Raw genomic sequence first — 56,584 nt, 5'->3', positions numbered from 1 at the left:
CGCCTCGGCGAGCGCGTCGTCGAGCTCTTCGATCAAGCGGTCGAGCGAGCGGTCGAGGACGAGGAAGAGCAGCTCCTCCTTGCCGCCGACGTAGTGATAGAGCCCTGCCAGCGAGAGCCCCGCGGCGCGGGCGATCTCGCGGATCGAGGCCTGGTGGAAGCCCCGCCGCGCGATCACGTCGCACGCCGCCTTCAGGATGCCTTCGTACCGCTCGCCGATCGCCATCCCGAACCTCCTACCGAACGATTGTTCGGTTGGCCGTTACACTAAGCGGTTCGGTCAGGCTTGGGAATCGGCCGGACGCCTCATTTTTCTAGTGCATCCGCACTAGTCGTCGTGGCCCTTGCCGGCCCTCTTGGCCCCCCGCGCGCCCAATATCGCCTCAAGACCCTGGCTGAGGGCCTGGGCCTCGGCCGGTGTCAGCCGGGCATCGGGATGAATCGCGTTGTAGAACCACGGCGGCATCTTGCCCTTGCGCACGGTCTTGGCTGACTCATGCGCCTCCTTCTGGGGCTGGTCCCACTCAGAGAAGTTGACCTTCCGCCTCCCCTTGTCCACGTCGCGCTGGTTCAGCCATGAGACGGGCGCGACGTGCGAGTACCAGGGCCAGACGGTCTCGTTGCTGTGACAATCGAAGCAGGCCCGCACCGCCAGCGCCCGCGTCCCGGCGCTGTCCCAGCGGGGCTCGACCTGCACCGGCGGATTGGTGTGCCGGCGGCCGTAGGGAGCGACCTGGATGGCAAGGAACAGCAGCGCCGCCCCAAGCAGAATCCAGCGCAACACTCGTCCTATCATCGAAGGTCCTTTCCGGGGGGGGCTAGGGCCGGGGGCCCTGGATGTAGAAGGAGCCCGTGGCGAGGGCGATGAGCCGGCCCGGGCCGTCCGTCACCCGCGCCTCGAGGACACCGATACGGGTGGTCCGATCCGCAACCTTCGCCTCGGCGAAGAGCGGCCCGGCGCCGGCCGGGGCCAGGTAGTTGATCTTGATCTCGAGCGTCGCGCAGCGCTCGCCTGGAGTCAGCCGCGAAGTCAGCGCCCCGCCCATGGCGTAGTCCACGAGCGAGTACACGACGCCGCCGTGGACGACGCCGTACGGGTTGAGGTGGCGGGACTCCGCCGTCAGCTCGAAGCGGCAGCTCCCTTCCCCCATGTGGGCGCGGCGCGCCCCCAGGAGCTCCGCGAATGGCCCCACGCCCGGGTCGCTTCTCTCTTCGCTCATCTAGCTCCTCCTCACGACAGCCCCGAGCAGATTTGTTCCCGCGCAGAGAACCGCCGCCCAGACGAAGAGACCCGAGAGGGCCACGGCGGGAGCCATCCACCCCCAGCCGATCCCGAGCAGGGTCTCGGCGCTTCTCAGCACGACCCCCGCCGCGAGAGCCCAGAGGGCCACCGCGCGGAGCCGCGGCCACGGCAGCGCCCGGCCCTCGAGGACGGGGATGAGGCGGAAGGTCATGGCGATGGCCACTGCGGTGAGGAAGCCCACCGCGACGAGGTGCCTCACGGCGTCCGTGAGGAGATGCGCCTCGCCGCCGCCCCAAGCGATCGCGACCCCCGCGGCCGCGCCCACGACCGCCGCCCCGAGGGACGCGACGGCCAGGCGGAAAATGCGCGACTCTGGAGCGCTCCGCGACACCATGGGCAGCATCCCTCCCGCCTGTCTCAGCACCCCTCCGGCGATCAGCATCGCCGCGACCGATCCGAGGACCGTCAGCTCGCCAAGCCTCGCCGCCCGACCGTCGCCGGCCCACTCGCCTGCCGAGGCAAGCGCTGCGCCGAGACCGAGCATCCATGGGAGCGCGCGGGCGAGCGAGGCCGGGACATTCCAGCGGGGCGCGAACATGGGCCCGGCGCGGAGGAGCACCCCGGTTACCCAGCCGATGACGCCACCCAGGAGCGCCATCGAGTGCACGGCACGCATCGAGTCGAGCGGGGGCACGGCCAGCCCGGCATTGACCGCCCGCAACCGTAGGAATGTCTCGCACAGACACGCGGCGGCGATCCAGCCGCTGCTGGCGGCGAGATGACGGCGGAGCGGCCCGAGCGGCGGCGGGTCGAGGCAGCGCCAGACCCACGCCGCGAAGACAAGAAAGGCGAGAGCCTGCAGCACCGCGCCGGCCAGCACCGCCGCGGGCAAGCCGCCCCACGTCCCCGCGACGCGGAGCGCCAGGGCCGCGAGCAAGAGCGCGAGCACCGGATGGGTGACCGCCGACCGCGCGGTGACGCGCCCCGTGAAGCGCGCGAAGAGATGGTGCGCCACGCCCACGATGAGCGTCCCGAAAAAGCCGAAGATCTGGAGACTCGCGTGGAGGAGCCGCCACTCGACTGCGACGGCCGGCGCGCCCGCGTACAGCCACGCCAGCATGGCGAGACCCAGCGGCGCGCCGCCACCGACCGCGGCGGCGTAAGCGAGGAGCGCGAAGGGGCGGTAGACCGGCTCTTCGCGGGGCGGGCCGGGGGCGGTCAGTAGGGCCGGCTCTCGCGGCCCATCAGCTCGCGGGCGACGATGGTCTTCATCACCTCGGCCGTGCCGTCGCCGATCTCGAGGCCGATGACATCCCGCATGCGCTGCTCGAAGGGCAGCTCGTCGGTGTAGCCGTAGTGGCCGTGGAAGAGCAGGCACTGGTGAATGGTCTCGACGGCCAGCTTCGGCGCCCACCACTTCGTCATCGCCGACTCCTTCGTGTGCGACTGGCCGCGGTCGGCGAGCCAGAGCGCCCGGTAGCAGAGGCCGCGGCACGCGTCGATGTGGGTCGCGGCCTCGGCGATCTTGAACGACACGCCCTCGAACGTCGCGAGCGGCTTGCCGAAGGCCCGGCGCTCCTTGACGTAGGCCATGGTCTCTTCGAGAGACACCTGGGCGACGCCGAGACACGCCAGCGCGATGCCGACGCGGTTGTAATCGAAACCGCGCATCACCTGGTAGAAGCCCTGGCCTTCGTCTCCGAGTCGGTGGGACGCGGGGATACGCACGTGGTCGAAGGCGAGGACGCCGCGGCCGACCGAGTGCGAGCCCATGTCGCGGAGGGGGCTCCGCGAGACGCCGGGCAGATCGAGCGGGACGAGGAAGGCCGTCACGCCGTTTGCCCCGCCTCCTGCGCCCGTGCGCGCGAACAGCACCGCCGACTGGGCGACCATGGCGAGGCTGATGCCCGACTTCTCGCCGGTGATCAGGTAGCCGTCGCCGTCGCGCTCGGCGCGGCAGGCCAGGTGCGCGGCGTCCGAGCCCACGCCGGGCTCCGTCAGCGCGAGCGCGATGACCTCCTCGCCGCGCGCCGTCGGCGGCAGCCAGCGCTTCTTGATTTCCTCCGTCCCGTTCGCGCCCACGATCTCTCCCGCGAGCCCGGCGAGCTGGAGGCCGTAGGTGCAGCCGAAATCCCCGCGCGCGATCTCCTCCATCGCCAGGCCGAAGGTCATGTAGTCCGAATCCTGCCCGCCGTACGCGGGCGGCATGCGGAGCCCGAGAAGCCCGAGCTCGCCCATCTGGCGCCAGGCCGGCCAGGGGAACTCGCCGCTCCTGTCCCACTCGCGCGAGTGCGGAGCGAGCTCTTTGCGGGCAAAGGCGCGGAGGGTTCGGACCAGCTCTTCCTGCTCGGGCGTCAGCGACAGGTCCATGGTGTCCTCGTGTCCTACGACGCGTGGAAGACGGGCTTGCGCTTTTCGGCGAAGGCGCGGAGCCCCTCGGCCGCCTCCGCCGTGCGCATGTGGGCGGCGACCAGCGACAGCTCCAGCTCGAGCCCGCCGGCGAGATCGGCGTCGAAGGCCCGGTTGACGAGGCTCTTGACCGTGCGCGCGGCCGAGCTGCTGCCGGTGGCGAGCGCGCCCGCCATCTCGTCCACGACGGCGCCGAGCGTGCCTTTGGGCGCGACGCGGTTGACAAGCCCCCAGTCGAGCGCCTGCGCGGCGCTGAGCCAGCCGCCCAGCAGCATCATCTCCTTGGCGCGCCGCGCGCCGATCAGCCTCGGCAGGCGCTGGCTGCCGCCGCCGCCCGCGACCAGGCCGAAGTTGGCGTGCTGGTCGCCCAGCCGCGCGGCCTCATCAGCGACGACGAGGTCGGCCACGAGCGTCAGCTCGAGCCCGCCCGCCAGTGCTAAGCCGTGCACGCCCGCCACGACCGGCACGGGCAGGGCCTCGAGGCGGTTGAAGACCCGGTGCCAGAGCCGCATGAAGCGCGCCCACTTGTCCGGGTCTGGGGACAGCTCCCGCACGGCCTTGAGATCCGCGCCGGCGCAGAAGGCGCGGCCGGCGGCGGTGAGCGTGACGACGCGCAGCGTCTGATTGCCCTCGACGGCGGCGCAGACTTTGTCGAGGTCCTCGAGCAGGGCCGGGCTGATGGCGTTGAGCTGGTCCGGGCGATTGAGCACGACGCGCGCGATGCCGTCCTTCGCGGCGTAGCTTACGGTGCCGAGTTCCATGGACGTCTCCTCCGGCGGGGGCACGAGCCCCGGCGCCGCGTCACATCCTGCCTCACATCATGGTATAGCCGCCGCTCACGGACAGGGTCTGGCCCGTGATGAAGCTCGCAGCGTCGGAAGCCAGGAACACGACGGCGCCCGCCACGTCCTCCGGCTTCCCGATGCGGCGCAGCGGGTAGGCCTTGGCAATGCGCGCCTGCATGTCCGGCGTGCCCCATGCCTTATTGCTCTCCGCCGCCCACATGCTGAGGCTGCCGAAGTCCTCCTCGGACGCGGGCATGGTCATGCCGGGGCAGACCACGTTGAGCCGGATGCCGTGGCGCCCGACCTCGCGCGCGACGCTCTTGGTCAGCGCGATGACGCCCGCCTTGCAGGCGCCGTACACGGCCTCGCGGAACTCGCCCATGCGGCCGGCGTCCGAGCCCAGGCTCACGATGACGCCGCCCTTGCGCGCGATCATGCCGTCGAGCACCGCGCGCGTGCAGTTGATCATGCCCCAGAGATTGATCTGGACCTCCTTCTCCCACTCGGCGCGCTCCTTCTCGACGAAGAGCCGGTCGAGGGTCCAGCCGACGTTGTTGACGAGCACGTCGACCGCGCCGGCGCGCCCCTCGACTTCGCGGACCATGGCCTGGACGGACTCCCACTTGGTCACGTCGGTCGCCACCACGGCAGCCGACGCCGCTCCCGCCTTGCGCGCTTCTTCGACCACCTTCCCGCCCTGCCCCGCGTCGATCTCGGCGATCGTGACGTGCGCGCCCTCGCGGGCGAAGGCGAGGGCGATGCCCCGCCCGATATTCGAGCCGCCGCCCGTGACGATGACGCTCTTACCCTTGAGGTTCAGCTCCATCCTGTGTGCCCTCGCTCTCGTGATGTGTGTGTCACCATGCGCCGTTTACCATGCTGCTCCACGGGCTAGCTCCCCCTCATCTACTCAGCCCTCGCCTCGCGGCTGAGCCGCTCAGCTCGAACTGCGGCCCTCTCCCCCTCCGGGTGAGAGGGAATCGACTGCGGAGGCGCTCGCGATGCGCTCGGCGACCAGCTGGCGGAGACGGTACTTCTGGACCTTGCCGCTCGGGGTCATCGGGAACTCTGAGACGATCTCGAGGCGCTCCGGGAACTTCTGGCGGGCGAGCTGCTGATCTTCCAGGAATGCGATGATCTCGGAGAGCGTCAGAGACTGCCCCTCGCGCGGGATGACGACGGCGCAGGCGCGCTCGCCAAGCCGCGCGTCGTCCATGGCCACGATGGCGACGCCCGCGACCTTCGGGTGCGTGAAGAGCAGGTTCTCGACCTCGACCACCGGGATGTTCTCGCCGCCCCGAATGATCACGTCCTTGGTCCGCCCCGTGATGGAGACGTAGCCGTCTCCGTCGAGCGTGGCGCGGTCGCCCGTCTTGAACCAGCCGTCGGCCGTGTGGCCGTCGGCCGTGAACTCGGGCCGCTTGAAGTAGCCTTCGAACTGGGCCGGGCCGCGGACGAGAAGATCTCCCTCCCCGCCCCGGGGGAGCTCCCGCCCGGCCTCATCCACCACGCGGAGCTCCATGCCGGGAAGCGGCACGCCGTCGGTGGTGAACACCTTCTCCTCGGGGTCGTCGAGACCGTTGCAGCTGACGAGACCGTTCTCCGTCATGCCCCAGCCGGCCGAGATCACGCACTTGAGCCGGTCGCGCGCGTCCTTCACCAGCTGGCGCGGAATCGGCGCGCCGGCCGAGATGAAGACGCGGAGCGAGCCCATGTCGCGCGGCGCCTGCGTGTACGTCAGGTCGCGGAGGAACGGCGTGGCGCCCATGGTGAAGGTCACGCGCTCGGCCTCGATCAGCCGCGCCGCCTCCTCGGCGTTCCAGACGTCCATCCACACCGCCGTGGCGCCCAGCAGGAGATTCATGCAGTAGCCGTAGAGATAGCCCGTCTGGTGGCCGAGGGTCGAGGCCATGAGCAGCACGTCACGGTCCGTGAAGCCGAGCCGCTCGATCCCGGTGTAGATGGTCGACAGCGTCGTGTTGGGCGTGTGCATCACGCCCTTGGGCTCTCCCGTCGTCCCTGACGTGAAGACCACCTCGTGGACCGTGTTCGGGTCGCTGCCGGGCAGCGGCCGGCGGCCCGCCCTCGCTTCCCAGGCCGTATCCGTGAGCGTCGCGAACGGCTCCATGCCGGCGGGCGCGTCCCCGCGCGCCACGAAGACCCGCTCCAGCCGCGGCAGGCCGCCTCGTAGCTGCGCCGCCATCTCGCGGTAGTCGAAGCCGCGGAAGGTCGCGGGAATGACGAGCGCCTGGGATTCGAGGAGCCCCAGCATGAAGCGCAGCTCGCTGGCGCGATAGGTCGGCGGGATCGGGTTGACGACGGCGCCCAGGCGGCTCGCCGCCAGGAAAACCAGGGCGAACTCGTTCCAGTTCGGCAGCTGGCAGGAGACGACGCCGCCCGGCTCCAAACCGTGCGCGCGGAGCCCGTGGGCCACGCGCTCGACTTTGCCTGCGAGCGCGGCCCACGTGTAGCGGCCCTGTCCGTCCACAAGGGCGGTCTTGTCCGGCCGGGCGGTCGCCCACCTGTCGAGGTAGGTCTCGAGGCTCTCGTTCCGCCAGAGCCCAGCCTCCGTACACTCCCGCACCCGTGCCTCCGCGACTCTCGTCCCCATGGGATCTCGCCGCGACAGGGTAGCGCGCTTAGGGTCGTTCGTCGAGGGTCCCTAGCAGGCCGCTCAAAAAGGTCCAGATGCGAGGCGGCGCCCGACGCAGCAGGGCGGCGAGAAGGGTCCAGCTGCGAGGCGGCGAGGGATGCGACGAGCGAGGCGTACTCTCCGTACGTTGAGCGAGGAGCGACCGAGCCAACGATGCAGATGGGCCCTTATCGGCGGCCTGCTAGAGCAGGCGGTGCTGGGTCGCATAGGCCACGGCCTCGAGCCGGCTGTGGACGCCCAGCTTGGTGAAGATGTTCTGGGCGTGGTTGCGAACCGTGGCGGGGCTGACGTGGAGGCGCTCGGCCAGCGCCTTGGTGTTGGCGCCGCCCGCCATGAAGCGCAGGACTTCGAGCTCGCGGCGCGTGAGCGTCGTCGCCTCGTCGGGCGGGGCCGAGGGCGCTTGAAGCCGCTCGTGGACGAGGCGTAGCAGCTCCCTCGTGGCGGTGACGTCGCGGAAGAGGTGGATGGCCAGCGCCCCGCCGGGACCACTCGACGGCGCCTCGAGGATGCTGATGTCAAGCCACACGGGGCGGCCCAACTTGGTCCGCGTCTGCATGTCGAAGTGCTGGACAGGCTCGCCGAGCTTGACCAGGCTCATGACGTGGCAGCCCTTGTAGCAGAGGCGGTTGCCGTGGTCGTCGACGCCCACGAACACGTCGCAGCAGGGCCGGTCCATGACCTCGCGGGCGCTCCAGCCGAGAATCTTCTCGGCCGCGCGGTTCCACAAGACCACCCGCCCCTCGGGTCCGACGGCGAAGACGCCGTCGCCGCTGCGGGCAAGAATCTGCTCGAGCCCCCGCTCAGCGGCCTTGGGCTTCTTCATATGCCCCGCGGCGCCGGCGCGCTCACGCGCCCGGTCTCTCGCCGCGGCCCGCGCTCGCCAGAAAACCCGGGCAGCGGACATGCCTGGGCGAGGCGCACACGCGCAGGAACGTCTCGGGCGCCGGGACCTTGACATGCGCATCCGGCCGCCGGCAGTACGCCGGCATCGGGTACATCCAGAGGCGGTCGGCCATCACCGGAACCAGGAACGGGCATCGGTCATCGGCATCCGCCATGGCGTGCTCCTCCTCCCGCGCGGTGCTTCGCTCGCTCTCTCTGCCGCCTAGACGAGGCGGTGCTGGTTGGCCCACGCGACGGCCTCGAGCCGGCTGTGAACGTCGAGTTTGGCGAAGATGTTCTGGGCGTGGTTGCGGACCGTGGCCGGGCTCACGTGGAGCCGCTCAGCCAGCACCTTCGTGTTGGCGCCGGCGGCCATGAGCCGCAGGATCTCGAACTCCCGCTTGGTGAGGCCGGACGCCCCGTTGTCATTGGGCTGGGCGGCCCGGACTGTCCGCTCCTGGACGATCTCCAGGAGCTTCTTGGTGGCCGTGATGTCGCGGAACAAATGGACGGCCACGGGACGGGTGCCGTTCGTCGCCGGCGCCTCGAGGATGCTGATGTCGAGCCAGATGGCGCGACCGCCCTTGGTTCGGGACTTCATCTCGAAGTGCTCCACGGGCTCGCCCAGCCTGACCTGCCCCATGACGTCGCAGCCCTGGTAGCAGAGGCTGTTGCCGTGACCGTCGCCGCCGGCCAACACCTCGCAGCAGGGCCGCCCGAGCACCTCCGTCGCGCTCCAGCCCAGGATCCGCTCAGCGGCCCGGTTCCACACCGCGACTCGCCCGTCCGGTCCTACGGCGAAGGCGCCATCGCCCGCGCGGGCCAGTGCTCGCTCAAGAGCCTCATCCGGAACCCTGCTGGGACTCATCCAGCGACCCCCTTTTGAGAACGGGTCAGGAGCAGCCTTGCTTGCCTGAGCTCTCGCAAGCCGCGTGCCTGACTGCCGTCTCCGAGACGCCGCGTGTTTTCGCGAGGTTACGAGCCGGCGCGGATTGGTGGTGGGGGGAACCGTGGGACGTCGAAGCCCCAGTGGGGCATCCACAACTCGGAGACTCCGGGGCGGGCAGCCATGGCCCGCCCCGGCGCACCTGCCCTACTCGAACTTGTACTTGAGGGTGACGCTGCTCGACCCGGCCCAGCGCGTAGGAGTAGGACCCGTTGAAGGTGAAGTCGAGCTTCTGGGGGATGATCGTCGCCTTGATGGACCCGTGGAAGGTGTCCACGGTGTCCGTGCTGTCCGAGAGCCAGTCCAGGGAAGGATCGAGCGGATTCTCGACGGAGCTGCGCTGCTTCTGGAAATTGGACTCGTGCACGTAGCCCGTCGAGAAGGAGATCCGGTCCGTCGGAGCCCAGTTGACGTCCATCCCCGCCGACCAGCTGACCACCTGCTGGAGGGCCTGCTGCACCCGGTTGACCGTGTTGCCGTTGTCCTGCACTGCCTTCCAAGCTCGGGATGATAATATATGATGTGGGTGTCTGGGGTTCGCGGTCTGAGGAAGAAGTCGAGGCGGACGAGATCCTAGATTAGAAGGTTGTCGTGTGGGACATCTCTGGCCAAGGAGGACGGTATGAGCGGAGCGACAACGAAATACATGGCGATCCTGGCTGCGGTGGTGCTTCTTCCCACTTTCGCTCTGGCGCAGGGGAGCCCAGCGAAAGGCAAGGACCTCTATGCCAAGCAGTGCGCCGGCTGCCACGGGCCGGCCGGCAAAGGGGACGGCCCAGCAGCCGCCGCGATCAACCCGAAGCCCACGGACATCACGAATAAAGCCCAGATGACGGCGCTCAAGGACCAGTATCTCTTCGACCTCATCCAGAAAGGCGGGGCCGCCGTCGGGAAATCCCCGCTCATGACCCCCTTCGGCTCAAAGCTCAAGGATGGAGAGATCCAGGATGTGATCGCGTACGTTAGGAGCTTAACCAAGTAGAGGGCGCGCGGTATTTCTCTTGGCATCGGTTGGAACCATCCTGACGGTAACCATGCCTGATTCCCCGATTTGACCGGCCCCCCGCCGGCCCTTCATCGAGCCCGGCCGAGCATTTGGAGGAAGGCGACGAGGTGGGCCATCTCTTCTGGGCGGAACCGGGGCCAGGCCACCTGCCGGCGCTCGGCACGCTCCGCCATGATGAAGCCGTGGTTCCACAGCACCGCGATGACGGCAGCGGCCGAGTCGAGACCCTTCACCTTTGCGAGGTCCGGGCCGACCTTGCCGCCCGTGCTCTCGAGCGAGTGGCAGCCCAGGCACCCTTTGGCCGTCGCCAGTTCCCGCCCCTTCGTGGGGTCGCCCAGCTCGGCGAGATAGCGGACGGCGTAGAGGTAAGCGACGAGGTCGGCCATTTCGCTCGCTTGAAGGCGAGGGACTGAGATGGATCGCGCCTTCATCTCCTTCATCATCGCGGGGGCCTTATTCCACATGGCCGCCGCGAACTGGGTGAGGCTCCAGTGCAGCCCGCGCTCAGCCAGGTCAGGTCCCACTCGGCCGCCCTCCCCCCCCACGCTGTGGCAAAGGATGCAGCCCTTATCCCTGAACAGCCGGCGGCCCTCGTCGGCGCGGCCGGGCAGGACGTAGAGCGGCTCCTCGGAGCGGGTCTGGGAGGTGGCTTTGAGGTAGGAGATCAGGTCGCGCAGCTCCGCGTCTTTGAATGTGGGGCGCGCGATCCCCTTGTCGCGCATGGTCTCGGCCATGGCCGGGCCGTGGTTCCACAGCTCGGCCGCGATCAGGATGGGGGAACCGAACTGCTTGAGGAAGTCCAGGTTCGGGCCTGCCACCCCGCCGGTCCCGCCCGCCTGGTGGCAGACGACGCACTTTTTCTCCGTGAAAAACCGCCGGCCGGCCTCGACATTCCCTGGGGGATCAAAGTAGTCGAGTGTGTAGAGAAACCCGATGAGGTCGCCGGTCTCTCGCGGGTCCAGCTGAGGGCGAGCGATCCCGAGCTCTCGCATGCGCTCGCCCATCTTCGGCAAGTGGTTCCACATCCCGGCGGCGAGGTCGTAGAACGATCGGGGACGCAGGTTTCGGCCAAGATCAGGCCCGACCTTGCCGCCCACGCCGTTGACCGCGTGACACTTGACGCAGCCCTTGGTCCCGAAGACCCGCGAGCCTGCCAGCGGGTCTTGCGTGGGGCTAAAGAGGGACTGGGCGAAGGCCGCCTGGGAACCCCAAAGAAGCAGGAAGGACACCGCGATGACCATCCACTTCATGGCCCTAGCCTCCCGCTCCGCGACAGGAGCAACGTACTTCGCTAAAATCCTTTCGTGACGATGACGATGAGGCTCCAGTCGAGCTCCTTGGTGCTCGTCACGGGTAGGTGGACCCCAGCCCGGAGATTCCAGCCCTCGGCCGGTTCCACGCTCACGCCCGGGGTGACATAGAGCTGCACCCGCTCCTTCAGCTCTTCATCGCCCCTCATCACGGTGACGCTGTTCAGTTCCAGAATCAGGAACAACCGCTTCACGGGAGAGTAGGTCGCCGTCAAATTGGCGGTGACTCCCTCCCCCTTGTGGGGCCTTACGGCTTCCGCCCCTTCCTCTTCAGGCTCGAGCCTTCGGGGTTCGTTGAGCTGCCAGCGATAGGCTGCGTCGGCCTGGAGGCTGAACGGACCGAACCCCTTGCCGACTGCCAGGAACGGTGCGACGGCGAACTGCCCGCCCAGCTCACGCCGCTCGCTCCCAGTGGGGAAGGTCAGCGTGACACCTCCCGAAAGGGCGAACTGCCGGGCGGGGAGCAGCAGAGGAGCGTACTTCGCCATCACGCTGACGTCGCCGATCCCGCCCACGGTGGGCTCGGAGTCTCTCGGATCGCGGACCGCGAACGGGATCGCCAGCTTGATGCCGAACGAGGGCACGGGCGAATACTGGACGCTGCTCAGGCCGAACACGTACCCCCGCTCTGTCTTTGATTTCGAGGTTGTGAACGTCCCCTCCACCTCGGTGGCGGGCGTGGCCCCCTCGGTGATGAGGGTCGGGGGAAGGCTCACCTCCTGCTCGGCGTTCTCACCCCCCTCTGCGGCAAGGGCGGAGGATGAGCCGACGGGAACCAGCAGAAAAAGGCCAACGGCAAACAGTACTGTCCCCGCGTTCACCTGTTGACCATCTTCGCGAGGCCTACTTCTCCGGCAGCGTCTGGGCATAGGCCAGCACGTCAACGGCCTGCTCGATTCTCCAGCCCGAGACCAGCGCCGAGGGCATGGGCGGTTGGCCGCCCGGCTGGCCCACCCAGGTCTTGTGGAGAAACTCTTGCGGGTTGTCCTTCGCCAACGTCCCGATGTATTCGGGCTTGCTGGCGTCGCCGAAGTTCAACTTCTTGCCGTCAGCGCCATGGCAGCCAGCGCACAATCCGTCGTAGGCCGACTTGCCGCGGGCGGCGTCTGCCCGGATGGGCTTCTTGGTGGCGTAGTCCACGTACTTCGTCATGTCCACCAGCCCGTACTTCAGAAAGTTCGCCAGGTCAGCGATGTCGGCGGGTCGGAAGGCGGTGAAGGCGTTGTGCTTCGGGTTAGCCCTGTCCCCGAGGAAGGCGGCGAGCTCCGCGACGGTCTTCTTCTGGGCCGCGCCCCAGGCCCCCGGGAAGCCAGTGTAGTGGGATCCCTTGCCGTACGCGCCGTCCTTGCCCTTGTAATCCCACCCGTGGCACTCCTTGCAGCGCCACGTCGCGCTCCCGGTGGACTTGTTGGTGCTCTGGGACGCCCAGAGAGGATGATTCCCCTTGGGCTCGCTCGCCCCCGGGACGACCTTCCACCACTTGTCGTAGAGCAGCCCCCCCTGGGCGACGCTGGCCACGTCAACTTTTGGTGAGGCTGTGGGAGCCGGCGCGGTTGGCAGCGAGCACGCCGCTCCCGCAACGATCAGCGCGACGATCGAGAACATCACAAAGCGTCCTGTCGGCCATTTCATCGTGTCCCTCCTTCGAGTTGGGTTCTCAGCGCAGGTTGCCCTTGGGCTCAGGGCCCTTGGCGGCGGCCGGCCGGGGCGCTCCGCCGCGGGCCTGGAGCAGATAGGCGATCAGGTCGGCCATTTCGCCTCCCTGGAGAACCGGCCACGTGACATTCGCCCCAACCATCACCTGCTCCATTGTGGCTGCGTGATTCCACATGCCGGTGATGACCTCCAAGGACGTGTCGAGGTTTTTCACGGTCGCGAGATCGGGTCCCACCTTTTCGCCGACCCCCCGGAGGGCGTGGCAGGTGCCACAGCGTTTTTCCTTGTAAACCACCAACCCTCTTCTGGCATCGCCGGGCGGGTCGATGAACTGGAGGAAATAAAGATAGCCGATGAGATCCGACATCTCCTGGGTGCTGAGGACCGGCACCTCAATCCCGCGCTCGGTCATCTTCGCCCACATTTGGGGGCCGTGGTTCCACATGGACCCGGCGATCCGCATGAGGCTCCCCTTGAGGGTGAGCCCGAGGTCGGGCCCGACGCTGCCGCCATGGCCCCTGACCGAGTGGCATTCGACGCAGCGCTTTTTCGTGAAGAGCGCCTCCCCGTCCTTTGGCTTCCCCGGCGGGATGTACACGCGCTCCGTCCCTCCACCAGCACTCCGGATATAGGCCAGGAGGTCGGCAATGTCGGTTCCCTGGAAGGTCGGGCGGGGAACCTTCAGCCGCTCCATTGCCTCGGCCATTGGCTTTCCACGGTCCCAGAGGGCAGCGGTCAGGAAGAGCGGGGACGTGTACCGGCTGTATTTGTCGAGCCGAGGGCCCACGCTCCCGCCTTTGCCTCCCAGCGAGTGGCAGGTCTCGCATCCTTTCTGGCTGAAGAGGCGGGCCCCGGTCGCCGCATTGCCGGGAGGATCCAGAGAGCCGAGGTAGTAGAGAAAGGAGAGCAGGCTTGCCATCTCCCCCGGCTCGAACCTGGGCCGGGGAACCCGTTTTTCCTGGAAGACATGCTCCATCGCGGGCGAGTGATTCCACATCACCCCGGCGATCTCGAGGAGCGGGCGGTTCAGGATCCTTCGGCCCAGATCGGGTCCCGTGGTTCCTCCCACTCCATGGACGGCGTGACAGCGGAGGCACCCCTTGCCGGTAAAGAGTCGGCTCCCCTCCAGGGGATCGGCGGGGAGCAGAACGGAGAGACTCTCGTGGCTGGCGAAGGCGGGACTGACTGCGAGCCCCACCCCTGAGAGCAGAATCAGCCCGATCATGACAAGTCGTGAGTTCATTGCTCGCCTCGATCTCCGAGAATCCCCACGATGACATAGAGGATCACACCCAGAAGAGTCAGGAAGACGGGGATCGCCACGATCGAGATCCCGATGGAGGCAGAGGGGACATCGCCGAGGCGCCAGGCGGTGCGGATCAGGTGAGTGATCCAGGTGATGATCCCCCCGATGAAGACAACGGCCACCCCCGCCATGGCCCACTGGATGGCCCTCACCGTTCGATCAGGCGCTGAGCGCCGGTCCGCCATGTCAGCGGCCTCGCTTCGCCGGGACGACTTCCGGCTCGGCCACGTCCGGCAGGTAGGTCAGGAGCCGTTCCTCGACCTCTTTGAGCCCGACCTCCCGTCCCTCCCGGATCTCCCAGATGGAGATGACGGGAAAAAGCTTGGTGAAGAGAACGTAGAAGAGGGCGAAGAGGGCAAAGCTCCCCGCCATTTCCCCCCATTCCACCCAGGTCGGGAAGTAGATTCCCTCCCCGAACGGCAGCCGTGGGTTGGACAGCGTCGGGACGACGATGATGAAGCGCTCGAGCCACATCCCCACGCTTACCGACAGGGACGCGATGAGGACCTTCCCGATGGTGCGGCGGCCGAGCCTCACGAGGCAGAGGAGCGGGATGGCGACGTTGGTGAGAACCATCCCCCAGAAGAACGGCCAGAAGGGACCGGTGAACTTTGACCAGAAAACCTTCATCTCCTCCGGCTCGCTCCCGTAGTATCCCGTCAGGTACTCGGCGAACGTGAAGTAGAACCAGAGGAGCGACATGACCAGGAGGAGCTGTCCCAGATAACGGAAGTGGATCGGCTTGAGGTAGCTCTGGAGCCCGTAGGCTTTCCTGAAAGCGATCATCGCCACGATGAGGGCCGCGATCCCTGAGAAGATCGCCCCGACCACGAAGTAGGGGCCGAAAATCGTCGAGTGCCAACCGGGCTGGAGGGTCATGGAGAAGACGAAGGACACCACCGAGTGAACCGAGACGGCGATCGGGATCACCAGGACCGCCATGATGGCGATGGCGCGGTTCAAGACCTTCTGCTGATGCTCGGTCCCCTGCCAGCCCAGGGCCAGGACGCTGTAGAAAAACTTCCGCTTGCCCACACGGTCTCTCAGGATGGCGATGTCGGGGATCATGGGGATGTACAGATACACGATGCTGGCGGTCAGGTAGGCGCTGATGCTGGTGGCATCCCAGAGGAGCGGGGACTGGTAGCGGCCATAGCGGATGATGTTCAGCATCCGGTCGGGACGCCCCAGGTCCACAAGAATCTGACCGGCGCCGATGAAGAGGACCATCACCGTGATGACCTCGGCCATCCGGGTGATCGGCCGTCGCCACTCGGCCTTCGAGAGCCGGAGGATGGCCGAGATCAGAGTGCCCGCGTGGCTGATCCCAATGAAGAAGACGAAGTTGGTGACGTAGAACCCCCAGGAGACCGGCTGGTGGAGGCCGGTGACCCCCAGCCCCTCGTTGAACTGAGTCCAGTAGGCGATGGCCCCCCAGAGGATGAGGGCAGCGAGAATGCCCACGGTCACATAGAACCCCCGCCCCGTCCGCTCGATAGGAGCGAGGAGCGCGGCATCACGGCTATCGGCGGGATCAGCCACGGCCTTCTCCTTCGGAGAGATAGATCACCTTCGGCTTGGTCCCCAACGCCTCCAGAAGCCTGAAGGCCCGGGGGCTTCGAGCCAGCCGATGGACTTCGCTGCCGGGGTCGGAGAGATCTCCGAAGACGATGGCGCGCGCCGGGCAGACTTCGGCGCAGGCCGTGACATACTCCCCCGGGGCCAGCTCTCGCCGCTCAGCCAAGGCCCGCTCCCGCGCTTTCTGAAGACGATGGTGGCAGAAGGTACACTTCTCCACGACGCCCTTGGGGCGCAGCGAGACGTCAGGATTCTGACCGGGAGCTTCCTTCTGGTAGCGGTGCCAGTTGAAGTATTTCGCGTTGTAGGGGCAGGCCGCCATGCAGAACCGGCAGCCGATGCAGCGGGCATAGATCTGCGCCACGATCCCCTCTGGGTTCCGGTACGTGGCATAGACGGGACAGACCTTGGTGCAGGGGGGGTCATCGCACTGAAGACACGGTCGCGGGACGAACCGCTTCACCTCCCCGTCGTGTTCCTCGTCTTCCTCGGTGAGGACCTGCATCCAGCTGATGATCCGCCCCCGGACCGCCTCCTTCGCCCCGACGGGAGGCACGTTATTCTCCGCCTTGCAGGCCACGACGCAGGCCTGGCAGCCCGTGCAGCGGTCGAGGTCAATCACCATCCCCCAGAGCGCCATGGCGTCAGGCCTTGAGGAGCCGGACGCGGGTGGTGTTGAGGAGACCGAAGCCCCTGAAGGGATCGGTTTCGTTGGCGATGAGGTCGTTCGGTTTGGCCCCTTCGCCGCCGAAGAGGGGAATGTGAACGATCTCGGGGAGGGTGCCGGTATAGAGCTTGGCCTTGAGCCTGATTTTCCCCTTGGCCGATTCCACCCAGACCCAGTCCCCGCCCTTCACTCCCACCCCCGCCGCCGTCTTGGGATGGATCTCGACCCACGCTTCCCAGGAGGCTCGGACGTGAACCGCCGGCTGCTCCAGGAGCCAAGGCTGGTTCCCTCCACCCCCCAAGGGCCGGCTCATCAGGCGATAGGTGTTGAGGCGGAGCGGGAACGCCTCGGGCTTCCGCGCGGCAGGGATCGCCACGGCAGGGAGATAGAGGAGATCGCCCCGGTCCCGTCCCCCCAGCGCCTGGACCAAGGCCTCGCCCGTTCCATCCCGTTTCACGGCCTCGTCCACCAGCCGCTTGAGACCGCTGGCATAGAACTCGAACTTTCGAGACGGTGTTGCCAGAAGCGCCTCCAGGCTGACGGGCAGTCCCGTGGGATCCCACCAGGCGCCACGCTTGCCGAGCGCGGCCCAGAACTCATCGTAAGACTTGAACTCCGGAGTCCAGTACCCCTGGCGCTCCAGGATCTTCCTCAGCGACTCCTCAGCCGGAGCAGAGACCACATACCCGCGCCCGGCCTCGTAGAGCCCTCGCACTCTCTCGAAGAGAAAATCTTCGAACTTCCGCCATGGCAGGTTCTTCGCGACACTCCCGCCCGTCGCGGTGGCGATCTGAAGCACCACGTCCGCGGTGTTGCGCGTCTGCTGAAGAGGCGCCGCGGCCGGCCGGGCCAGACTGAAACAGGTAAAGCCGGCGAGGTGCGTCACCTGATCGTCCTGCCACCGCTCGAGATAGGTGTGGTCGGGAAGGATCAGGTCGGCTCTGGAGGAGCTCTCATCGAGAAAGGGCGAAAAGCTCACGATGAAGGGGATGCGGTCGAAGGCCCTGGCGAACGCTTCCTTCGCCGGATGATTGGCCAGCGGGTTGGTGGCAAAAAGGAGGAGCGCGTTAATCGGGTACGGCGTCGCGCTCAGGATCCGCTCTGGAAGGGCCTGCGGAGCATCGGAGGCCAGGAAGTATTCGCCCCGTCCCGCCCCGTCAATCCTGGGATGCTCCAGCCCGCGCGCTGCCGCCTCATCTTTCTGAACCGGTCGAAGCGGGCTCAATGGCAGTTCGCCCTGGATGAGGAGCCCGCCCCGGACGCCGATGCTGCCGATGAGGGCGTTGAGGCTGTGGATGGCCATCCGGGTGTGGAGATCGTCGGGACCGTACGCGGGGCCCCGCTCACCAACCACCACGGCGGGCTTGGTCGTCCCTAGGTCCCGGGCAATCTCGAGGATGGTCCTGACGGGGACTCCGGTGGCGGTTGACACGGTGATGAGCCCATATTCTCTGAGAACGAAGTTCTTGAATCCTTCATGCGCTTCCCCGCGCTGGCCTACCCAGTCGTCGAAGCCGAAGGTATGCCGCTCAATGAACTCTTTGTCGTAGAGCTCCTCCCGGATAAGGGCATTGGCGATCCCCAGCGCGAGGATCCCGTCGGTTCCGGGCACGATGGGGACCCACCGGTCCGCCTTGACCGCGGTCGGCGAACGTCGTGGATCCACCTGGACGAATCTGCCGCGGGGACGTTCGCCACTTCGCCGCAAACGCGCAAAGGCCTGCGAGACATGGACTGGACCGAGCCAGGCCTCCAAGAGGCCGGCCCCGAAGGACAGGATGAACTGGGCTTCCCCGAGGTCGTAGCTCAGAGGGGTCGTCACTCCCTGCATGAGCTGATGAGCGAGGGCGGGTTTCTCCGGCGGGAGGCAGCGGACCCGGATATAGTTCGGAGTGCCGTACGCCTCGGCAAAGCGCTTCCAGAGCGTGTCCCGATAGCCGCGATACTGCCCGCCCAGGATGGCTACTGTGTGAGAGAGACCCTTGGCTCTGAGCTCGGACAAGCGGCCCGCCACCATCGACAGGGCTTCATCCCATCCGATGGAGCGGAAGCGCCCGCGCTCACCCGCGCGCGCCATCGGCCCCTTCAGGCGGTTCGGATCGTAGAGGAGCTGAAGCCCCCCAAATGCCTTGGGGCAAAGCGCTCCCCGGTTGATGGGATGGAGGGGATTCCCCGAGAGCCCTGCCACCTCGCCATCGAGTGTCCGGACCATGAGCCCACATCCCCCCGGACACTGCTGGCAGACGGACGGGACCAAGACCTCTTCGGGAGTGGCCCACCGTCTGAGGTCCTCCCCCGCCTGCTCGGCCCTGGCGAGCTTGCCCTTGACCAGGGCCGCGGCCCCGGCCGCTACCCCGACCGTTTGAAAAAAGCCCCGTCGCGTGACTCGCATGTTCTCCCTCAGTGATGGCAGGTGTTGCAGTCCGTGGAGACGTGCCTCGCCCCGGTCTTCACCACTCCGGCTCCCTTTTCGTTGGGGCGCTCCCACTGCTCGTGACAGCCGATGCAGTTGTTCATCGCGAGCGTCTTGAGAGGGCGCGCCGGCGGGCGGGCGAGGGTCTCCATCGGCCCATGACAGGTCTGGCACTTCACGTTCGCAACCGCGACATGAGTGCGATGGGAGAAGAAGACATGAGAGGGGAGCCGCCAGACGCGCTTCCACGGGATCTCTTGGCCCTTCTCACCGAAGGCCCGGATCTTCTTCACCTCTTCGCTCTTGGTCTCTCCTCCCGCGTGGCAGGCAAGACAGAGCGCTGTGGGCGGGCGGCCTGCGACGTTATCCTTCTCTGCGCGCTGATGGCAGCCCGTACACGGGAGTTTCAGTTGTTCCACGTGGGTCTTGTGCGGATATTCGATCGGCTGCTTGACGGCGGGCTCCCCCCACCAGAAACCCCACGTCAAGAGGGCCACGGCAACCACCCCGATGACTCCGACCCACTTCATCTCGGGCACGCTAATACTCTCGAGACCGTGAGCGGGTTGAAGCGCCGCAGCGCTTGCCCGAGTTCCGGTGGGACCTGCATCCGGCGGATCGCCGGCCGGCGGCGCCCGGAGGCGTGGCACTTGTCCGGGGCGTGGTTTGGCGAATGGTTCGCCTCAAGCAATCGGCACCTGAATGGGCTCCTGCCTTACTCTCATCACCGTCTCCACCGCACTCTCCCACTCCGCCTCTCTCATCGAGGCGGCTTTCGGGTCGTGATTGGGGTGAATGGGCCAATTGCCTCACACGGATGAAGAGCAAACCCTGTACCAGGACAGATTCCGAAAGCCATTCTGTCGGGAAATTACGTACTTGAACATGGCCATGACGGGAGGTTGTCCCCTTCAGAAGGCTCCCGACTGAGGAGAGTCCGCCTCATCTGTGGGGATTTTCCCCACCGTCCACTTGGGGGTCCCATTCTTGAGTGAATACTTCACCGAGCCAGTCCGCCAACATCTCGATCGTGCTCTCCAGAGGGGCTGCGCGCTTCGGACTACCCCGCGTCAACGCTGCGGTGTAGGCTCTGCGGCGAAGGAGGACGCGTCATGCGAATAGCCTACAGCCAAGCCTTCACCGTGAACATCATCGCCGGGTATCTGCTGACCCTGCTGGGCGCCTTGCTGTCCCTCGTGGCGGCGGGCTGGTGGGTCCAGGCGCGGGAATGGCTGGACAGCGGGCCTCCGCCACCTGCGTTCCGGGCCTTGACGGCGGTCGCCTTCACGCTTTTCACGATCGGAATCTTCTGGCAGCTCGTCGGCTATCTCCGGCTCGAGTACGCCGTCGGCTGGTAGCGGAGCGCCCGCTTGGCGCAGTCCGGGCGGCCGCGAGCAACTGTGTGACACGGCCCCCCAGGGCCGCCGGGTCCGAGAACAGGCGTTATGTTACGCGCCTACATGGAGCCTGGCCAGCGGGTACGCTGGATGGTCCACGATAACGTCCACACGACGACGGTCTATCACCCGCGCAACGCCCGGCACTCGCTCCGAATTCCCGAAGGAGCCGAGCCGTGGGACTCCCGCTACCTCGTTCGGCCCGGCAACTACTTCGAGGTGACGCTCACTGCCGAGGGCGTGTACGACTACTTCTGCATGCCCCACGAAATCGCCGGGATGGTGGGACGTATCGTGGTGGGCCGGCCGGGCGGCCCCGGCGCGCTGCCCTTCGACTACTTCAAGGGCAAACCCGGCACGGCGGACTGGCAGCCGGTGCCGGCGGCGGCGCAGAGGGTCTTCCCCAGCGTGAGCGCGATCATGCGCCACCGCGTGGTCAGAAAGGGTGATCAGGGCGGCTCCCGCCGAGCGCCCATGTGACCCCGAAAAACACGAGGACAAGAGGGTCGCCGTCGTGCGATTCAAGACACATTCCCATCGCCACGTCCGGACAGGATCCGTTGATTAAGTCCGGATCCTCGCCATCCACGGCCTCAACCGAAAGTCGGCATCCCGATAGCGCGGGCCGACGTCGATCTCATTGACTCCGTGGGCCAGTGCGACTTCGATCGAGCGGTCCGCCACGTCCTGCTTAACCCGTCCGATTCCAGTTCCGCCGAACGTCACCATGCTGCTCAGCTGCCCGGTTCGTCCGTAGCCTCGATCGGACGCCCAGCGGCCCGCCCGAGATAATCTGTCATCGCACGACGGAACTCGGACTCACCAAGGCCGGATCATCCGGTCGATTGAGAGGAATCCTGCGCCACCGATGAGCACGGCCAGCGCCATGCCGATCAGGGCAAAGTTCATCTCGAAGCCGTGTCCCTTGCCGGGCTCCAGTGACCAATTCAGAAAGAATCCGTTGCGCCAGTGCACCGTGGCGATGGCCACCACCATCACCAGGACGAGCCCAACGGCGGTGGGACGAACAAGCACGCCTACGATCATCGCCAGCCCCCCGAAGCATTCGGTGAAGGCCGCGAGGACCGTGAAGGGGGCCGGGATACCGAGCGACTGCCTGAAGGAGCTGATGACTCCCCGAAGCCCGGGGCCTCCAAACCACCCGAACGTCTTCTGGGCTCCGTGCCCGAAGAAAATGACACCGAGAACGACTCGCACGATCAGGAGAGACTTCGAGGCGAAGGTCCCGAAGAGCATGTCCATCTGGATCTCCTCTTGTGTCACCTCAAGTGCAATACCAGCGTCTTCAGGCGGGATTCCCGATAGGGACCATTCTTCGCTGCCTCCGATGCTGCTCAGCGAGCCGCGCGCGCTCCACCTCGCCGTTCCGCCGGGGTGGAATAGACGACAAGGTGGGTTCTCGATATTCATGCCCTGCTGACCCCGAGTGTTTCGGGGGGTGCCACCCTTGAGTCCCCCACCTCAGAGACACCCCCGCCGGGATTGAGCCGTTCCGCGTCTCCCTCCCTTCGAGTCCCGTCCGCTCGATCAGGTCGGATGCCACGCGAGTCGCTCGATGCGCCCGAGGATCTGTCCAAACAGGCGCCGCGTCAAGTGGCTCTCGGCTAGCTGGAGGATACAGTACCGGGCATGTCGGATGAGCCACCCGCCGGTTCGTCCCGGTCAACGTGGTGACGATGAAGCCCACCCGGGGAAAGAGCTCCGCCAGGTGATGCTCGACCGTGGCGATCACCCGCCGAGGCAGGTCCCAGGAGGTGGCCTAATATTGAAAGCTCCGGTAGCGCACCAGCGGGGCGTGGCTGGGTCTGCCGCGGGGCCGGGTGAGCAAGTCCTCGATGGCCCGCTCAGCACGGCCAGGCCGGAGCGTGGCAGCGAGGCAGTCGCCGTCCTCGTTGAAGACGAAGAGGGGATGGTAGCAGACGGACTCGAAGTGGCCGTTGTAGGCCGACTGCTCCTGCGCGTCGTGAACAGGACTCTCGGAGCTGTCGACATCGAGGGGCACGCGCTGGGTGAGCGATCGCGTCGCCTCGTGCTGCACCAGGTCCGTATTGAGGCACGCGAGCCCTTGGCAGTTGCGCTCTTCAGTGAGGACGTCCGTTTCGAACCAGGGGAATGTCGAGGTGAGCGCGACGCTCATCTCCCTCCGTTCGTTCGCCATGTTTCCCCGGGTGCCGGCTGGCCAAGCCTCCGCGTAAGCCCAGCCCGAGCGGTGGGGAATTTTCCCCACACGTGGGCCACGTCTGCCACACTTCCGACCCCTGCGGATCTGGCTCATTCGCTCTAGGCTGGCGCCCAACAGACCGACTTGCAAGGGTTTCGTGCAGCGCGATGCTCTGTGGCATCGTTCTGGCATGTCACGGCCGCGGGGGAAGCGCCGAACCATGGATACCCGGTCAACGCGGACAGCGTGCCGGCGGGGCGTGGCGGAGGACTCGCCATAACCGCGCTGAGCGGGTGGCTGGCGCTTTGGCTGGCCCTGGCGCTAGCTGCGTACGGCACGGTCGCCGCGCTGCTCGGGGCCCGAAGCGGCCGACGGGCCTGGATGGCCAGCGCCCTGGGTGCGGTTTGGGGGCAGTTCGCCGCCCTCAGCGTCGCCGTGCTGGCGCTCGAGTGGGCGCTGCTCGGGAGCGACTTTTCCATTCGTTACGTCGCTCAGAACTCGAGCCAGTCCACCCCGTGGATGTACAAGATGAGCGGGCTCTGGGGGGCGCTCGAAGGCTCCCTCCTGCTCTGGGCCTGGCTTCTCGCCGCCTGCAGCGCCGTGGTCGCAGCCCTCTACGGGCGGCGGCACGCCGAGCTGATGCCCTACGTGCTAGCGGTCCTGTTCGCCGTGTCGGCCTTCTTCCTCGGGGTGCAATGCTTCATCTCGGATCCCTTCGAGAGCCTGGTGCCCGCACCGCCAGACGGGCGCGGGCTCAATCCGCTCCTTGAGAATCCCGGAATGGTGTTCCACCCGCCGGCCCTCTACCTGGGTTACGTCGCTTTCACCGTGCCCTTCGCCTTCGCCCTGGCGGCGCTCATCTCCGGCCGTCTCGATGCCGAGTGGATCACCACCACCCGGCGCTGGACACTCGCGGCCTGGTGGGCGCTCACGGCCGGCATTCTGCTCGGCGCGTGGTGGGCCTACCGGGTGCTGGGCTGGGGCGGCTACTGGGCCTGGGACCCGGTCGAGAATGCCTCGCTCCTGCCGTGACTCACGGGCACGGCGTTCCTGCACTCGGTCATGATCCAGGAACGGCGTGACATGCTGAAGGTCTGGAACCTGTCGCTGATCATCCTGACCTTCGCCCTCACGCTGCTCGGGACCTTCCTCACCCGCTCGGGGATCATCGCCTCCGTGCACGCCTTCGCCAGCAGCCCAGCCTTGGGGACGGCCTTCCTTGCGTTCGTCGCGCTCACGCTGTTGGTCTCCTTCGGCCTCGTGGCGGCGCGGGGCGAGAGCTTGGGCGGCCGGGCTGAGCTCGAATCGCTGGTCAGTCGCGAGAGCGCCTTCGTGCTGAACAACGTTGTCCTGCTGGCCGCGACGTTCTCCGTCCTGTTCGGGACCGTGTATCCGTTGCTCTCTGAGGCCGTCCGCGGGGTGAAGGCCAGCGTGGGGATGCCCTACTTCAACCTCGTCAACTTTCCCGTGCTGGTGGTCGTCCTGCTGCTGATGGGAGTCGGCCCGCTGATCGCCTGGCGTCGCGCATCGCTCGATCACTTGCGGCGGAACTTCCTCTGGCCGGTCGCCGTGAGTCTCGCCACGTCGGCAATGCTCGTGGCTGCGGGGGTGCGCCAGGGCCAGGTCGTCATCGTCCTGACGCTGTCGGTCTTCGTCGCGGCCACGGTTTGCCATGACGTCTGGCGCAGCGTCCGCGCGCGGCGCGCTAGCGACGGCGGCGCCGGTCGTGCCTTCGTGAGGCTCATGGTGCGAAATCACCGTCGCTACGGGGGGTTCCTGGTCCACCTGGGCGTGGTGATCATCTTCGTCGGCGTCGCCGGGTCGTCCGGCTACGGACGCCAGCTCGAGCAGACGGTCGGAGTCGGCGAGTCGCTGTCCATCGGGCGCTACCGGGTCCAGTTCGAGGGGCTGCGGCAGGCCGCGCGGGACACCCGTGTGGCTGTGGTCGCAGCCTTCCAGGTGTTCAGCAGTGAGATGCCCGTGGGTCGACTCGAGCCCGCCAAGCTCTTCTACTCCGGCCGGCAGGAGCCCATCGCCCACGTGGCCATCCGCTCCTCCTGGCGCGAGGACCTCTACCTGATTCTCGCCGGGTTCACCTCCGATGGATCGACGGCAACCATCAAGGCCATGGTGAACCCGCTCCTGATCTGGCTCTGGGTTGGGGGAGGGGTCATCACCGCGGGGACAGCATGGGCGATCCTGCCCGACCGCGGCCGGGGGAGGGGCTGAGAATGTGGCGCCGGCTGCTGCTGGTGGGTGTGGTCGTGCTCCTCCCGGTGGCGCTCCTGGCACAGGGGCTTCGAAGCAATCCCCGCGCGGTGTCCTCGCCGCTGGTGGGCGCGCCCGCGCCGGAGTTCGCGCTGCCGGGCTTGGACGGCGGCGAACTGCGCTTGGCCAGTCTCCGCGGCCAGGTCGTCGTCGTCAACTTCTGGGCCTCGTGGTGCGTGCCGTGCCGCGAGGAGGCGGCGGCGCTGGAGGCCGTGTGGCGGCGCCACCGTGACTCGGGGCTGATCCTGGTGGGCGTGAACATTCAGGACCGGGAGGCCACGGCCCGCGCGTTTGTCGGCCACACCCGGACGACGTATCCGAACGTCACGGACGCGACCGGGGCCACCTCCATTGCCTACGGCATCTACGGCGTGCCTGAGACCTTCGTCATCGACCGGGCCGGGCGCATCCGGTCGCGTCAGGTGGGCGCCGTGACGGTGGAGACCCTTGCGGAGCAGATCCGGCCGGCCCTCGAGGCGGGATCATGAGGGTGCTCCTGGCCCTGATCCTGGTCCTGGGCGCGGCCGTGGGGGTGTCCGCAGCGGCGCCCACCGAGGCCCAGGTGGACGCCGTTGCGCGCGAGCTGCGCTGCGTGGTGTGCCAGAACCAGTCCGTGGCGGACTCCCCGTCCGAGATGGCGCGCCAGATGCGCGAGGTCATCCGCGAGCGGCTGGCCGCGGGCGAGTCGCCCGAGCAGGTCAAGGCGTACTTCGCGAGCCGCTACGGCGAGTGGGTGCTGCTCTCACCGCCCACCCGGGGCTTCCCGCTCCTGGCCTGGGTTCTGCCGCTCGGAGCCCTGGTCGGTGGTTTAGTGGGCGCGCTCCTGGTCTTGAGGCGCTGGAGCCGCCGCGGCGGGATGACGGACGAGGCAGAGGTGGACGAAGAGGCGCTGGCGGCTGTCCGGAGAGAACTGGAAAGGAGGGCGTCGTGAGCAGCGTGGAGGACCTCAAGCGACAGCTCGAGGCCGCGTACGCAGCGATCCGGGAGCTGGACGACGACCTGGCGGCAGGGCGCCTCGGGCCGAGCGACCACGCCGAGCTCAAGCAGCGCTCGGAGCGGCGCGCGGCCGGGCTCCTCAAGCGCCTTCGCCAGTCCGAGCAGGAGGGGCGCCGAAGTCGGTCCGAGGCCGCGCCCCCGCCGGTCGGGGCCAGGCTCCGGAGCCCGCTCGCGCTCACCCTGGGGGCGGTGGCGCTCCTCCTCGTGGGCCTGGGCGTGGGCATCTTCCTCGGCCGATCCACGACCGACAAGCGCCCGGCCGCAGGGCGGACAGCGGGAGGGGCCGCAGCGCCCGCCGGCGTCGGCGTGAGCGTCGCGTTGGAGGCCCTCAGCAAGGAGGTGGAGGCGGAGGCCGCGCCGACGGGGAAGCTGCTCGTCTTCGCCCATCAGGCGCTCGACGAGGGCAAGGTCCCAGCGGCCATCTGGGCCTACCAGCGCGTGCTCAGCCGGGAGCCGAAGAACGCCGAGGCCCTTACCCATTTGGGCCTCATCCTCTATCAGGGTGGCCACATGGATCAGGGACTCGCGCGCATGGACGAAGCCCTGCGAGCGGACCCGAAGTACGCCCACGCCCACTGGGACCGGGCGCACATGCTCTTCGAGGGCAAGAAGGATTACGCCGCCGCGGCGCGGGCCCTCGAGGGCTTCCTGGCTCTGGTCCCGACGGGCACGGACGCCGAGCGGGCGCGTTCCATGCTTGCCGAGGCGCGCCGCCAGGCGGCCCAGGGCGCGCGGCGCGGCGGGGCACCATCACCCGCCGCGCCGCCGGTCCGGCCCGAGGGCACTCCGCGGTCCTCAGTCGTGCCCGCCGGTGCAACGGCAGCAGCCATGGGATTCCCAGTGAAGGTCGCTCAAGCGGACCAGAGAGCCCACGAGACGCACGGATGGCGCGGATGAACGACACCTGGACCCACGTCGAGCAGTGGGGGCACCGCATGGGCCTCGAGCCCCTGGACCTCTGGTTCCTCGGGCTGCGCGCGGGGGCCCTGGCCGCCGGCGTGGCGTGGTGGGCTGTGGCTCCGGACTGGACCAGGGCTCCGCAGCTCCCGATCCTGTCCATGTTCTTCGTCTTCAGCGTGGGGATCTACCTCCTGAACGCGGTGCACCCGGGCCGGATAGCGCTCCTCTACCGGATCGCGCTCGTATTCGACCTGGGAACCATCTTTTTCCTCGTCCGCATCACGGGGGGGTTCGCCAGCGACCTGCACCTGGCGTTCATCCTGCTGATCGCGCTCCACGCCTTCTACTTCGGCCTCCGCACCGGACTGCTGACCGCCGTAGCCGCGTCGGCCCTCTACCTGCTGGCGGGGACGTGGCCGCCGCCCATGCCCGGCGTCGCGCTCCGCGTGGCGTTCTTCGGCCTGGTCGGGCTGTGCATGGGGATGGTGGCCGAGCAGGCGCGCCGGCGGCGGGAGGCGCTCGAGCGGCAGCAGGAGCAGCTGCTGCGATGGGACCGTCTGGCGACAGTGGGGGAGCTGGCAGCGGGTCTCGCCCACGAGCTGCGGAACCCGCTGGCGGGCATCTCGGGCGCGCTGCACGTGCTCGGCGGCCAGTTCCAGCCGGACGACGAGCGGCGGGCGCTGCTCGCCGACCTCCAGGCCCAGATCGCGCGCATGAACCGCACGCTGACCGACCTCCTGCAGTACGCGCGCCCGGAAAAGCCACAGCGTCTCCTCGTGGAGATCAATGGCCTCCTGGAGCAGAGCCTGAAGTTCTTGCCCCGCGGGGACATCGAGGTGGTCCGCCGCCTGGACAGCTCGCTGCCGCCCGTCTCCGTGGACCCCAACCTGCTCCACCAAGCGCTGCTCAACATCCTGGTGAATGCCCGGCAAGCCATGCCTCATGGCGGCCGCCTCACGATCGAGACACGCACGCTCCCGGGCAACGGGCGGCCGGTGCAGATCCGCATCGCCGACACGGGCGCCGGGATTCCCGAGGATCAGATCGGCCGCATTTTCCAGCCCTTCTTCACGACGAAGGCCCAGGGCACCGGGCTGGGGCTCGCCATCACGGCCCGGGTCGTCGAGGAGCACGGGGGCCGCATCACGGTCGAGAGCGTCGTGGGCAAAGGCACTGCCTTCACGATCGCGCTGCCGACCGCACCGCCAAGCGCACTGCCGGCCGACCGCGGCGGGAGGGGGAAACATGTCGCCCAGAGTGCTGGTCGTTGACGACGAGCGATTGATCCGTTGGTCCCTCGAGCAGATGCTCGAGAAGGGCGGCTACACCGTAGAGACGGCCGAGGACGGGGCGACCGCCCTGGCGGCGGTGCGGGACGACAGCCCGGACCTGGTGCTGCTCGACCTCAAGCTGCCCGACACCGACGGGATCCAGGTGATCCGGCAGATCAAGGAGGCTCATCCGGACATCCAGGTGGTCATCATGACGGCGTATGCCGACGTGGCGACTGCCGTGGAGGCCATGCGGCTCGGGGCTTACGATTACATCCCCAAGCCCATTGACTTCGACAACCTGGCGGTGACTCTCCGGAATGCGCTCGAGACGCGGCAGCTCCGCCAGAAGGTCGAGTTCTTGCGGGAGAAGCACCTCTACCCGTTCCACTTCGACCGCATCGTCGGGAAGAGCCGGACCATCCAGGACGTCGTCGCGCTGGCGCGGAAGGTGAGCGCGAGCGGTGCCACCATGGTGCTGATTCAGGGCGAGAGCGGGACCGGCAAGGACGTCCTGGCCAAGGCGTTCCACTACGAGAGCAGTCGGGCCGAGGAGCCGTTCATGGAGATCACCTGCACGGCCATGCCGGAGACGCTGCTGGAGTCCGAGCTGTTCGGCCACGAGCGGGGCGCTTTCACGGATGCCAAGGTGCAGAAGAGGGGCCTCCTGGAGCTCGCCCACGGCGGGACACTCTTCCTGGACGAGATCGGGGACATGACGCCGGCGCTCCAGGCCAAGCTGCTCCGAGTGCTCGAAGAGCGGCGGTTCCGGCGCGTGGGCGGGACGAAGGACATCAGCGTGGATATCCGGATCGTTGCGGCGACGAACAGGGACTTGCGGGCGGCGGTGCAGGACGGGACGTTCCGCAAGGACCTGTACTACCGGCTCCAGGTCGTCACGATCACGATCCCGCCGCTCCGCGAGCGGCGGGAGGACATCCCGCTCCTGGCGCAGCACTTCCTCGAGCACTTCAGCCGCGAGTTCAAGAAGCGCCAGCCGCGCCTCACTCCCGAGGTCGTGCGCCTGCTGGTGCAGTACGATTGGCCGGGTAACGTGCGCGAGCTGCGGAACGTGATCGAGCGCGCCATGATCCTGGCCGACGAGGGCGATCTGTCACCCGGGGACCTGGCACCGGAGATCGCCGGTCATGCCGCGGGTGGGCCTCGAGAGGCACCCTCCTTCCAGCTGCCGCCCTCGGGGATCGTCTTCGAGGACGTGGAGCGGGACTTCGTCCGGCAGGCGCTCGATCTCACGCATGGCAATCAAACCCGGGCGGCCCGGCTGCTTGGGCTCACGCGCGACGAGCTGCGGTACCGGGTCAAGAAGTTCGACCTCGGCCACCGGACCGAAGAGGGCGACTGAGGAATTTTCCCCATCCCGCGGGGAAAATTCCCAGCTTCGGATTAGGCCGAGCGGCTCGCTTCGGCTATTCCGCGAGCGTATCGTAAGCTTTTCCGACACTTCCAGCCGTCCGCCTGCCGGACACAATCCCTGTCCGGCGTGAAAATCAATCGGTTAGAAGGCCTCACTCCAGAGCTGGTCCGCCCCGGTAGACCGCGACGCGACTGATCCCAGGATCGGAACGCTCCTTGCACTCTCGGCAAGCGATTCCGCTAACAAGGAGGCCCCATGCGGCGAGCGGTACAGATTGGTTTGGCGGCTTTGCTCGTGGGTGTGGCGCTTCCGAGCCTCGCAGTGGCTCAGGGGAACGCCGAGAAAGGCAAGGCGCAATTCGTCCAGAACTGCGCTCCCTGCCATGGTCCGGCCGGGAAGGGCGACGGCGCTGCCGCCGCGGCGCTGAACCCAAAGCCCAGGGACCTCACCGACAAGGCGTACCTGGGAGGGCTCAAGGACGAGTACCTCATCGACATCGTCAAGAAGGGTGGCGCCGCCGTCGGCAAGTCCGCCGCGATGCCGCCGTGGGGTGCCGCGATGAAGGACGACCAGATCCGGGACGTGATCACCTTCGTCAGGAGCCTGGCGAAGTAGCGAGGCCATCATGTCGACGAGCTCGGCGGTTCGCAGACGGTATGGACGGGTAGCGGTCGGGGTCCTCCTCGTCGCCCTGAGTGGCTGCGCCACGGCGCCGAAGAGAGAGGAGCCGGTGCGCCTCGTCTGGCCGCCGCCTCCGCTGACGGCGCGCGTCGAGTTCGTTCGGAGCATCGTCAGCGACGTGGACCTCGGCCGGGATACGACCTTTTCCCAGAAGCTCTTCGCCTTCCTCGCCGGCGACAAGCCGGCGCCCAACCGGATCATCGAGCCGATGGGGCTCGCGATCTCCGATGACGGGCAACGTCTTTACGTGTCGGACTTCGCCCGGCTGGAGGTCTTCGTCTTCGACTTCGGGCAGAAGAAGTTCTCCAAGATCGGCGAGGCGGAAAAGCTGGCCCGACCCGTGGGCTTGGCTCTGGACGCTCAAGAGCAGCTCTACGTGGTCGAGCAGGAGAAGCGGGGGGTCAGCGTATTCGACCGGCAAGGCAAACGGGTCCGGTTCTTCACGCATCCGAGTGTGGAGCGCCCCACCGGGATCGCCCTCGACCGGGAGCGCGGGAAGATCTATCTCGCCGACACCGCGCACACCAAGTCCGAGAAACACACCATCAAGGTCTTCAACATGGCTGGCGATCTCATCGGCACCATCGGCGGGGAGAGAGGCGAGGGGCCCGGCCAGTTCCTGTTCCCGACCTACCTGGCGGTGGATGACACGGGCAATCTCTACGTCACCGATACGCTGAATTCGCGGGTCCAGGTATTCGATCCCGACGGCAAGTACGTGAAGACCGTTGGCCAGCGGGGCTCCGCCTGGGGGATGTTCGACAAGCCCAAGGGGGTGGCCCTCGACAGCTTCGGGAACGTGTACGTGGCGGATGGTGGCTGGAGCAATGTCCAGATCTTCAACCCGAAGGGCCAGGTGCTCCTCTTCTTCGGCGGCCGCGGGCCGATCCCCGGGATGCTGAAGAACCCCACTGCCATCGTCATCGACAAGAGCAACCGCATCTACGTGGCCGACTACCTCAACCACCGGGTGGAAGTGTACCAGCTCGTGAACACGCGGGCGGAGGACAGCTTTCTGAACCCGGTCGCCGAGACCAAAGGGGGTGATTCAGAGCGCCCAAATGGAGTCGCAGAGAAGGCTACTCAGCGGAATGAGAAGTCAGCGAAAGGAGATGACGTCAAATGAAAGTCCTAAGGTTCGCACTGTTCCTTGCGGTCGTCGCGCTGCTGTTGCCGACCGCCTCGTGGGCGGCCACTGGCGGCACCGGGATCGCGGGCACGGACCACGACTTCTCGGGTAAAGGCACCCCACCGACCGGTCTGTGCACGTTCTGCCACACGCCGCACAAGGCGCTCTCGACGCTCCTGCTGTGGAACCACACCCTTTCGACGAACACCTTCAGCTGGGACGTGCCCGCGACCACAGCCGGCACCCTGTTCCCGACTTTCAAGGGCGACACGTACAATGGGCCCACGGCGAAGTGCCTGAGCTGCCACGACGGCAGCGTGGCTGTCGGTGATATCGCGTGGTTCAACGGAGGCAAGCCCGTCGGGCTCGACAATACCAAGCACGGATTGGGGGACAAGTACAACGTCGGCTTCGGCGGCGCCATGAAGGGGAACCACCCGGTCGCCATGCCGTACCCGTACCAGAATGCCAAGAACACGTACAACGGGGTCACCACCGGTAATGCGGCCGAGCTCAGCGAGTACCAGTTGACTCCGTTGAGCCCGATTCGCATTTTCAACGACGACGGGTCGGGGAATATCACCGCCGGGGCTGTTGCGGCGAAGACCGGCCTGGAGTGCTCGTCCTGCCACGACCCGCACAACAAGGCTTCCGTGGACGATCTCTTCCTCCGCGGGACGCTTGGGGGGAATACCACCGCCTACATCTGCATGAAGTGCCATATCAAGTAACCCGGACCTGAAGCACGGAGAGGCCTGGTCAGGGGGGTGAAGAGGCCAGGCCTCTTTTCTTCCCCGGCGTTTTCCAGCCCGGCGTGATCACGCTGGTCTGGAAGGGGAGAGAGCAAGGAGAACGACGTGAGGGCGGAGCTGAGCGAGGATTGGTGCTACGAGGTGCTGCGAACAGCGCGGTGGCCGAACGGGATCACCTGTCCCCGCTGCGGCCAAAGGCGGGTGACCACGCATTCCAAGTCCGCCGGGACGTCTTGGCGGCGATACCTCTGCCTGGGCTGCCGGCGGACCTTCACCGACCTGACGGGGACACCCTTCGCTCGCACGAACCTCCCGCTGGCCACCTGGTTCCGATGCCTTCGCCTCATGGGGGAGGGACGCAGCACCTCCGGGCTTGCCAGAGAGCTTCGGGTGAAATGGGACACGTCAGTCCAACTGCAGCGCCGGCTGGCAGCGGCCCTGGCGAGGCCTGGGCTTGTTCGACAGCTCCGCGAGGCGGCCCGGGAGGCCCGAGGTGCTTAACCCAAGAGGGCGGCAGCCGACCTTCGTCTCGGCCTCGGTCTGGGTCTGTTTCTTCCTGTCGGGTGCGGCCGGCCTAGTCTACGAGATCGTCTGGATGCGGATGCTGGGCCTTGTCTTCGGCCACACGGTGTACGCCGTCACCACGGTCCTGGCCGCCTTCATGGCCGGCTTGGCCCTCGGGGCCTTCCTGTTCGGCCGCCTGATCGACCGGCGAGGTCGGCCGCTCCAGGTGTATGGCTTTCTGGAAGCCGGGATTGGCGCCTGGGCCTTGCTGGTCCCACTCCTCTTGACCCAAGTCCAGATCGTCTACCTCGCTCTGTACCGCTCTGTGAAGCTTTCTTCCTTCGCTTTGAGCCTGGTCCAGTTTGCCCTTGTCTTTCTCATCCTGCTGGTCCCCACCACGCTCATGGGCGCCAGCCTGCCCGTGCTGGCCAAGTTCTTCGTGAACCGCCCGGAGAGCCTGGGCCGAAAGGTGGGCGATCTCTACGCGCTCAACACTCTGGGTGCGGTGCTGGGCTCCGTGGCCGCCGGCTTCTTTCTGCTTCCGGCCATCGGGGTCAGGGCTACCATCGGGCTGGCGGCGGCGGCCAATCTCGGAATCGGCGCCTGGGCCTTCATCCTGGCTAGATCGGCGGCCGCGCCTGTCGAAGCGCTCTCGTCCTCCCCTCCGCTGACGGTGGAACCTCCGGGTCTCGAAGCTCAGTCAAGCGGGTCCACCCCCCTTGTGACCTGGCTGGTCCTGGCCGGCACCGGCCTCTCGGGGGGGGCTGCCATGGTCTACGAGGTGGCCTGGACGCGGGCCCTCAGCCTCATGATCGGCAGCTCGATTTACGCCTTCAGCGCCATGCTCACGACCTTTCTCGTCGGCCTCGCCCTGGGGAGCTTTCTCTTCGCCAGGATCTGGGGCAGGCGGCGGGTAGACGCCGCTCTGTTCGGAACGCTCGAGGTCGCCATCGGGCTCATCGCCTTGGCTCTGATCCCGGCCTTTGAACGGCTCCCTGATCTCGTCCTGGCGATCCTCACGCGCATGACTCCCTCAGCCGGTGGGGCCTTGCTCGCCCAATTCGCCTCAAGCTTCCTCATCATGATCATTCCGACCACCATTATCGGAGCCGCCTTTCCCTGCGCGGTTCAGATCTGCGGAGGCGCCCTCACGCGGCTGGGCCGCGACATCGGGCGGGTCTATTCAGCCAATACCGTCGGCACGATCGCGGGCGCGCTCCTCGCCGGGTTCCTGCTCGTCCCCTGGATCGGGGCGCGCGCGTCCTTGGTGGTGGCCGCGGCAGTGAACACCGCCGTGGGGGTCGCCGTCCTCGCCGCGCCCGGCGCATCCCGTCCCCTTTGGCGGCGGGTGGCGCTCGTCCCGCTGGCTCTGCTCTTCGTGGCGGGCGTGCTGTTCCTCCCCAGATGGGATCCGCGCGTGATGGCGGGAGGAGTGTCCATCTACGTCGAACGGTTCACCGCGGCGCCGGATCCGGCGGCATTGTTCCGGGAAGCGGCGGCTGCGCGGCGGCTTCTCTACTACCGCGAGGGGATCAACTCCACGGTGGCCGTCGAGCGGACGGAGCGAATGACCGCGCTGAGGGTTGACGGGAAGGTGGACGCCAGCAACGGCGCAGATATGGCAACGCAGCTCATGCTGGGCCATCTGCCGCTCTTGCTCCACGCGAATCCGGAGCGGGTGCTCGTCATCGGGCTGGGCAGCGGCGTCACGGCGGGAGCCGTCGCCCAGCACCCCGTCGTTCGGGAGATCGACGTGGTCGAACTGGAGCCGGCTGTCGTGGACGCGTCGCGCTTCTTCGTGGAGGAGAACCGAGCCGTCCTCCGCGATCCGCGGGTACGGCTGGTGGTAGGAGACGGGAGGAACTACATCCTGGCCAGCGAGAAGCGGTTTGACGTGATCTCTTCGGAGCCGTCCAACCCCTGGATGGCCGGTGTCGCCAATCTGTTTTCCCGCGAGTTCTACCGCCTGGCCCGGGAGCGGCTGGCCGATGACGGGATCATGATTCAGTGGGTCCACGGGTATTCCCTCTTCCCGGGGGACTTGAGGATGATCGTCAGGACGTTCATGCAGAGCTTCCCCCACGCAACCCTCTGGCGGACGCTTCGGGGCGATTACCTCTTGGTCGGCACGCGATCGCCCCTGCGCATCGACTACGCGCTGCTGGAGCGCAGGATCGCCGCCTCGGCGGCGGTCCGGGAGGACATGGCGAGCATCTGGTTGGCCTCCCCCCTGGATGTGCTCACCCTTTTCTTCCTCGATGAGACTGATCTGGCCAGGTTCGCCCAGGGGGCGCCCGAGAACACCGACGACCGGCCTCTCCTCGAGTTCAGGGCGCCCCTGGCCCTCTACCGTAAGACCACCGACGAGAACCACAGGCTGCTCAGGGAGACCCGGACGACTGAGTTCCCTCCCGTCGACAATTTGCCCGCCGGCCTGCTGGGGGCAAGGCGGGCTCACTTCGCTCGGATCTACTGGGCCGGCGGGGAGAGGGAAGAGGCCCTCGACCAGCTTCGGAAGGCGCCGTGGCCAGATTCGAGGGACGTCGCTTCGCAGCTTGATCGAGCGAAGCTGCTCTTCTCGCTGGGGGAAGTTGGCCAGGCGACAGAGAGGCTTGCCGCGCTGGCGCGGGGTCGGTCCCAGAATCGCTTGATCGCGAGCTATCTGAAGGCCGGGGCTATCTTGCGCGAGTTGAAGGCCGAGGAGGCGGTGTCTGAGCATGGGCGGACCCGTCTCGGCGATCCGAATCCGGCCGAGGCCCACAATAACCTGGGCGTCTTCTACACGCGCATGGGGATCCGGTCCGGGGAGCCGGCTTTTTTCGAGCTCGCCGTGGACTCGATCGACGCGGCGCTGCGCATCGAGCCGCAGGCGTACGCGGCCCTCAATAACCTGGGCAACGCCTACTTCGAGCTGCAACGACTCGGAGAGGCGGCCGAGGCATATCGGCGTGTGCTCGTACTGAAGCCAGGCCTCCCCCAGGCCCACTTCAACCTGGGGCTGGTCTACGAGCGGCAAGGCGCCCTCGAGGCCGCCGCGCGAGAGTACCGATTGGCCCTCAGCCTCCAGCCGAGCTGGGCGCTTCCGCGGCTGAACCTCCAGAGGCTCGGCGCATTGGAGGCACCCGCCAGGTAAGGAGCGCCCACGGGCCCGGACAATTCGCTCTTTCTTGCGGGCCCTCGGCCGTAGACTGATTTTCACGCTTTCATCCAGACGGGAGGTGGGGCTGATGAGCATGCGCCGAATCCTGGAGCTTCTCGTGCTCGGAGTCAGCCTGGTGTGGGCCGCCCCGCTCGCGGCCCAGCCTGCCTCCCAAGGGGTGCACGAGCGGGGCAAGACGCTCTACGACACGTACTGCGCGTTCTGCCACGGGGTCGACGGGCGCGCCGACACACCGGTCGCCCGGCTCTTGGAGCCGCGGCCGAGGAATTTCACGGACCCGGTGGAGATGGCCCGTGTGACCGACGACCGGATGTATCGTGCCCTCAGGATGGGCCGGCCGGGGACGGCCATGGCTCCGTGGGGGCAGGTGCTGAGTGAACCCCAGATGGGCGACATCATCGACTACGTTCGGAGCCTGACCCCGCCGCTCCCTGCCGCGCTCTCCATAGACCAGCTGAGCCTCCAGGTCGGCCGCCGCATCTACGAGAAGCAGTGCGCGATGTGCCACGGGGCCGACGGGCGCGCCGACACGGAGGCGGCAAAGGTGCTCCGTCCGCGCCCCCGCAAGTTTGCCGACCCGATCGAGATGGCGCGGGTGGATGACGGGCGAATGTATACGGCGATCAAGCTGGGCCGCCCCGGGACGGCCATGGGCGGCTGGGGAGAGCTGGAGAGCCCGGCGGAGATCATCGACTTGATGCGCTACATCCGGAGCCTCCAGCAACCGCTGCCCGCCGGCATGACGCGCGCCGGACTCGATGTCCTGGTGGGCGGACAAATCTACCAGCAGGACTGCACCCCATGCCACGGCGAGCGTGGGGACGGGCAGACTCCGATCGGCCAAAGCCTGGTTCCGCGTCCCCGCAACTTTACCAACGCCCAGGAGATGGCGCGGCTCAGCGACAGGGAGATGGCCCAGCGGATCATCCACGGCATTCCGGGAACGGCCATGGCCCCGTGGGGAGGCATTCTGAACGGCGAAGACGTTCGGCGGGTGATCCTTTTCATCCGCAGGACGTTCCAGGGCGCCCGATAGGTGCCATGCGGGGACGGGTCGCGCTGCTCCTCTCCATGGTAGGTCTGTTGGGAGCGGTGGCTGCCCACGGCTGCAGCCCAGAGGCCCGGCACCGTGTCCTCTCGACGCTCTTCGAAGGGGTGCCGAAGCCTGGAGAGGAACTCCGCGTCAAGCCGGTGGTCCGGAGCCCTCGCCGGGTGCCGCCCCCCAAGCCCGGATCCCAGCCGGCCGTTGTCGAGGCCTCGCTTCCACCACCCGAGCCGGTGCGCCCGGCCGCGTTGCGTACGTGGCGGGATCTCCTCCAGCAGCTCCCGAAGGACGCGGCGGGAGGCGTGGACTGGGTCCGCGCGTTGGAGGAAAAGGCGATCGAGCCGCGGGCGGGGCTCGAACCCGAGGCACAGGACCAGCCGGTGTTTCCCCTCGACGTGGAGTTGACGCCCGAAGGGCAGCCCCTCTTCAAGGTGACGTTCCCCCATGAGGCCCACACCCGGTGGCTCGCCTGCACGAACTGTCATCCGGGCATCTTCCAGATGCAGCGGGGGGCTGCCCCGATCACCATGGCGAAGATCTACGCCGGGGAGTATTGCGGCCGCTGCCATGGGAAGGTTTCCTTCGCGGTCCCAACCGGCTGCCCACGCTGCCATCTGGCGCTGGCCGGCCCCAGGACGGCCGCGGCTCCTGCCCCAGTAGCCCCAGCCGCGGCGCCCGCCGTCGAGAAGCTGAAGACCTGGGAAGAGGTCGCGAAGGCGCTTCCGAATGCGACGACCGGAGGCGTGGACTGGGTCAAGGCGATCGCCGATGGACTCGTCGCTCCACGATCCGCGCTGGACCCGAAGGCCCCGGGCCTTCCTCCCCTGGCCCTCGACGTCGAGCGCATCCCGGAGGGCCAGCCAGTTTTTCGGGTCGTGTTCCCGCACTCGGTCCACACCGAGTGGCTTGCCTGCGCCAATTGCCACCCGGGAATCTTCCAGATGAAGCGGGGCGCCACGCCCATCAACATGGGGGCCATCTTCGCCGGCCAGTACTGCGGGGTGTGCCACGGCACGGTGGCCTTTGCTGTTCCCACAGGCTGTCCGCGTTGTCACCCCGCGCTGGCGGGAGCCCGATGATGCGGCTCGCCGTCTCTGTGATCGGAGCAGGCCTCTTGCTCGCTGCCCTCGTAGGTCTGGGAGCGGCGGTCGAGGGGGACATCGTCTTTCAGCGGAAGGGCGCTGCCGACAAAGACACGCCGCCGGCTCAGTTTCCCCACTGGGCGCACCGCATCCGGTTCAAGTGCTATGTCTGCCACGACGCGATCTTCCAGATGAAGGCCGGCGCCAACCCCGTGTCGATGGACACGATCCTCGAAGGCAAGTTCTGTGGCGCGTGTCACGACGGGAAGACGGCCTTTCCCGTGGGATTTGAGACGTGCCAACGATGCCACCGCGAATGACGCCTGCGAATGAGCCGATGGTCACGGCGGCTGGTGTTCGGCGCGATCCTGGGGGGCGCGGTCGTGCTTGCCTCGGGTGAAGTCGGCGCCCAGCCCTGGATCGGCTTGGGGACCTGGGACGGTGCCCTGGAGGCCGGCTATGCCTGGGACCGCCAGGAGACGAAAGGAGACAGCGGCTCTAATACCAAGTCCGGGAGGACCCGCTACGACGAGCGGCTGACGGTCCGCAACACCGGAGCCTATTACCTGGACCCGCGCCTCGTATCCACGAGCTTCAGCGGGAGCTTCGGCCTCTTCCAGGAGCAGGACCGGTTTGACAACAAGGAGTCCTCGACGAGCGGGACGCTCCTCGGCTACACCTTCGACACCGTGATCCTGTCCGAGAAGCCGTACAGCCTCTCGACCTTCGCCAGCCGGACCGAGAATGTCCTCAGTCGCGAGTTCGGCGGCAGGAGCGAGCTCAGCTTCGAAAACCGCGGCGGCACATTCCGGCTCCGGGAGGACAGCATCCTCCAGGATCTCGGGGTGCGGTATTTCTCGTCAACCGTGGGCGCGCGGCAGGAGCACACGAAGGAAGACACCAAGATCCTGGACCAGACTTTCAGGCGCGACGAGACCCGGAACATCTTCAGTTACGAGGCTAGCAAGGGCTTCGAGACGTCCGATTTCAACGCCCGGTACGAGTTCATCGACCTGCAGGACAAAGAGCGCAGCACCGGCGACTTCCGGAGCCAGACAGCCGAGCTCGGCTACAGCTTGGACTTTGGCGAGAATCTGAACCGCCGGTGGAGCTCGCGCCTCAACTACTTCGCCAGGAGCGGGCTCGCGCGGAGCACGTATCTCTCGGTTGACGAGCAGCTTCGGATCGACCATTACGAGAACCTGTTCACGGATTACCGTTACCTCGTCTCGCGGATCGAGACCGATGCCGGGGCCACGACGACCCAGAATGGGACCGCCAAGGTCCAGCACCGGCTCTACCAGAACCTCACCACGGCCGCGACCGCTCTAGCCACACTCCAGGACCTCCCCGATGGCGAACGGAAGAGCTATGCCGGCCAGCTCGACCTCGACTACCAGCGGGCGATTCCCTGGAACGGACGCATCTTCGCGGGGGCCGGCGCCCGCTACCAGATCGACGACAACCAGATCGACACGTCACGCATCGACGTGGTCGACGAGTCCCACACGGCGCCAAATCCGCTCGGCGGGAACGCCGGCTTCCTCCTTGGCAACCCATTCGTCATCGTCTCGACGATCGTGATGGTGGACACGCGGGGTGGGGCGCGGCTCCCGACGACGCTCGGCGTGGACTACCTGATCGTCCAAGAAGGGGACTTGACGAAGATCGTTCCTCTCGCGGCAAGTCCGGTCATCCTTCCCGGTGATCCCCTGGCGGTCAGCTATTCTTACGAGGTGGCTCCGAGCCTCAGGTTCTCGACGGTGTCCTGGCGCGCCCAGCTCGGCGCGGACTTCAGGTGGATCGCCATGTCTCTCGCCCACGAGCAGTCCGAGCAGTCGCTGCTGTCGGGGCGGGACGACCGGTTTCTGGACGACCGGACGGTGGATACGGCGCGGCTCGAGCTGCGGGGGGACTGGGAGAGGGTTCGGGCGTCCGCCAGCGCGCAATACCAGGTTCAGGAGAGCACGCGGCTTGCGTTCACGTCGTGGCAGTACGGTCAGCTCCTGACCGTCCAGCCGCTGTCAGATCTCGTGCTGAGCCTCACAGCGCAAGAGACGTTCGCCAACTACACGATCCCGGTGCGGCGGAGCACGAGCCTCTCGACGCGGGGGGACCTGACGTGGTCTCCGCTGGCCGGCCTCTTCGTGAACGCGTTCGCCTCGCTGCGGACCTCCGAGGACAGCGGGCTCCCCTCGGAGACCATCCGTGAGACGGGCATCAGGATCCGCTGGACCCGCGGCAAGATGGATGTGGCGCCGACCTTCACGTGGGTCGATCGAGAACGCGGAACGACCCAGTCCACCGATATGCGTTTCGAACTCAAGGTCACTCGGCGGTTCTGAGATGCGCGTGCGCCTCCGCGTCGTCAGCGCGCTCACCCTGCTCCTCCTCGCGGGAGCCTGTGGGGTGCGCCCGCCCGCCCCACCGGTTCCGCTCGCGGAACCCCTGGTCTGGCCCAAGCCACCCGCGGAGGCGCGGATCCGATACGTGCGAAGCGTGTCGGGCCCCCAGGACGCGGGCATTCAGAGATCGTTTTTCGGACGGCTCACCGACGCTCTCTTCGGCAAGAGCGACGAGTTCCTGATCCGGCCAACCGGCGTCGCGGGGCGCGAGGATCTGCTCTATGTCGCCGATCCGGGCGCTCAGGCCCTCTGGATCTTCGACCTCGCGAATCAGAGGTTCACGAAAGTGGGCCGGCTGGGGGGGATAACGCTCGCTTCTCCGGTGGCCGTTGCCGTCGGGCCCGCCGACACGGTCTTCGTCGCGGACTCCTGGCTGAAGAAGGTCTTCCTGGTGGACCGCGAAGGCAAGCTGCTCCGGACGGCCGCCGAGGTCGGCCTCGAGCGACCAGCGGCAGTCGCCTATGACGAGGGCAGCGGCCGGCTCTATGTCGCCGACTCGGCTGGGCACCGGGTCGCCGCCTACGGCCCGGACGGCGCACAGATCCTCAGCTGGGGGAAGAGGGGGATCGGGGATGGGGAGTTCAACTATCCAACCCACGTGGCGCTGGATAGGTCGGGGACTCTTCTCGTAACCGACGCCCTCAACTTCCGCGTCCAGGCGTTTGATCGCGAGGGACGGTTCCTCTGGAAGATGGGGCGTCCCGGCGACGGCTCGGGGGACTTCGCCGGCCCAAAGGGCGTAGCGACCGACAGCCGAGGTCATCTGTACGTCGTAGACGCGCTCTTCGACGCGGTGCAGATCTTCGACCGGGACGGGGCCTTCCTGCTCGGCTTCGGGGAACGGGGGGTGCGCCCGGGACAGTTCTGGCTCCCCGGAGGGATCTTCATCAGCGGGCAGGACAAGGTCTACGTGGCCGACTCCTTCAACCAGCGGGTGCAGGTCTTCGACTTCCTCCGAGGCCCGGAGTAGGGAAGCAGACAGGGGGATCAGCGTGGGAGCCAGGAGCGACGGGGATCACCGGGAGCGTGGAACGTTCGCGCGCATCGCATGTCGCGCCGCGGGGCTCGCGCTCATGCTGGCCTGGGCGCTGCTCTCCGCGACGGCGGCGGCGGCTCAGACTCAGATCGCCCGGACGGTTCACAACCTGACTTCCTCGGGTCCGGGGACGTTCCGCGTGAGCGAGGCGGCGGGGCTCTGCGTGTTCTGCCACACCCCACACAACGCCAGCCCGACACGGGCCCTGTGGAACCGGGAGGTCTCCGGCGTCACCTACAAGCTCTACGAGAGCAGCACGCTCGAGGCGCAGCTCAGCCAGCCCACGGGCTCCTCGCGCCTCTGCCTGTCCTGTCATGACGGGACCTTGGCGCTGGGGAACCTCCGGGTCCCGCCACGGGGCAGCCGCTTTACTCTGGGACCGCTCACGGGGAGGGCCGTCCTGGGAACCGATCTCTCGGACGACCATCCGATCTCGTTCGTCTACGACAGCGCGCTGGCACTCCGTCGCGGCCAGCTCGCCGACCCGCTGACGCTGCCGCGCACCATTCGCCTGGACGACACGCGCCAGCTCCAGTGCACCTCGTGCCACGACCCACACGAGGACCGCAACCCCAAGTTCCTCCGGCTGGACAATCGGTTCGGCGCCCTCTGCACCTCCTGTCACCGGCCGCGCAACTGGACGGGCTCGACCCATTCGGTCGCAACCGCCACCTGGAACGGCACGGGTTCGAACCCCTGGCCCCCTGGGGCGTTCCCCACGGTGGGGGAGAACGCGTGCATCAACTGCCACCGCCCCCATGCCGCCGGCCACCCCCAGCGCCTGCTGGCCCAGAGCGCGGAGCCCGTCGTCTGCACCATCTGCCACAATGGCGCGGTGGCGCCCAAGAGCATCGAGGCGGAGTTCCTCAAGCCGTTCCGCCACCCCATTGACAGTAGCGAGTGGACCCACGACCCCAAGGAGGAGCCGGCCGTGATGCCGCGGCACGTCGCGTGCGTGGACTGCCACAACCCCCACGCCGTGACTCCCGCGCCGGCGACGGCTCCCACGGCCACGGGCCGAACCCGGGGCTCCCGCGGGGTGTCCATCCAGGGCGCCCGCGTTGATGAGGTGAGCTTCGAGTACGAGGTTTGCCTCAAGTGCCACGGGGTCAATGAATCGACGACGCCGGGCATCCTGCGCCGCGACGCCGTCCGCAACGTCAGGTTGAAAATCAACCCGGCAAACCCCTCGTACCATCCGGTCGCAGCACAAGGGAAGAACACGACCATCGTCGGCCTCGAGCCGGGCTACACGCCGTCGAGCTTCATCTACTGCACCGACTGCCACAACAACGACGAGTGGACGCCGCAAGGGACGCGTCCTCGCGGGCCCCACGGCTCGCGGTACGAGCCCATTCTCGAGCGCGAGTTCCAGGCGGGAGATCCCGCCGCCGAGTCACCCGCGAGCTACGCGCTCTGCTACAAGTGCCACAACCGGTCGACGCTGATCGACGGCTCGGGGCGCTTCCCTCACAAGAAGCACGTTGTCGAGAAGAATGCGTCCTGCGCCGTGTGCCACGACATCCACGGCTCCCGCCAGAACATCCGCCTGATCAACTTCATGCTCCGCACGAAGACCGGGAGCACCGTGGTCACGGCGAGCAGCAGCGGGCGGTTGGAGTTCGTCCCGGATCTCGCCCGTCCCGGCCGGGGCAGCTGCTACCTCAAGTGTCACGGCGAGGAGCACAACCCTCGCAGCTACTGATCCCCTCGCGGACCCGCCGTCCCCTGGTGCCTTGTGTCTGCGGGGAGATCTGGTGAGTCTTCCCCAGGCGTGGGCGAAAGTCACCGGTCGTTGGGACGCTTCTCGGGGCGACGCGGCAGAGAAAGGCTTTGACAGAGCGTGGTTCCTACGCGGGCGCCGCTGTGGCACAGTATGCGCATGAGATGGTTGCTCTTGGGGTGAGCCGAAGAGCGAGCCTCGGCGCCGGGCGAGAGATGCTCCAGGAGAGGGTGGGAGGGCCTGTGAACGGACAGATCGGTTGGCGCCCCGCGGCGTCCCAGCCCAAGCGAGCCGTGATATGACGGCCGTCAACTCTTCGCGCCTCCACGCCGGCCTGGCGGCCGAGGTACTGCGAATGAGGCGGTCATGAGCTTGCGCCCCGGCCGCTTTCAGGGCTTCCTGCTGCTGAGCGCGGTACTGATCGCCGCCGTGGGCATCACGGCCGGCGTGATCGTGGGGGCTTTTTTCGAGCGCCACCTGCTGGGGGAGGAGGAAACCAGGACGGCCGAGATCGTCCGGAGCCAGGCTCGACAGCATCTAAGCGCCCGAGACCTTAACCTCGTGGCAGGCGACCCCGCGGAGCGGGATCGGAACTTTCGGGTGTTCCTCGAGGGGCTGCCCGGAGTCTTCCGAATCAAGGCCTACGACACGACGGGGCGGATCGTGTGGTCCAATGAGTCTCGGCTCATCGGCATGAGCTTCCCGGACGACACCTTTCTCCAGAACGCCCTGAGCGGTCGGGTCACGACGGTGCTGGGGACACCCAGCCGCGAGGAGCACGTTTTCGAGCGGAGTCACCGGTACATCGCCGAGGCGTACGTGCCCGTTGAGTTCCAGGGGTCTGCCGGCGTGGCCGGGGTGCTTGAGACGTACAAGGACATGACGGCCACCATGATGGATGTGCAGCGCACCCAGCGGATCATCTGGGCCGTCGCCGGCGGGATCGGGCTCTTCCTCTACGGGGCCCTGGGACTCCTCGCCTGGAACTCCTCGGCCGGGGAGCGCCGGGCGATAAGCCGGCTGGAGCGCCAGAACCGGGAGCTCACGTTACTCCAGCAGTTCGCCCAGTCCATGCTCCGCCCGGTTGACCTTGGGCAGGTGGCGGCCGCTGTGGTGGAGAGCGCCGGCGCCGGCCTCGGGTTCTCGAGAGCCGCGCTGTATCGGGTCGAGGGGAACGAGGGCCTGACCCTGCTGGCCGAGTACCCACCTGGCTCCTCGGGGGCGGCGCCGGCCGCCGACCTCGTGGCCGACGCCCTGGCGGCGCGGGCACCGCTCCTGCGCGCCGGCACGGTCGCCGTCGCCCTGTTCACCCCAAAGGGATCGGCCCATCTGTTTGCCGGCGAGCGGTCGCAGTCGGGAGCGGATCCGGGCCCTGCGGCGATCCGACCGCTCGAGATCATGCTCCAGGAAGCCTCGATTGCGCTTGGCAACGCGGAGCTGTTCACCGAGATCCGAGAGGCCCACGAGCGACTGGCGGCCATCATGGCGAGCGTCACTGACCAGATGGTGATCCTGGACCGGGAGATGCGCGTGGTCTGGGCCAACTCGGCCACCGCCGCGGAGGTGGGCGGGAGCGCAGTCGGGCTCGCGTGCTTCGAGCTGATGGGCGGCACGCCCGAGACGTGCCGGGGGTGCCCGGCGGTCCGCACGTTCCACTCAGGCACGGTGGCACGGGGCATGCGCGCGCGGACCTGCCCGGACGGGAAGACCAAGTACCTGGACCTCATCACCGCCCCGCTCCGCGATGCCTCCGGGCGGGTCCACCAGGTCCTCGAGGTGGCGCGCGACATCACGGATATGGTCGAGATGGAGGAGCGCCTCAAGCAGGCGAACCAAGCCCTCGTCGACGCTCAGGTCCAGCTGGTGGAGCAGGAGCGCCTGGCCGCCGTGGGGCAGCTTGTGGTCGGGCTGCACCACGCGATCCTGAACCCCCTCACTGGGATCCTGGGGATTCTGCAGGTGCTCAAGGCCGAAACGGCCGGCAAGCCCGAGCAGGCCACGGCCATCGCCGAGGCTGAGGGCGAGATTCGGAAGATCGAGCGCCTCGTCAGGCGGCTGCCCGATCTGCAGCGCACCAACGGGACGCCGTACGTGGGCCGCCTGACCATGCTGGATCTTGAGCGCCTGTGGGCAGACCAGGCCGCGGGGCGCGGAGGCGGGGAGCGCGGATAAGCCGCGCATTGTTCTCGATCGCGCAATCGCTCTGCAACCTCTGGTCCGGGCTGCCCCACGCCATCCTGACTGGCGGCATGAGCAATTCGAGGCATCGCCAGGACGGCTCCACCCGCACCCAGGCCTGAGCCGGCTCTCGCTGCACCGCGTACTCTTCCCCGATTCCGGGGAAAATTCCCCAGCCCGGCCCGCAGTGATCCGTTAGACACAGGACACGCGCCCCGATTTCGCGCGACCTTAGCGGGAACCCTCAGGCGTGCCCTGACCGGCGTGGGCTGGCATGTCGCTTGCGGTCCCCCTTGGCGATGACAGCGATACTGGTGGCGGGCATCAGTTACCGCTCGGCTCCAGTAGCGCTGCGCGAGCAGTTGGCATTCGCGCCGGGGGAGATTTCCGCTGTGCTCCCCGGCTGCCTGGCACGGACCCAAGTGGACGAGGCCATGCTCCTCTCCACTTGCAACCGCGTGGAGCTCTACGCCGTCGGGGAGCGTTCGGGCCTCGTAGAGGCCTTCGACTGGCTCTGCCAGCAGCGTGGCGTGATGCCGGCAAGGCTGCGAGGGCTCGTCGACGTCAAGGCCGACCGCGACGCCGTCCTCCATTGCTTCCGGGTAGCCGCAAGCCTGGATTCGATGATCGTCGGCGAGCCGCAGATCCTGGGACAGGTCAAGGACGCCTTCGAACTGGCCCGCCGAGCGGGCACCGTGGGCCCCCTGCTCCACCGGCTGCTGAGCCAGGCCTTTGCCGTTGCAAAGCGGGTCCGGACCGAGACTGCGGTTGCAAAGCACGCAGTGTCGATCCCGTCCGGAGCCGTCGAGTTGGCGGGGAAGATTTTCGGCCGGCTCGAGGGCCGCGCCGCGCTCCTCATCGGCGCGGGGGACATGGGTGAGCTGGCCGCGCGACACCTGGTGCGTCAGGGGATTTCCTCCCTCCACGTCACAAACCGGACCTGGGCGCGGGCCGTTGAACTGTCACGCTTGCTCTCGGGCACTCCGGTGCCGTTCGGCCGTTGGCCCGAGGAGCTGGCTCACGTGGACATTGTGATCACCTCGGCCCGCTCGTCCCAGCCCCTCGTCACCGTGGACGGGATCCGGGGAGATCTCTCCCGGCGAAGGGCCCGCCCCATCTTCTTCATCGACATCGCGGTACCCCGGAACGTCGAGCCCGGCGTGGCACAGCTCGAGAACGTCTTCTGCTACGACGTCGACGACCTGCAGCGCGTCGTGGCCTCGAATCTCGAAGAGCGGCAGCGCGAAGCCGCTCGGGCCGAGTTCCTGATCATGGGCGAGGTGGACAGATTCCTCACCTCCCTCAGGGACCTCGACGTCGTCCCGGCCATCGTCGCGTTGCGCCGCCAAGTGGAAGCCATGAGCCGCACCGACCTGGAGCGCGCGCTCCGGGAACTGCCACACGCCTCACGCGAGACTCACGAGGCGTTCGAGACCCTGGTGGCCGGCATCGTGAACAAGATTCTGCATCCCCCCACGGTCAAACTCCGTGAGGCCGCCGGTGCCGGTGGCGGGCGGGAATGGGCGGAGGCAGTCTCGCAGCTCTTCGCTCTATCGCCGGCCGCCGTACCCGGGCGCGCGGCTCGGCGGACGGATCGCGCGGACGGGCCGAACGGATCCGGGCCCATCACGGTAGCCGCCCGGTGACAACCCTCCGAGCTGGAATCGCTCGCCCTTGATGGTCCCGGCCACTCCCCGGCGCGCCATGGAGGCAGCAATGACTCACTTCCTTAGGCGTCTCGATCGATCGCACCACACTGGACCGAAGCGCGGTCGGCCCTCGGCATGGCGATCGCGGACGTTCATTGTTAGAGGGTTTCTCCGCCTCGCCGGCACGTACCTGATCGCCGGCGCGGGACTGATTGTCGTCGCGGGCCTTGTGGCGGCCGTGAGAGCCGACGAGCCACTCTTCGTCCTCTTCGCGCTGCCGATCGCGCCGGTCTGGCTCGGCGCCGGACTCCTCATAATCACGTCGCTGGTGAGTGAAGCGAGCTGGGATGGAGACAATCTCTACCTGTCCCTCGCCTTCGAGACACGGGTAGTCAACTGGCGTGAAATACTCCGGGTCAGGGCGGTGACCGTTCATGTGTGGCCGATCCCCGGCGGGACCGTCTTCATGTTGCTGAAGTACAGGCGTCCCGTCAGGGGGCAAGGCAAGTCGGCATGGGCGCTCCTGGCCCTGTCCGACGAACTATTGTCTTCCTGGCCCAGCCCTCACGGTGGCGCACCCTCGTCCCGTCGCAATCCCGAGCAGCGATAGCGACTCGGCGTTCACCCGCTCGGGGTTCGACCGAGGGCGGACTGAGGCCTGACGCTCGCCTTCGCCCCGGTGACGCGAGCAATTCCGGCTGTCAAGCTGGGGCCCGCAGGGGAGGCCGCATGTCGCCCGCCCGCATCGCGCGGCGAGGGAGCCGAGGGAACAGCGTTTGTCCGTCCTTCTATGCGCCCACAAGGCGATGCGCCCATCCGGTCCACTCGCGAAGGCGCCGTCACCCGCGCGGACCAGCGGCTTGATCGAGGGCTTCGTCGCCGATCAACCTGGACCCCGTCAACGCGCTCCGCCCCGGGCGGCTTCTGGTGCTCTCCCGCATCACAATGGTTCTCGACATGGCCCTCATCTGCCCGGAGGTATTGTCAAGAGTTGTGGCCCGGGCTGAGCGCCGCGGCGCCAGGATTTCGAGACAGCAGGGGCGAGAGCGAAAGGAAACAGCGCGACGGGATCGTCGAATGATTCTCGACGATCCCGCCCGGCCGCAGAGGCTACTTGAAGCTGTAGGCGAGCGTCAGGCCCAGGATATGGGCGTCGTAGTTCCTGGCGTCGTTGCCGAGCCAGATCGAGCCCGTGGTGCCGGCCAGTTGCGGAATGAATGGCGTCAGGTCGTCGGTGCGCCAGTCGTTCTTCCTGAACTGCTCGAAGGTGTAGAAGAGCGAGGCCGTCCACGATTTCGAGAAGTGGTAGCGGAGCGCGGTGGTGAACATGACGAGCAGATCGTCGGCCGCCGGCATCCGTTTCGGCAGCAAGCCGGGAACGGCGAGGACCGCGCCCGGAAGGGTGGCGCTCGTCAGGCGCGTTTCTCGGGTTCCGGACGACGTCGAGTAGTTCGCGCCGAAGGTCCAGTCGAGCACGTTCGGGATCAGCGCCGCCTTGCCCTCGACATGGAAGGTGTCGACGGTGTCCTTCATGTTCGTGATCCAGTCAGAGTTGATGCTTGAGGGATTGTCAAAACCCCCGGCGCCACGGTTCTTCAGATTCCGGTCGTCCACCTCGTGCACGTAGCCGGCCGAGAACGAGAGGCGCTCGGACGGACTCCAGCCGAAGTCGATCCCCGCCGACCAGCTCGTTTCCCACAGCAGGCCGAACGCGGAACGGAGGTAGTCGTCGTAGCGATAGCTGGCCACGGGCGTCACCGAGAGGGTGTCGAGCAGCGTGAACTGGAGCAGGAGATCCACGCGGTGACGATCACGCTCGGCCTCGTCGACCTTGCGGAACAGGAACCCGTTCACGGGGGCCACCTTCCAGCGGCTGTAGTCGGAGTCCCGCCGGAACGACGGCTTGTAGGTGAGCCGGGCCATGAGCCAGTCGAACGGCGTGGCGTCGATCGCCGCCTTGGCGAAGTATTCGTCGCTCTCCCGGACCTCGCGGTGCGGGCCCCGGTTCCAGCGCTCCCAGCCGGCGCCGATCGTCATGGCCACGGGTTGGGCGATCTGGTACCGCGCGTCGACGTCCGCGTTGTGGCGCGCGAAGCTCTGCCGTTTGGCGACTTCGACACCGCGAGAGGGGCTGAGGACGCCGCCGACGACGGTCGCGCGGTCGGAGACGACCTCAGCCGGGAAGGAGATCTGATCGCTATCGTCAACGAGGTCGTACAGGCGGTACTTGGCCGAGAGCGTCAGCGGAAGCGGGAGCGGGCGAGAGGTCGCCTGGAGGTTGAGGTTGAAGGTCTGCACGTTACCGTTCAGGCTCTGCTGCGGCAACCTGAGGTCCACATCCCCGGCGATCGTGGGGTTGATCGTGTGCGGGAGGAAGTCCGCGTTCTGGAGCGCGAGGCTGTAGATCAAGCTGCCGGTGATACGGGTCCGAAGCGGCAGGCTCACGCCACCGGCGATATTGAAGGTGTGCGCCATGTTGCTCGGCGGGAGGGAACTCTGGCCGCTCTGGGGCACCACACTGTTCACCGCGGTGCGCGACTCGCTGGCCGAGCAGCCGAAGGCGACGCTCCCGCCCACGGGGGCCTGGAAGCAGGGGTTGTCGAACCTCATCCGGCTTAGGTCGTTCTGGTAGACCGACAGGGTGTAGCCGAACTGGAGCTGCCACGTCTCGCGCGCGAGCGTCCCGCCCAGGCGGAAGTCATGGACGGTCTCCTCGATGGGCTGGAGCAACTCCAGGAAGTTGCTGCCCGGCGAGCCGAACGACATGCCGAACGGCCGGTCGCCTTCCTTCCGGATTCTCGTGTACTTGGCGTTGAGCTCCAGGTCCGGTGTCGGCGTCAGCGTGAAATGGAGGCGGGCGGTGTCCCAGCGGACGGAGACGTCGTGGAGCTCCCGCGAGGTGGCCTGGCCGTTGAAGTCGCTCAGGCTCGTGATTGTCGGGGCCGCCCATACCCCGCGCGAAATCTCGTGCAAGAGCGTGCGGGAAGTCGTCGAGAAGGTGTGCGGGGTCTGGTCCCAGTCGAACTGGAACCGCCAGAGGCCGGTGCGCCCGGCGCCCAGCGAGAACTCCTGGTCCTCCCGCCCCCACTTGGATCCGAGGAACTCGCCTGAGTAGCTCCCGTCGGGGGTGAAGAGCCTCAACTCGAGCTGCCGGAGGAAGGGCCCCGCCTCGATGTCGCGGTACTCCTCGAATTTGCCCCTCTCCTTGTTCTTGGGGCCATCGGTCAAGAAGACCTGGCCTCCCGCCTCGACGCTGCCTTCGACGTTCATCCCGGCGAATTGAGTCTGGGCCGGCGCGCTTCCCGCCGCGCCCAGAACCAGGAGGGCTGAGAGGAAACACGGCGTTGTCCGGGTCAGTATCATCCCTGGCCTCCTAGCGCTCGAAGACGCGGCCGGACGGATGGTTGGAGCCGTGGATAAGGGCATGGCAGTTCGTGCATTGATGGCCCATCACGAACTTGAGCGATGCCGTGTCACCGCGACCGTACATGTTGCTCGGGTGGCCGCTTCCCGGGGAATGGCACTGCTGGCAGAGCCGCGGCTTGGCGGCCTTCAGCATCCTCTCCCAGTTCGAGCCGTGCGGGTCGTGGCAGTTCACGCAGCTCTCCTGGACCGGCGCGTGGTTCCAGAGGAACGGTCCGCGCTTCTCCGCGTGGCAGGTATAGCAGGTCTCGTTGACCCCCTGCTCCTTGAGGAGGGTTTGAGTGACCGTCCCGTGCGGGTTGTGGCACGAGGTGCAGGTCATCTTGCCCTCGCGGACCGGCATGTGCGAGGACCGCATTGTCTGCGCCCGCTTCTGCAGGTGGCACGTGCCGCAGGTCTCGATCTCGGTCGCCTTCGCGAGCTGCGCCTTGGACGAGACCTGTTCCATGATCTTGTGGCAGTTGGTGCACGCGACGTCGCGCGACTCGTGGGCGCTTCCCTGCCAGAAGAGCCGAGCGCCCTTGGTGTGGCAGCCCAGGCACACCTGGTTGCGCTTCTCCACGGGGGTCTTGTCGTTCTTCGCGAAGGTGATCAGCCCACCCTTGCCCTTGCCGCCGCCCGCGTCCACGTGCGCCTTGCCGGGGCCGTGGCAGGTCTCGCAGGCGTTGGCCTCCTTGGGACTCCGCGCCTGGAGGAGGAAAAGGCGCCCCATCTTGGTCTTGGAGAACTTGCTGAACGCCTCGTCGTGACAGGCCTTGCAAACCTCCGCGCCGACATAGTTGCCGTCCGCGGGTGCGGCCGCGGCGGCGGCCGGCTGTGCCGGCTGCTGGGCACGGGAGGAGAAAGGAAGGCCGAGGACGATCCCGGCGCAGACCACCGCCGCCGCCGAGGCGATCCCCGCGAACAGCCGCCAACGCCTACCGGTCATCGCGTGACTCCTCTCTCCTGCTGGTACATGAGGCCGACGTCTGCCGGCCAGCGGCGGAGGTGTCCTTCGTCAGCGGACACTATGCGTCACGGGCGCGGGATAATCCAATAGGCTTTTTGCATCATTTTGCCAATGCCCAGCCTGGCGCCCCCCGGCCAGCGCGGCCGCCTGGGGCGTTTCCACGGGCTCCTCTGGGCTTACCTGATCGCCGTGGCGATGATCAGCCGGATCAGGACGAGTCCGACGGCCAGCGACTCGAGGGCCCTTGACGGCCGCTCGTGCCCGAGGCGCCCGATCGCCTCGAGGCACTCGAGCAAACCGCTGGACATCCTCATCCGCTCCACGGCGGCCCCCTCTCGGACGGCGCGCTGCGCCCTTCCGCCAGCAGGGGGCAACGGGGATGCCAAAACCTTAGGTGTGCCTATGTACCTGATTGGGCGGGCCCCGCCCCATCAGGGTGGCGCCGCCCCATGAGGCGTAGCCCGCGCCGGCCTCACGCGGGCCCGGGCGCCTCGTCCACAAGCCGCTTCGTCGGCAGCACGCGGATCAGCACCGCCAGAATCACGAACGGCAGCGCGAGGAGCACTATCGCGGCGAGAAAGCCCTCGATGCCCATGACCTCCATCTTGTATGCCATCAGCCCCCTGAAGCTCTTCGAGAAGAGCTGCCCGCCGATCACGACGTTCCAGCGCGTGCTGAAAATGCCCAGCTGGATCAGGATGACCGCCGTGAAGTACAGCAGCTTCCGGCCGTCCTCGTTGAGCTTCCGCCACTTCGCGACGACCAGGATGCCCAGCGGGATGAACATGCCGATCAGGATCTGCAGCACGAACAGGCTCATGAACAGCTTGTGCGTGATGAGCTTGCCCAGGATCTTCACCGACTCCTCGCTCTCGTAGAGGCGGTGGATGAAGTCGAGCGCCTCGAGGGAGAAGTCCACGATCACGGCGTAGAACAGATACGAGGTGACCGTGTCGAGGCAGCGCATGTCGACGGGCTCCTTCCGGATCGCGGCCAGCATCATGTAAAGGAAGATGACGAGCGCGATCCCGGAGACGATGGCCGACATGAGGAACACGATCGGCATCAGCACGCTGCTCCACCAGGGGTTCGCCTTCACCGATCCGAAGATGAAGCCCACGTAGCCGTGGAGCAGGAAGGCCGACGGGATCCCGACGATGGTGATGGCCCGGATGGCCTTACGGTCGAACGCCAGCGCCGCCTCGCTGGTGTCGGTCGAGAACAGCGAGAGCGCGCGGTGGATCCACCGCATCAGCCCCCGCTCCCGCCCCGCCATGACGATGAGATCCCGCCGGTACTCGAACCAGACCTCGAGCAGCAGGACGCCCATGAGGTACCACGCATACACGAACCCGAACATGGCCATCGCGGAGGTCACGTTCGGGGTGAGCAGAATCTCGTAGAATAGCTCGGGGCGGCCGAGGTGCAGGAGGAGGGGCAGGGGCGCCACCAGCAGAAAGGCGAGCGCCGTGAGCAGGGCCAGCCGGTATGTCGGCTGAACATCCTTGACGTTGAAGACCTTCACGAGAGACGCCAGGATGAAGGCCCCCGCGACGAGGCCCGTGATGTAGGGATACACCACGATCAGAATCGACCAGTGGATCTCGATCTCGTTGGGATAGATGAATCCGGTGATCTGCTCCAGCAGCTCGGACAGGCCCTCCGTCATCTCCGCGCTCATCGCACTTCTCCGTCGAGCTGGGCGTAGTACACCTTGGGCTCGGTGTTGAGCGACGGCTTGAGGACGTGGATCTTGTTCATCCGCGCGAAGCGCACGAGGCGGCTCGCCTTGCTCTTGAGGTCGCCGAAGATGCGCGCCTGGGTCGGGCAGACCTCGACGCAGGCCGGCAGCAGCCCCTGGCGCACCCGGTGGTAGCAGAAGCTGCACTTGTCTGCCGTCTTGGTCCGCGGGTCGAGATACCTGGCCCCGTACGGACACGCCTGGATGCAGTACCGGCACCCGATGCACCGCTTGGAGTCGATGAGCACCACTCCGTCCTCCGTCGCGAATGTCGCGCCGACCGGGCACACCTGGACGCACGGGGGATGCACGCAGTGGTTGCAGAGCTTGGGCACGAAGAACGTCCGCAGCACGTCAGAGTCCTCCTGCGCCGTCTCCTTCGAGGCCTTGCTCTTGACGCTGATGCTTTCCACGACCACGTCGCCGTCCTTCTTGATCACGTAGCGCTCGATCCACGTGCGGAAGAAGAACGGCTCCCGCGGCACGTCGTTTTCCGCCTTGCACGCCTCGACGCACCGGTTGCAGCCGATGCACTTGTCGATCTCGATGCCCATGCCGTAGTAGTGGGCCTTCGGGTCGTACGCCTTGGGCCCTGGCTTGGGAGCGGCGCCCGCGGTTCCCGTCTGCGCGGGGGCCGTCTCTTTGGCGTCCAGCTCCCCGGCCAGGGCGCCCAGCACACCGCCCGCAGGGAAGAACAGAATGAGGCCCTTCAAGAAGTCGCGCTTGTTCATCCCCGTCCCTCCGGCAGGTGCGGATAGTGGCATTGCCAGCACAGATAGGGCGTGCCGTGAGTCGTGACGTCGATCTTCGGCGGATCCTTCTGCGGAGAGTCCTTCCCGTGGCACTTGGCGCAGAACTCCCGGGTCTGCGGCTTGGACGGCAGCGCGGTCCTGGGCGCTTTCTTGTGCTGCTCGGATACCGTGTGGCACGTCGTGCAGACCAGGAGCGCGTGGCTGGACACCGCCTTCGTCCGCTCGATCTGCGCGTGGCAGGCTGAGCAGGCCCGGGGTGTCTGGGGCGGTGTCGGATCGTGGGGGTTATGGCACGCGATACACGGCTTGAGGGGATTGTGGACCGTCGGATTGATCTGCGGAAAGCCCGTCGGCCTCGAGGCGTCATAGGCATGGCAGACCGGGCAGAACTTGCGATCGCGCGGCGCGGGCGGCTTCACGGCCATGGGATCCTCGGTGTGCTGCGTCGCGGGCCCGTGACACCCCTCGCACGAGAGATTCCTGTGAAAGCTCCTGTTCTTCTTGATGCCCTCGGCTTCGTGGCACCCCTGGCAGATCTCCGATCCGGCAAACTTCACGGGCTTGGCGAGCTCCCGTTGGACGGTGGAAGAGCGGTGCAGGTCGGTCGAGACGAGCGAGCGAGGGATCGCGTAGAACCGCGTCACCAGGACGCCGGCGATGATGACCGCGACCACGACCGCGAGCCGTTTGACCTGCTCAGGAATCCTCATGTGCGACCTCCGTGGTCCCCCGGCGCCTGGGCATCACTGGCTCGGCGCAGCCTGTCTCCGACGCTGGGGTGTTGTCGCAGCCGCGTGTTTGAGGAAGCCGACGAGGTTTCCCATCTCGTCGCCCGAAAAGCGCGGGTACGGGATCCCCTTCTTCAAGGCCATCGCCACCATGCCCGGCGTATGCGCCCACATCGCCGCCGCCCACGCTGAGGCCGATTCATAGTCGGCGCGCGGCTCGGCGAGATCGGGCTCGACCCGCCCCCCTTCCCGCGCCAGGCTGTGGCACTTGAGGCATCCCTTCCGGAGCAACAGGAGGTGTCCCTTGAAAAAGTCCGGCGCTGGGTCACGAGCCGCATCGGCCTGCAGATACGACATGAGATCGGCCATCTCGCCGACATCGATCTGCGGCCACGTGGAGCCGCCCTCGGCGAGGGCCGCGAGCATGCCGGGCACGTGGTTCCAGAGCCTGCCGGCCAGTTCCATCCCCCCCTGGGGCCTCCGAAGCTCCTCGAGCGCCGGCCCGGGTCGCGAGGCCCCCCGGGGCAGATGGCAGCGGGCACACTGCTTGTCCGCGAAGACCGCGCGGCCTTTCTCCGGATCTCCCGGATCCGCGGCGGCCGCGCCGGCGGCGGCGAGGGCGGCCGTGCACGCGCCGATCAGGAGCAGCGTGAGGCGTCGCCTCACGCCGGTCCGGGAATAACCTGTTCCTTCGCAGCCGACGCGGCGCGGAGTGAGTGCCATGGCCCTATCTCCGGTGGGACTGAAATCACGGTTGGCATCGGTGGAGCGCCGCGCGAAAGAGAGAGCCTGCAGCGGCCTCTGCCGCACACTCATGCCCGGGGTCCGAACAAACGAAACCATTAGGCAACGGTGAGGCAAGCGGGGTGCCAGCGCCGCCCGCGCGCAGAACCAGAGCATTCAGAGGATGGATCTAGGGAGAACGTCCTACGAAGGGCCCGACAACACCCTCACGCAGTGGGGTCGGCTTGCCACACCGGGGCCGCGAGGCCACACCAGGATCCAGGGTCGCGGCGGGCCGGCGGCGCCCCGGACCTGGCGCGAAGGCTGAGCTACCGCTGGGCGGAGCGGGCCAGGGCTTCCTCGGCCTTCTTGCGCGCGAGCTGCAGAAGGGCCTCGGCAGCCGGGGGGTTGTGGACACCGCGCGCCTTCTGGACCAAGGCCAGGGCCTCGCGTGCCTCCCTGACGAGGGCGTCGGCGTCGGAGTCCGGGCGTCCGGCGCGGCGGTGGCGCGCGAGCGCGGCGTCGGCGCGCTTGAGCGCGTCCCGCGCCGCCGTCGCCTCCTTGTCGAGCCCGATCGTCCACTCCGACATGAAGCTCGTGTAGGCACGGTCGTGGCAGCCGACGCACTTCTCGCCCACCGCCTGGCGCGAGTGTTTCCTTGACCAGTCGTGGCAGCCGGTGCAGGCGACGGCGTTCACCATCGCGTTCGGCTCGAGCTTGATTAGGTCGGTCTTCTCCTGCCCCCGGTAGAAGGCGCTCTGGGGGCGGTGGCAGGATTCGCAGCGCTCGTTCTGGGGGCTGTGGTGGCACGAGCTGCAGGTGGCCGGCGTGGCCGTGACCGCCTTGTGGGCCTCGGCCGAGTGGCAGGCGGTGCACGTCGCGCCGAACTCGGTGACGTGACGGACATGGGGAATCTTCTGCTTCCGGAACGACACCGTCTCGAGCTGCTTCACCCCGGCCTGCTCGTGGCAGAGGACAGCGCAGTATCCGCCCCGGACCAGCGTGTCATCCCCCTTCACGGGCGGCCGGCCGAGCAGGCCGAGCGCTTCTTCGAGCCAGCTGTTGGACAGCTTGAGCAGGTCGGCGGCGTAGAAGACATTGTGGATACCCTTCCCGAAGGTGACGAACTCCATGTTGAATTCGGCGTCGCCGGCCAGTGCCTTGGCGCGAGCGTGCTTCGGGTTCTTCGGGTCGGCGTTGATGAGCGCCGTGCGGGCGGCCTCAAGCTTCGGCACGACGACCTCGCGCATCTTGACCAGGGTGTCGATCCATCGCTGGAGCATGCCGCGGTACTTTTCGCTGTGGCAGTTGACGCAGGCCTGCTCTGTGGGCCTGAAGGTCTGCCCCGCGATCTTGGCGACAGCCCCTTCCCGCTTTGGCAAGGTGTGGCAGGCGACACACTCGACGCGAACCTGGAACATGTGGCTCGGGATCATGGGCGTGCCGCGCCCGCCCATGCCGACGTACATGAGGGCCACGCCCTGATGGGTCGCCTCGTGGCAGTTGCGGCACTCCAGCTCTCCCGAGCGGTGGGGCGCGCCGGGGTGCACGACACCAGGGTGAGACATACGGATGGGCAGCGGTATGGTATGGTTGTCTTACGGCCGTAATGGCCGTAAGGAGGGTGCTATGGCCAATGCCGCCGTCGTTCCGGCCCGGGTGCGCACGCTCGCCACCCAGGT

At 67.3% G+C, this 56,584-nt stretch carries 53 protein-coding genes (1 of these 53 cut by a window edge); 22 read left to right on the top strand and 31 right to left on the bottom strand.

The window, feature by feature from the left end; all coding sequences use genetic code 11:
• The 12 genes from Q7W02_21525 to Q7W02_21470 form a co-directional block, all read right to left on the bottom strand.
• Positions 1 to 225: the 5' portion of a TetR/AcrR family transcriptional regulator gene (locus Q7W02_21525; protein ID MDO8478728.1), read on the bottom strand. The gene continues 396 nt to the left of window position 1, outside the view; the window shows 225 of its 621 coding nt (coding positions 1–225); it begins with the start codon at positions 223 to 225; its stop codon lies beyond the left edge, outside the window.
• Between the two features lie 102 nt (positions 226 to 327).
• Positions 328 to 783 (bottom strand): heme-binding domain-containing protein, encoded by a 456-nt coding sequence (locus Q7W02_21520; GenBank protein ID MDO8478727.1) that lies wholly within the window; start codon positions 781 to 783, stop codon positions 328 to 330.
• A 34-nt stretch (positions 784 to 817) separates the two neighbouring features.
• Positions 818 to 1,219: a PaaI family thioesterase gene (locus Q7W02_21515; GenBank protein ID MDO8478726.1), complete on the bottom strand. Its 402-nt coding sequence runs from the start codon at positions 1,217 to 1,219 to the stop codon at positions 818 to 820.
• On the bottom strand, positions 1,220 to 2,362 hold the full coding sequence (locus Q7W02_21510; protein MDO8478725.1) for an NnrS family protein: 1,143 nt from the start codon (positions 2,360 to 2,362) through the stop codon (positions 1,220 to 1,222).
• Positions 2,363 to 2,460: 98 nt separating this feature from the next.
• Positions 2,461 to 3,612, bottom strand: coding sequence for an acyl-CoA dehydrogenase family protein (locus tag Q7W02_21505; protein MDO8478724.1), 1,152 nt, complete (start codon positions 3,610 to 3,612; stop codon positions 2,461 to 2,463).
• A 14-nt stretch (positions 3,613 to 3,626) separates the two neighbouring features.
• Positions 3,627 to 4,412 carry an enoyl-CoA hydratase-related protein gene (locus Q7W02_21500; GenBank protein MDO8478723.1) on the bottom strand — a complete coding sequence of 262 codons (786 nt, stop codon included), beginning with the start codon at positions 4,410 to 4,412 and terminating at the stop codon, positions 3,627 to 3,629.
• 52 nt (positions 4,413 to 4,464) lie between these two features.
• Positions 4,465 to 5,262, bottom strand: coding sequence for an SDR family oxidoreductase (locus Q7W02_21495; protein ID MDO8478722.1), 798 nt, complete (start codon positions 5,260 to 5,262; stop codon positions 4,465 to 4,467).
• 111 nt (positions 5,263 to 5,373) lie between these two features.
• On the bottom strand, positions 5,374 to 7,020 hold the full coding sequence (locus Q7W02_21490; GenBank protein ID MDO8478721.1) for an AMP-binding protein: 1,647 nt from the start codon (positions 7,018 to 7,020) through the stop codon (positions 5,374 to 5,376).
• A gap of 250 nt (positions 7,021 to 7,270) precedes the next feature.
• Positions 7,271 to 7,912, bottom strand: coding sequence for a LuxR C-terminal-related transcriptional regulator (locus tag Q7W02_21485; protein MDO8478720.1), 642 nt, complete (start codon positions 7,910 to 7,912; stop codon positions 7,271 to 7,273).
• 22 nt (positions 7,913 to 7,934) lie between these two features.
• Complete coding sequence (locus Q7W02_21480; GenBank protein MDO8478719.1) at positions 7,935 to 8,147, bottom strand: hypothetical protein; 213 nt, start codon at positions 8,145 to 8,147, stop codon at positions 7,935 to 7,937.
• 47 nt (positions 8,148 to 8,194) lie between these two features.
• Entirely contained in the window at positions 8,195 to 8,839 is a 645-nt protein-coding gene (locus Q7W02_21475) for a LuxR C-terminal-related transcriptional regulator (GenBank protein MDO8478718.1), read from the bottom strand.
• Between the two features lie 25 nt (positions 8,840 to 8,864).
• Positions 8,865 to 9,407 (bottom strand): MtrB/PioB family outer membrane beta-barrel protein, encoded by a 543-nt coding sequence (locus tag Q7W02_21470; protein ID MDO8478717.1) that lies wholly within the window; start codon positions 9,405 to 9,407, stop codon positions 8,865 to 8,867.
• Positions 9,408 to 9,539: 132 nt separating this feature from the next.
• On the opposite strand from Q7W02_21470, the gene Q7W02_21465 reads away from it, so the two are divergent.
• The gene (locus Q7W02_21465; protein MDO8478716.1) at positions 9,540 to 9,899 is read left to right on the top strand and encodes a cytochrome c; all 360 of its coding nucleotides are present in this window, start codon (positions 9,540 to 9,542) and stop codon (positions 9,897 to 9,899) included.
• Positions 9,900 to 9,991: 92 nt separating this feature from the next.
• Here the strand turns inward: Q7W02_21465 and Q7W02_21460 are convergent, their stop codons facing one another.
• Genes Q7W02_21460 through Q7W02_21420 form a run of 9 tightly spaced genes read right to left on the bottom strand, consistent with a single transcriptional unit; the run spans position 9,992 to position 19,383 of the window.
• Positions 9,992 to 11,173 (bottom strand): c-type cytochrome, encoded by a 1,182-nt coding sequence (locus Q7W02_21460; protein MDO8478715.1) that lies wholly within the window; start codon positions 11,171 to 11,173, stop codon positions 9,992 to 9,994.
• A 41-nt stretch (positions 11,174 to 11,214) separates the two neighbouring features.
• On the bottom strand, positions 11,215 to 12,054 hold the full coding sequence (locus Q7W02_21455) for a transporter (GenBank protein ID MDO8478714.1): 840 nt from the start codon (positions 12,052 to 12,054) through the stop codon (positions 11,215 to 11,217).
• A 22-nt stretch (positions 12,055 to 12,076) separates the two neighbouring features.
• On the bottom strand, positions 12,077 to 12,865 hold the full coding sequence (locus Q7W02_21450; GenBank protein ID MDO8478713.1) for a c-type cytochrome: 789 nt from the start codon (positions 12,863 to 12,865) through the stop codon (positions 12,077 to 12,079).
• Positions 12,866 to 12,890: 25 nt separating this feature from the next.
• Positions 12,891 to 14,132: a c-type cytochrome gene (locus tag Q7W02_21445; GenBank protein MDO8478712.1), complete on the bottom strand. Its 1,242-nt coding sequence runs from the start codon at positions 14,130 to 14,132 to the stop codon at positions 12,891 to 12,893.
• Positions 14,129 to 14,380, bottom strand: a complete 252-nt coding sequence (locus Q7W02_21440) for a hypothetical protein (GenBank protein ID MDO8478711.1) — start codon at positions 14,378 to 14,380, stop codon at positions 14,129 to 14,131. Before Q7W02_21440 ends, Q7W02_21445 begins: the two co-directional genes overlap by 4 nt.
• Position 14,381: 1 nt before the next feature.
• Positions 14,382 to 15,737, bottom strand: coding sequence for an NrfD/PsrC family molybdoenzyme membrane anchor subunit (nrfD, locus tag Q7W02_21435; protein MDO8478710.1), 1,356 nt, complete (start codon positions 15,735 to 15,737; stop codon positions 14,382 to 14,384).
• Positions 15,730 to 16,413, bottom strand: coding sequence for a 4Fe-4S dicluster domain-containing protein (locus Q7W02_21430; protein ID MDO8478709.1), 684 nt, complete (start codon positions 16,411 to 16,413; stop codon positions 15,730 to 15,732). The genes nrfD (Q7W02_21435) and Q7W02_21430 overlap by 8 nt, the downstream gene beginning before the upstream one ends.
• A gap of 4 nt (positions 16,414 to 16,417) precedes the next feature.
• The gene (locus Q7W02_21425; protein ID MDO8478708.1) at positions 16,418 to 18,832 is read right to left on the bottom strand and encodes a molybdopterin-dependent oxidoreductase; all 2,415 of its coding nucleotides are present in this window, start codon (positions 18,830 to 18,832) and stop codon (positions 16,418 to 16,420) included.
• Between the two features lie 8 nt (positions 18,833 to 18,840).
• Positions 18,841 to 19,383, bottom strand: a complete 543-nt coding sequence (locus Q7W02_21420) for a cytochrome c3 family protein (protein MDO8478707.1) — start codon at positions 19,381 to 19,383, stop codon at positions 18,841 to 18,843.
• 582 nt (positions 19,384 to 19,965) lie between these two features.
• Between Q7W02_21420 and Q7W02_21415 the strand changes: the two genes are divergently transcribed.
• The gene (locus Q7W02_21415) at positions 19,966 to 20,211 is read left to right on the top strand and encodes a hypothetical protein (protein MDO8478706.1); all 246 of its coding nucleotides are present in this window, start codon (positions 19,966 to 19,968) and stop codon (positions 20,209 to 20,211) included.
• A gap of 87 nt (positions 20,212 to 20,298) precedes the next feature.
• Positions 20,299 to 20,730, top strand: coding sequence for a plastocyanin/azurin family copper-binding protein (locus tag Q7W02_21410; GenBank protein ID MDO8478705.1), 432 nt, complete (start codon positions 20,299 to 20,301; stop codon positions 20,728 to 20,730).
• Between the two features lie 339 nt (positions 20,731 to 21,069).
• On the opposite strand, the gene Q7W02_21405 is transcribed toward Q7W02_21410, so the two are convergent.
• Both Q7W02_21405 and Q7W02_21400 read right to left on the bottom strand, forming a co-directional pair.
• Positions 21,070 to 21,513: a DoxX family protein gene (locus Q7W02_21405; protein ID MDO8478704.1), complete on the bottom strand. Its 444-nt coding sequence runs from the start codon at positions 21,511 to 21,513 to the stop codon at positions 21,070 to 21,072.
• Positions 21,514 to 22,030: 517 nt separating this feature from the next.
• On the bottom strand, positions 22,031 to 22,408 hold the full coding sequence (locus tag Q7W02_21400; protein ID MDO8478703.1) for a transposase: 378 nt from the start codon (positions 22,406 to 22,408) through the stop codon (positions 22,031 to 22,033).
• A 198-nt stretch (positions 22,409 to 22,606) separates the two neighbouring features.
• Here Q7W02_21400 and ccsA point away from each other — a divergent pair, with 198 nt between their 5' ends.
• From ccsA to hemA, 19 genes are all read left to right on the top strand, one after another.
• Entirely contained in the window at positions 22,607 to 23,464 is an 858-nt protein-coding gene (gene ccsA / locus Q7W02_21395) for a cytochrome c biogenesis protein CcsA (GenBank protein ID MDO8478702.1), read from the top strand.
• A 51-nt stretch (positions 23,465 to 23,515) separates the two neighbouring features.
• Positions 23,516 to 24,661, top strand: coding sequence for a cytochrome c-type biogenesis CcmF C-terminal domain-containing protein (locus Q7W02_21390; protein ID MDO8478701.1), 1,146 nt, complete (start codon positions 23,516 to 23,518; stop codon positions 24,659 to 24,661).
• Between the two features lie 2 nt (positions 24,662 to 24,663).
• Positions 24,664 to 25,188 (top strand): TlpA disulfide reductase family protein, encoded by a 525-nt coding sequence (locus Q7W02_21385; GenBank protein MDO8478700.1) that lies wholly within the window; start codon positions 24,664 to 24,666, stop codon positions 25,186 to 25,188.
• Positions 25,185 to 25,631: a cytochrome c-type biogenesis protein CcmH gene (locus Q7W02_21380; GenBank protein ID MDO8478699.1), complete on the top strand. Its 447-nt coding sequence runs from the start codon at positions 25,185 to 25,187 to the stop codon at positions 25,629 to 25,631. Before Q7W02_21385 ends, Q7W02_21380 begins: the two co-directional genes overlap by 4 nt.
• Positions 25,628 to 26,593, top strand: a complete 966-nt coding sequence (locus Q7W02_21375) for a tetratricopeptide repeat protein (GenBank protein ID MDO8478698.1) — start codon at positions 25,628 to 25,630, stop codon at positions 26,591 to 26,593. Before Q7W02_21380 ends, Q7W02_21375 begins: the two co-directional genes overlap by 4 nt.
• Complete coding sequence (locus Q7W02_21370) at positions 26,581 to 27,867, top strand: ATP-binding protein (protein MDO8478697.1); 1,287 nt, start codon at positions 26,581 to 26,583, stop codon at positions 27,865 to 27,867. The genes Q7W02_21375 and Q7W02_21370 overlap by 13 nt, the downstream gene beginning before the upstream one ends.
• On the top strand, positions 27,842 to 29,230 hold the full coding sequence (locus Q7W02_21365; GenBank protein ID MDO8478696.1) for a sigma-54 dependent transcriptional regulator: 1,389 nt from the start codon (positions 27,842 to 27,844) through the stop codon (positions 29,228 to 29,230). Before Q7W02_21370 ends, Q7W02_21365 begins: the two co-directional genes overlap by 26 nt.
• 267 nt (positions 29,231 to 29,497) lie before the next feature.
• Entirely contained in the window at positions 29,498 to 29,857 is a 360-nt protein-coding gene (locus tag Q7W02_21360) for a cytochrome c (protein ID MDO8478695.1), read from the top strand.
• A 10-nt stretch (positions 29,858 to 29,867) separates the two neighbouring features.
• Complete coding sequence (locus Q7W02_21355) at positions 29,868 to 31,049, top strand: SMP-30/gluconolactonase/LRE family protein (GenBank protein ID MDO8478694.1); 1,182 nt, start codon at positions 29,868 to 29,870, stop codon at positions 31,047 to 31,049.
• A complete protein-coding gene (locus tag Q7W02_21350; protein ID MDO8478693.1) occupies positions 31,046 to 31,783 on the top strand; it encodes a cytochrome c3 family protein in 738 nt (245 codons plus the stop codon). Before Q7W02_21355 ends, Q7W02_21350 begins: the two co-directional genes overlap by 4 nt.
• A 514-nt stretch (positions 31,784 to 32,297) precedes the next feature.
• Entirely contained in the window at positions 32,298 to 35,441 is a 3,144-nt protein-coding gene (locus tag Q7W02_21345; protein MDO8478692.1) for a fused MFS/spermidine synthase, read from the top strand.
• A 94-nt stretch (positions 35,442 to 35,535) separates the two neighbouring features.
• On the top strand, positions 35,536 to 36,504 hold the full coding sequence (locus tag Q7W02_21340) for a c-type cytochrome (protein MDO8478691.1): 969 nt from the start codon (positions 35,536 to 35,538) through the stop codon (positions 36,502 to 36,504).
• Between the two features lie 5 nt (positions 36,505 to 36,509).
• Positions 36,510 to 37,592 carry a cytochrome c3 family protein gene (locus Q7W02_21335; protein ID MDO8478690.1) on the top strand — a complete coding sequence of 361 codons (1,083 nt, stop codon included), beginning with the start codon at positions 36,510 to 36,512 and terminating at the stop codon, positions 37,590 to 37,592.
• 35 nt (positions 37,593 to 37,627) lie between these two features.
• Positions 37,628 to 37,915 (top strand): cytochrome c3 family protein, encoded by a 288-nt coding sequence (locus tag Q7W02_21330; protein ID MDO8478689.1) that lies wholly within the window; start codon positions 37,628 to 37,630, stop codon positions 37,913 to 37,915.
• 9 nt (positions 37,916 to 37,924) lie between these two features.
• A complete protein-coding gene (locus Q7W02_21325; protein MDO8478688.1) occupies positions 37,925 to 39,940 on the top strand; it encodes a hypothetical protein in 2,016 nt (671 codons plus the stop codon).
• A gap of 7 nt (positions 39,941 to 39,947) precedes the next feature.
• Positions 39,948 to 40,970, top strand: coding sequence for a 6-bladed beta-propeller (locus Q7W02_21320; protein ID MDO8478687.1), 1,023 nt, complete (start codon positions 39,948 to 39,950; stop codon positions 40,968 to 40,970).
• A gap of 22 nt (positions 40,971 to 40,992) precedes the next feature.
• Complete coding sequence (locus Q7W02_21315) at positions 40,993 to 42,741, top strand: cytochrome c3 family protein (protein MDO8478686.1); 1,749 nt, start codon at positions 40,993 to 40,995, stop codon at positions 42,739 to 42,741.
• Between the two features lie 384 nt (positions 42,742 to 43,125).
• Complete coding sequence (locus Q7W02_21310) at positions 43,126 to 44,931, top strand: PAS domain-containing protein (GenBank protein ID MDO8478685.1); 1,806 nt, start codon at positions 43,126 to 43,128, stop codon at positions 44,929 to 44,931.
• A gap of 305 nt (positions 44,932 to 45,236) precedes the next feature.
• A complete protein-coding gene (hemA, locus tag Q7W02_21305) occupies positions 45,237 to 46,583 on the top strand; it encodes a glutamyl-tRNA reductase (GenBank protein MDO8478684.1) in 1,347 nt (448 codons plus the stop codon).
• 1,113 nt (positions 46,584 to 47,696) lie between these two features.
• On the opposite strand, the gene Q7W02_21300 is transcribed toward hemA, so the two are convergent.
• The 8 genes from Q7W02_21300 to Q7W02_21265 form a co-directional block, all read right to left on the bottom strand.
• On the bottom strand, positions 47,697 to 49,949 hold the full coding sequence (locus tag Q7W02_21300; protein ID MDO8478683.1) for an MtrB/PioB family decaheme-associated outer membrane protein: 2,253 nt from the start codon (positions 49,947 to 49,949) through the stop codon (positions 47,697 to 47,699).
• Positions 49,950 to 49,959: 10 nt separating this feature from the next.
• On the bottom strand, positions 49,960 to 50,937 hold the full coding sequence (locus Q7W02_21295) for a DmsE family decaheme c-type cytochrome (protein MDO8478682.1): 978 nt from the start codon (positions 50,935 to 50,937) through the stop codon (positions 49,960 to 49,962).
• Positions 50,938 to 51,134: 197 nt separating this feature from the next.
• The gene (locus Q7W02_21290; protein MDO8478681.1) at positions 51,135 to 51,266 is read right to left on the bottom strand and encodes a hypothetical protein; all 132 of its coding nucleotides are present in this window, start codon (positions 51,264 to 51,266) and stop codon (positions 51,135 to 51,137) included.
• 164 nt (positions 51,267 to 51,430) lie between these two features.
• Positions 51,431 to 52,639, bottom strand: a complete 1,209-nt coding sequence (gene nrfD / locus Q7W02_21285; protein ID MDO8478680.1) for an NrfD/PsrC family molybdoenzyme membrane anchor subunit — start codon at positions 52,637 to 52,639, stop codon at positions 51,431 to 51,433.
• On the bottom strand, positions 52,636 to 53,430 hold the full coding sequence (locus tag Q7W02_21280) for a 4Fe-4S dicluster domain-containing protein (protein ID MDO8478679.1): 795 nt from the start codon (positions 53,428 to 53,430) through the stop codon (positions 52,636 to 52,638). The genes nrfD (Q7W02_21285) and Q7W02_21280 overlap by 4 nt, the downstream gene beginning before the upstream one ends.
• Entirely contained in the window at positions 53,427 to 54,161 is a 735-nt protein-coding gene (locus Q7W02_21275; GenBank protein ID MDO8478678.1) for a hypothetical protein, read from the bottom strand. The genes Q7W02_21280 and Q7W02_21275 overlap by 4 nt, the downstream gene beginning before the upstream one ends.
• Before the next feature lie 33 nt (positions 54,162 to 54,194).
• Positions 54,195 to 54,902 carry a hypothetical protein gene (locus tag Q7W02_21270; protein MDO8478677.1) on the bottom strand — a complete coding sequence of 236 codons (708 nt, stop codon included), beginning with the start codon at positions 54,900 to 54,902 and terminating at the stop codon, positions 54,195 to 54,197.
• A gap of 329 nt (positions 54,903 to 55,231) precedes the next feature.
• Entirely contained in the window at positions 55,232 to 56,380 is a 1,149-nt protein-coding gene (locus Q7W02_21265; protein MDO8478676.1) for a hypothetical protein, read from the bottom strand.
• Positions 56,381 to 56,584 lie beyond the last annotated feature (204 nt).

It is taken from the genome of Candidatus Rokuibacteriota bacterium, from assembly GCA_030647435.1.
In the GTDB taxonomy this organism is placed as follows: domain Bacteria; phylum Methylomirabilota; class Methylomirabilia; order Rokubacteriales; family CSP1-6; genus AR37.
Note: the sequence above shows the minus strand (reverse complement) of the source record. Positions and strands in the feature narration are given on the sequence as shown.

Excerpts from the sequence above, each read along its gene's own strand:
- Q7W02_21420 (MDO8478707.1), bottom strand. The coding sequence starts at position 19,383 with ATGAAGTGGGTCGGAGTCATCGGGGTGGTTGCCGTGGCCCTCTTGACG.
- Q7W02_21355 (MDO8478694.1), top strand. The coding sequence starts at position 29,868 with ATGTCGACGAGCTCGGCGGTTCGCAGACGGTATGGACGGGTAGCGGTC.
- Q7W02_21515 (MDO8478726.1), bottom strand. The coding sequence starts at position 1,219 with ATGAGCGAAGAGAGAAGCGACCCGGGCGTGGGGCCATTCGCGGAGCTC.
- nrfD (MDO8478680.1), bottom strand. The coding sequence starts at position 52,639 with ATGAGCGCGGAGATGACGGAGGGCCTGTCCGAGCTGCTGGAGCAGATC.
- Q7W02_21275 (MDO8478678.1), bottom strand. The coding sequence starts at position 54,161 with ATGAGGATTCCTGAGCAGGTCAAACGGCTCGCGGTCGTGGTCGCGGTC.
- Q7W02_21325 (MDO8478688.1), top strand. The coding sequence starts at position 37,925 with ATGAGCCGATGGTCACGGCGGCTGGTGTTCGGCGCGATCCTGGGGGGC.
- hemA (MDO8478684.1), top strand. The coding sequence starts at position 45,237 with ATGACAGCGATACTGGTGGCGGGCATCAGTTACCGCTCGGCTCCAGTA.
- Q7W02_21365 (MDO8478696.1), top strand. The coding sequence starts at position 27,842 with ATGTCGCCCAGAGTGCTGGTCGTTGACGACGAGCGATTGATCCGTTGG.
- Q7W02_21290 (MDO8478681.1), bottom strand. The coding sequence starts at position 51,266 with ATGTCCAGCGGTTTGCTCGAGTGCCTCGAGGCGATCGGGCGCCTCGGG.
- Q7W02_21360 (MDO8478695.1), top strand. The coding sequence starts at position 29,498 with ATGCGGCGAGCGGTACAGATTGGTTTGGCGGCTTTGCTCGTGGGTGTG.
- Q7W02_21400 (MDO8478703.1), bottom strand. The coding sequence starts at position 22,408 with ATGAGCGTCGCGCTCACCTCGACATTCCCCTGGTTCGAAACGGACGTC.
- Q7W02_21295 (MDO8478682.1), bottom strand. The coding sequence starts at position 50,937 with ATGACCGGTAGGCGTTGGCGGCTGTTCGCGGGGATCGCCTCGGCGGCG.
- Q7W02_21485 (MDO8478720.1), bottom strand. The coding sequence starts at position 7,912 with ATGAAGAAGCCCAAGGCCGCTGAGCGGGGGCTCGAGCAGATTCTTGCC.
- Q7W02_21465 (MDO8478716.1), top strand. The coding sequence starts at position 9,540 with ATGAGCGGAGCGACAACGAAATACATGGCGATCCTGGCTGCGGTGGTG.
- Q7W02_21350 (MDO8478693.1), top strand. The coding sequence starts at position 31,046 with ATGAAAGTCCTAAGGTTCGCACTGTTCCTTGCGGTCGTCGCGCTGCTG.
- Q7W02_21475 (MDO8478718.1), bottom strand. The coding sequence starts at position 8,839 with ATGAGTCCCAGCAGGGTTCCGGATGAGGCTCTTGAGCGAGCACTGGCC.
- Q7W02_21430 (MDO8478709.1), bottom strand. The coding sequence starts at position 16,413 with ATGGCGCTCTGGGGGATGGTGATTGACCTCGACCGCTGCACGGGCTGC.
- Q7W02_21445 (MDO8478712.1), bottom strand. The coding sequence starts at position 14,132 with ATGAACTCACGACTTGTCATGATCGGGCTGATTCTGCTCTCAGGGGTG.
- Q7W02_21450 (MDO8478713.1), bottom strand. The coding sequence starts at position 12,865 with ATGAAATGGCCGACAGGACGCTTTGTGATGTTCTCGATCGTCGCGCTG.
- Q7W02_21300 (MDO8478683.1), bottom strand. The coding sequence starts at position 49,949 with ATGATACTGACCCGGACAACGCCGTGTTTCCTCTCAGCCCTCCTGGTT.
- Q7W02_21370 (MDO8478697.1), top strand. The coding sequence starts at position 26,581 with ATGGCGCGGATGAACGACACCTGGACCCACGTCGAGCAGTGGGGGCAC.
- Q7W02_21335 (MDO8478690.1), top strand. The coding sequence starts at position 36,510 with ATGCGGGGACGGGTCGCGCTGCTCCTCTCCATGGTAGGTCTGTTGGGA.
- Q7W02_21385 (MDO8478700.1), top strand. The coding sequence starts at position 24,664 with ATGTGGCGCCGGCTGCTGCTGGTGGGTGTGGTCGTGCTCCTCCCGGTG.
- Q7W02_21410 (MDO8478705.1), top strand. The coding sequence starts at position 20,299 with ATGTTACGCGCCTACATGGAGCCTGGCCAGCGGGTACGCTGGATGGTC.
- Q7W02_21500 (MDO8478723.1), bottom strand. The coding sequence starts at position 4,412 with ATGGAACTCGGCACCGTAAGCTACGCCGCGAAGGACGGCATCGCGCGC.
- Q7W02_21270 (MDO8478677.1), bottom strand. The coding sequence starts at position 54,902 with ATGGCACTCACTCCGCGCCGCGTCGGCTGCGAAGGAACAGGTTATTCC.
- Q7W02_21460 (MDO8478715.1), bottom strand. The coding sequence starts at position 11,173 with ATGAAGTGGATGGTCATCGCGGTGTCCTTCCTGCTTCTTTGGGGTTCC.
- Q7W02_21380 (MDO8478699.1), top strand. The coding sequence starts at position 25,185 with ATGAGGGTGCTCCTGGCCCTGATCCTGGTCCTGGGCGCGGCCGTGGGG.
- Q7W02_21440 (MDO8478711.1), bottom strand. The coding sequence starts at position 14,380 with ATGGCGGACCGGCGCTCAGCGCCTGATCGAACGGTGAGGGCCATCCAG.
- Q7W02_21310 (MDO8478685.1), top strand. The coding sequence starts at position 43,126 with ATGAGCTTGCGCCCCGGCCGCTTTCAGGGCTTCCTGCTGCTGAGCGCG.
- Q7W02_21390 (MDO8478701.1), top strand. The coding sequence starts at position 23,516 with ATGCTGAAGGTCTGGAACCTGTCGCTGATCATCCTGACCTTCGCCCTC.
- Q7W02_21280 (MDO8478679.1), bottom strand. The coding sequence starts at position 53,430 with ATGAACAAGCGCGACTTCTTGAAGGGCCTCATTCTGTTCTTCCCTGCG.
- Q7W02_21480 (MDO8478719.1), bottom strand. The coding sequence starts at position 8,147 with ATGGCGGATGCCGATGACCGATGCCCGTTCCTGGTTCCGGTGATGGCC.
- Q7W02_21495 (MDO8478722.1), bottom strand. The coding sequence starts at position 5,262 with ATGGAGCTGAACCTCAAGGGTAAGAGCGTCATCGTCACGGGCGGCGGC.
- Q7W02_21405 (MDO8478704.1), bottom strand. The coding sequence starts at position 21,513 with ATGGACATGCTCTTCGGGACCTTCGCCTCGAAGTCTCTCCTGATCGTG.
- Q7W02_21415 (MDO8478706.1), top strand. The coding sequence starts at position 19,966 with ATGCGAATAGCCTACAGCCAAGCCTTCACCGTGAACATCATCGCCGGG.
- Q7W02_21505 (MDO8478724.1), bottom strand. The coding sequence starts at position 3,612 with ATGGACCTGTCGCTGACGCCCGAGCAGGAAGAGCTGGTCCGAACCCTC.
- Q7W02_21340 (MDO8478691.1), top strand. The coding sequence starts at position 35,536 with ATGAGCATGCGCCGAATCCTGGAGCTTCTCGTGCTCGGAGTCAGCCTG.
- Q7W02_21425 (MDO8478708.1), bottom strand. The coding sequence starts at position 18,832 with ATGCGAGTCACGCGACGGGGCTTTTTTCAAACGGTCGGGGTAGCGGCC.
- Q7W02_21510 (MDO8478725.1), bottom strand. The coding sequence starts at position 2,362 with ATGCTGGCGTGGCTGTACGCGGGCGCGCCGGCCGTCGCAGTCGAGTGG.